The organism is Saccharibacillus sacchari (genome assembly GCF_037722395.1).
Lineage (GTDB): Bacteria > Bacillota > Bacilli > Paenibacillales > Paenibacillaceae > Saccharibacillus > Saccharibacillus sacchari_A.
This window is the reverse complement of record NZ_JBBKAR010000043.1, coordinates 1-57,671: the sequence shown is the minus strand read 5'-3', so window position 1 is coordinate 57,671 and position 57,671 is coordinate 1. Positions and strand designations below refer to the sequence as shown.

The 57,671-nt window shown below is 54.2% G+C and carries 49 protein-coding genes; 16 read left to right on the top strand and 33 right to left on the bottom strand.

Going from position 1 to position 57,671, the window contains the following annotated elements; all coding sequences use genetic code 11:
• Positions 1-159 precede the first annotated feature (159 nt).
• From WKI47_RS16170 to WKI47_RS16150, 6 genes are all read right to left on the bottom strand, one after another.
• Positions 160-1,110 (bottom strand): sugar kinase, encoded by a 951-nt coding sequence (locus tag WKI47_RS16170; RefSeq protein ID WP_340228312.1) that lies wholly within the window; start codon positions 1,108-1,110, stop codon positions 160-162.
• A 104-nt stretch (positions 1,111-1,214) separates the two neighbouring features.
• Positions 1,215-2,252 carry an SPFH domain-containing protein gene (locus tag WKI47_RS16165; RefSeq protein ID WP_340228196.1) on the bottom strand — a complete coding sequence of 346 codons (1,038 nt, stop codon included), beginning with the start codon at positions 2,250-2,252 and terminating at the stop codon, positions 1,215-1,217.
• Between the two features lie 152 nt (positions 2,253-2,404).
• Positions 2,405-2,503, bottom strand: coding sequence for a hypothetical protein (locus WKI47_RS26215; RefSeq protein WP_425355475.1), 99 nt, complete (start codon positions 2,501-2,503; stop codon positions 2,405-2,407).
• 5 nt (positions 2,504-2,508) lie between these two features.
• Positions 2,509-2,934 carry a hypothetical protein gene (locus WKI47_RS16160; RefSeq protein WP_340228195.1) on the bottom strand — a complete coding sequence of 142 codons (426 nt, stop codon included), beginning with the start codon at positions 2,932-2,934 and terminating at the stop codon, positions 2,509-2,511.
• Between the two features lie 94 nt (positions 2,935-3,028).
• Complete coding sequence (locus tag WKI47_RS16155) at positions 3,029-3,772, bottom strand: alpha/beta hydrolase (RefSeq protein WP_340228194.1); 744 nt, start codon at positions 3,770-3,772, stop codon at positions 3,029-3,031.
• A gap of 131 nt (positions 3,773-3,903) precedes the next feature.
• A complete protein-coding gene (locus WKI47_RS16150; RefSeq protein WP_340228193.1) occupies positions 3,904-5,286 on the bottom strand; it encodes a HEAT repeat domain-containing protein in 1,383 nt (460 codons plus the stop codon).
• 294 nt (positions 5,287-5,580) lie between these two features.
• On the opposite strand from WKI47_RS16150, the gene WKI47_RS16145 reads away from it, so the two are divergent.
• Positions 5,581-7,287 carry a DUF6138 family protein gene (locus tag WKI47_RS16145; RefSeq protein ID WP_340228192.1) on the top strand — a complete coding sequence of 569 codons (1,707 nt, stop codon included), beginning with the start codon at positions 5,581-5,583 and terminating at the stop codon, positions 7,285-7,287.
• Between the two features lie 300 nt (positions 7,288-7,587).
• On the opposite strand, the gene WKI47_RS16140 is transcribed toward WKI47_RS16145, so the two are convergent.
• Complete coding sequence (locus tag WKI47_RS16140) at positions 7,588-9,087, bottom strand: MDR family MFS transporter (protein ID WP_340228191.1); 1,500 nt, start codon at positions 9,085-9,087, stop codon at positions 7,588-7,590.
• Between the two features lie 210 nt (positions 9,088-9,297).
• Between WKI47_RS16140 and WKI47_RS16135 the strand changes: the two genes are divergently transcribed.
• Positions 9,298-9,825, top strand: a complete 528-nt coding sequence (locus tag WKI47_RS16135; protein WP_340228190.1) for a hypothetical protein — start codon at positions 9,298-9,300, stop codon at positions 9,823-9,825.
• A 459-nt stretch (positions 9,826-10,284) separates the two neighbouring features.
• Here WKI47_RS16135 and WKI47_RS16130 read toward each other — a convergent pair whose 3' ends face one another.
• Together WKI47_RS16130 and WKI47_RS16125 are read right to left on the bottom strand one after the other, a co-directional pair.
• Entirely contained in the window at positions 10,285-13,413 is a 3,129-nt protein-coding gene (locus WKI47_RS16130; protein ID WP_340228189.1) for an FN3 associated domain-containing protein, read from the bottom strand.
• A 269-nt stretch (positions 13,414-13,682) separates the two neighbouring features.
• Positions 13,683-14,471 carry an SDR family oxidoreductase gene (locus WKI47_RS16125; RefSeq protein ID WP_340228188.1) on the bottom strand — a complete coding sequence of 263 codons (789 nt, stop codon included), beginning with the start codon at positions 14,469-14,471 and terminating at the stop codon, positions 13,683-13,685.
• Positions 14,472-14,594: 123 nt separating this feature from the next.
• Here WKI47_RS16125 and WKI47_RS16120 point away from each other — a divergent pair, with 123 nt between their 5' ends.
• A complete protein-coding gene (locus WKI47_RS16120) occupies positions 14,595-15,146 on the top strand; it encodes a helix-turn-helix domain-containing protein (RefSeq protein WP_340228187.1) in 552 nt (183 codons plus the stop codon).
• Between the two features lie 85 nt (positions 15,147-15,231).
• Here WKI47_RS16120 and WKI47_RS16115 read toward each other — a convergent pair whose 3' ends face one another.
• The 3 genes from WKI47_RS16115 to WKI47_RS16105 all read right to left on the bottom strand — a co-directional run bounded on the left by WKI47_RS16115 (position 15,232) and on the right by WKI47_RS16105 (position 17,527).
• Positions 15,232-15,900 carry a copper amine oxidase N-terminal domain-containing protein gene (locus tag WKI47_RS16115; RefSeq protein WP_340228186.1) on the bottom strand — a complete coding sequence of 223 codons (669 nt, stop codon included), beginning with the start codon at positions 15,898-15,900 and terminating at the stop codon, positions 15,232-15,234.
• Between the two features lie 154 nt (positions 15,901-16,054).
• The gene (locus tag WKI47_RS16110; RefSeq protein ID WP_340228185.1) at positions 16,055-17,263 is read right to left on the bottom strand and encodes a DUF418 domain-containing protein; all 1,209 of its coding nucleotides are present in this window, start codon (positions 17,261-17,263) and stop codon (positions 16,055-16,057) included.
• Between the two features lie 135 nt (positions 17,264-17,398).
• Positions 17,399-17,527: a hypothetical protein gene (locus WKI47_RS16105; RefSeq protein WP_340228184.1), complete on the bottom strand. Its 129-nt coding sequence runs from the start codon at positions 17,525-17,527 to the stop codon at positions 17,399-17,401.
• Here WKI47_RS16105 and WKI47_RS16100 point away from each other — a divergent pair.
• Positions 17,526-17,693 (top strand): hypothetical protein, encoded by a 168-nt coding sequence (locus WKI47_RS16100; protein WP_340228183.1) that lies wholly within the window; start codon positions 17,526-17,528, stop codon positions 17,691-17,693. The genes WKI47_RS16105 and WKI47_RS16100 overlap by 2 nt on opposite strands.
• A 64-nt stretch (positions 17,694-17,757) precedes the next feature.
• On the opposite strand, the gene WKI47_RS16095 is transcribed toward WKI47_RS16100, so the two are convergent.
• The 4 genes from WKI47_RS16095 to WKI47_RS16080 all read right to left on the bottom strand — a co-directional run bounded on the left by WKI47_RS16095 (position 17,758) and on the right by WKI47_RS16080 (position 21,935).
• Positions 17,758-18,180, bottom strand: a complete 423-nt coding sequence (locus WKI47_RS16095) for a MaoC family dehydratase (RefSeq protein WP_340228182.1) — start codon at positions 18,178-18,180, stop codon at positions 17,758-17,760.
• 228 nt (positions 18,181-18,408) lie between these two features.
• Positions 18,409-19,839, bottom strand: a complete 1,431-nt coding sequence (locus WKI47_RS16090; protein ID WP_340228181.1) for an NAD-dependent succinate-semialdehyde dehydrogenase — start codon at positions 19,837-19,839, stop codon at positions 18,409-18,411.
• Between the two features lie 135 nt (positions 19,840-19,974).
• A complete protein-coding gene (locus WKI47_RS16085; protein ID WP_340228180.1) occupies positions 19,975-21,147 on the bottom strand; it encodes a saccharopine dehydrogenase NADP-binding domain-containing protein in 1,173 nt (390 codons plus the stop codon).
• A complete protein-coding gene (locus WKI47_RS16080; RefSeq protein WP_340228179.1) occupies positions 21,144-21,935 on the bottom strand; it encodes a class I SAM-dependent methyltransferase in 792 nt (263 codons plus the stop codon). The genes WKI47_RS16085 and WKI47_RS16080 overlap by 4 nt, the downstream gene beginning before the upstream one ends.
• 235 nt (positions 21,936-22,170) lie before the next feature.
• Between WKI47_RS16080 and WKI47_RS16075 the strand changes: the two genes are divergently transcribed.
• A complete protein-coding gene (locus WKI47_RS16075; protein WP_340228178.1) occupies positions 22,171-23,259 on the top strand; it encodes a helix-turn-helix transcriptional regulator in 1,089 nt (362 codons plus the stop codon).
• Between the two features lie 676 nt (positions 23,260-23,935).
• Here the strand turns inward: WKI47_RS16075 and WKI47_RS16070 are convergent.
• The 4 genes from WKI47_RS16070 to WKI47_RS16055 form a co-directional block, all read right to left on the bottom strand.
• A complete protein-coding gene (locus tag WKI47_RS16070; RefSeq protein ID WP_340228177.1) occupies positions 23,936-25,114 on the bottom strand; it encodes an acetoin utilization protein AcuC in 1,179 nt (392 codons plus the stop codon).
• Positions 25,115-25,184: 70 nt separating this feature from the next.
• Positions 25,185-25,817, bottom strand: a complete 633-nt coding sequence (locus tag WKI47_RS16065; RefSeq protein ID WP_340228176.1) for a GNAT family N-acetyltransferase — start codon at positions 25,815-25,817, stop codon at positions 25,185-25,187.
• A 277-nt stretch (positions 25,818-26,094) separates the two neighbouring features.
• Complete coding sequence (locus WKI47_RS16060) at positions 26,095-27,603, bottom strand: extracellular solute-binding protein (protein WP_340228175.1); 1,509 nt, start codon at positions 27,601-27,603, stop codon at positions 26,095-26,097.
• A 109-nt stretch (positions 27,604-27,712) separates the two neighbouring features.
• On the bottom strand, positions 27,713-29,992 hold the full coding sequence (locus WKI47_RS16055; RefSeq protein WP_340228174.1) for a helix-turn-helix domain-containing protein: 2,280 nt from the start codon (positions 29,990-29,992) through the stop codon (positions 27,713-27,715).
• Between the two features lie 412 nt (positions 29,993-30,404).
• Here WKI47_RS16055 and WKI47_RS16050 point away from each other — a divergent pair, with 412 nt between their 5' ends.
• Complete coding sequence (locus WKI47_RS16050) at positions 30,405-31,331, top strand: ABC transporter permease (protein ID WP_340228173.1); 927 nt, start codon at positions 30,405-30,407, stop codon at positions 31,329-31,331.
• 32 nt (positions 31,332-31,363) lie between these two features.
• Entirely contained in the window at positions 31,364-32,242 is an 879-nt protein-coding gene (locus WKI47_RS16045) for a carbohydrate ABC transporter permease (RefSeq protein ID WP_340228172.1), read from the top strand.
• A gap of 192 nt (positions 32,243-32,434) precedes the next feature.
• On the opposite strand, the gene WKI47_RS16040 is transcribed toward WKI47_RS16045, so the two are convergent.
• The gene (locus tag WKI47_RS16040) at positions 32,435-33,799 is read right to left on the bottom strand and encodes an alpha-L-fucosidase (protein ID WP_340228171.1); all 1,365 of its coding nucleotides are present in this window, start codon (positions 33,797-33,799) and stop codon (positions 32,435-32,437) included.
• A 250-nt stretch (positions 33,800-34,049) separates the two neighbouring features.
• Between WKI47_RS16040 and acsA the strand changes: the two genes are divergently transcribed.
• The 3 genes from acsA to WKI47_RS16025 all read left to right on the top strand — a co-directional run bounded on the left by acsA (position 34,050) and on the right by WKI47_RS16025 (position 37,745).
• Positions 34,050-35,822, top strand: coding sequence for an acetate--CoA ligase (gene acsA, locus WKI47_RS16035; protein ID WP_340228170.1), 1,773 nt, complete (start codon positions 34,050-34,052; stop codon positions 35,820-35,822).
• A 255-nt stretch (positions 35,823-36,077) separates the two neighbouring features.
• Positions 36,078-36,674, top strand: coding sequence for a hypothetical protein (locus WKI47_RS16030; RefSeq protein WP_340228169.1), 597 nt, complete (start codon positions 36,078-36,080; stop codon positions 36,672-36,674).
• 18 nt (positions 36,675-36,692) lie between these two features.
• Entirely contained in the window at positions 36,693-37,745 is a 1,053-nt protein-coding gene (locus WKI47_RS16025) for a hypothetical protein (RefSeq protein WP_340228168.1), read from the top strand.
• Positions 37,746-37,836: 91 nt separating this feature from the next.
• Here the strand turns inward: WKI47_RS16025 and WKI47_RS16020 are convergent, their stop codons facing one another.
• From WKI47_RS16020 to WKI47_RS16010, 3 genes are all read right to left on the bottom strand, one after another.
• On the bottom strand, positions 37,837-38,574 hold the full coding sequence (locus WKI47_RS16020; RefSeq protein WP_340228167.1) for a Bax inhibitor-1/YccA family protein: 738 nt from the start codon (positions 38,572-38,574) through the stop codon (positions 37,837-37,839).
• A 92-nt stretch (positions 38,575-38,666) separates the two neighbouring features.
• Entirely contained in the window at positions 38,667-39,422 is a 756-nt protein-coding gene (locus WKI47_RS16015; RefSeq protein WP_340228166.1) for a MerR family transcriptional regulator, read from the bottom strand.
• Positions 39,423-39,599: 177 nt separating this feature from the next.
• Positions 39,600-40,442 carry an endonuclease/exonuclease/phosphatase family protein gene (locus tag WKI47_RS16010; RefSeq protein ID WP_340228165.1) on the bottom strand — a complete coding sequence of 281 codons (843 nt, stop codon included), beginning with the start codon at positions 40,440-40,442 and terminating at the stop codon, positions 39,600-39,602.
• A 136-nt stretch (positions 40,443-40,578) separates the two neighbouring features.
• Between WKI47_RS16010 and WKI47_RS16005 the strand changes: the two genes are divergently transcribed.
• From WKI47_RS16005 to WKI47_RS15980, 6 genes are all read left to right on the top strand, one after another.
• The gene (locus WKI47_RS16005) at positions 40,579-40,815 is read left to right on the top strand and encodes a hypothetical protein (RefSeq protein ID WP_340228164.1); all 237 of its coding nucleotides are present in this window, start codon (positions 40,579-40,581) and stop codon (positions 40,813-40,815) included.
• A gap of 175 nt (positions 40,816-40,990) precedes the next feature.
• A complete protein-coding gene (locus WKI47_RS16000; protein WP_340228163.1) occupies positions 40,991-41,701 on the top strand; it encodes a response regulator transcription factor in 711 nt (236 codons plus the stop codon).
• Complete coding sequence (locus tag WKI47_RS15995; protein ID WP_340228162.1) at positions 41,692-43,269, top strand: HAMP domain-containing sensor histidine kinase; 1,578 nt, start codon at positions 41,692-41,694, stop codon at positions 43,267-43,269. Before WKI47_RS16000 ends, WKI47_RS15995 begins: the two co-directional genes overlap by 10 nt.
• Positions 43,270-43,494: 225 nt before the next feature.
• Positions 43,495-44,289, top strand: a complete 795-nt coding sequence (locus WKI47_RS15990; protein WP_340228161.1) for an ABC transporter ATP-binding protein — start codon at positions 43,495-43,497, stop codon at positions 44,287-44,289.
• Positions 44,258-46,666 carry an FtsX-like permease family protein gene (locus tag WKI47_RS15985; protein ID WP_340228160.1) on the top strand — a complete coding sequence of 803 codons (2,409 nt, stop codon included), beginning with the start codon at positions 44,258-44,260 and terminating at the stop codon, positions 46,664-46,666. Before WKI47_RS15990 ends, WKI47_RS15985 begins: the two co-directional genes overlap by 32 nt.
• A gap of 11 nt (positions 46,667-46,677) precedes the next feature.
• Positions 46,678-47,364, top strand: a complete 687-nt coding sequence (locus WKI47_RS15980) for a 4'-phosphopantetheinyl transferase family protein (protein ID WP_340228159.1) — start codon at positions 46,678-46,680, stop codon at positions 47,362-47,364.
• A gap of 221 nt (positions 47,365-47,585) precedes the next feature.
• On the opposite strand, the gene WKI47_RS15975 is transcribed toward WKI47_RS15980, so the two are convergent.
• From WKI47_RS15975 to WKI47_RS15935, 9 genes are all read right to left on the bottom strand, one after another.
• Positions 47,586-48,263: an ABC transporter ATP-binding protein gene (locus WKI47_RS15975; RefSeq protein WP_340228311.1), complete on the bottom strand. Its 678-nt coding sequence runs from the start codon at positions 48,261-48,263 to the stop codon at positions 47,586-47,588.
• Positions 48,264-48,334: 71 nt separating this feature from the next.
• Positions 48,335-49,453, bottom strand: a complete 1,119-nt coding sequence (locus WKI47_RS15970; RefSeq protein ID WP_340228158.1) for an ABC transporter permease — start codon at positions 49,451-49,453, stop codon at positions 48,335-48,337.
• A 114-nt stretch (positions 49,454-49,567) separates the two neighbouring features.
• Entirely contained in the window at positions 49,568-50,971 is a 1,404-nt protein-coding gene (locus WKI47_RS15965; protein ID WP_340228157.1) for a HAMP domain-containing sensor histidine kinase, read from the bottom strand.
• Positions 50,968-51,645 (bottom strand): response regulator transcription factor, encoded by a 678-nt coding sequence (locus WKI47_RS15960; protein WP_340228156.1) that lies wholly within the window; start codon positions 51,643-51,645, stop codon positions 50,968-50,970. The genes WKI47_RS15965 and WKI47_RS15960 overlap by 4 nt, the downstream gene beginning before the upstream one ends.
• A 21-nt stretch (positions 51,646-51,666) precedes the next feature.
• The gene (locus tag WKI47_RS15955; protein WP_340228155.1) at positions 51,667-52,446 is read right to left on the bottom strand and encodes a sugar phosphate isomerase/epimerase; all 780 of its coding nucleotides are present in this window, start codon (positions 52,444-52,446) and stop codon (positions 51,667-51,669) included.
• Between the two features lie 268 nt (positions 52,447-52,714).
• Positions 52,715-53,695, bottom strand: coding sequence for a glycoside hydrolase family 43 protein (locus WKI47_RS15950; protein WP_340228154.1), 981 nt, complete (start codon positions 53,693-53,695; stop codon positions 52,715-52,717).
• 531 nt (positions 53,696-54,226) lie between these two features.
• Positions 54,227-55,123: a carbohydrate ABC transporter permease gene (locus WKI47_RS15945; RefSeq protein ID WP_340228153.1), complete on the bottom strand. Its 897-nt coding sequence runs from the start codon at positions 55,121-55,123 to the stop codon at positions 54,227-54,229.
• Between the two features lie 17 nt (positions 55,124-55,140).
• Positions 55,141-56,019, bottom strand: coding sequence for a sugar ABC transporter permease (locus WKI47_RS15940; protein ID WP_340228152.1), 879 nt, complete (start codon positions 56,017-56,019; stop codon positions 55,141-55,143).
• 246 nt (positions 56,020-56,265) lie between these two features.
• Entirely contained in the window at positions 56,266-57,522 is a 1,257-nt protein-coding gene (locus WKI47_RS15935; RefSeq protein WP_340228151.1) for an extracellular solute-binding protein, read from the bottom strand.
• Positions 57,523-57,671: the final 149 nt, after the last annotated feature.

The following is a 57,671-nucleotide window of genomic DNA, read 5'->3' as shown; positions in this document are numbered from 1 at the left end:
ACGCCACTGCCACTTGCTTCTTCTATTTTTCGCCAGCTTGCTCCTTTTTACGAGGAATTTCTTACTTTCTATTTACCCGCTTTTCCCATATAGCAAAAAAGCTTTTCTCTGTTCGAGAAAAACTTTTCAGCCGCTCTTATCGAATTCAGCGTTCATTTTTCATACCGCCAACAATCCGCGCCGCTCCGCTACCGTAATCGAAGCCACGACGCCCGAACCGAACTCCAGGTAATCGTCTTCGACGCCGTCGCTGAAAATCACGCCGCTTTCCGGCATTTGCGACATGATCCGAAGCGGGCTGCGTTCGTCGATCCGGCCGAATACCAGATTCGCGGACGTCGAGCGGCTCGGATAAGGTTCGCGCACGCTGAAATACAGATAAGGCGAGTCCCAACCGAACGAAGCGTCCGGGTTCAGAGCCTGGGCAGGCTGTCCGGCAACTCCCGAAGCGATTCCTGCGGCTCCGGCCAGCACGCTTCGGAGCCAGCCGGTCGAACCCATTCCGGTCGATACGATGATTCCGCTCGACGACTGCTGCTCGGCCGCCTCGTTCACTCTCAGTTCGTAACGGGCCGATACATGGGTACGCCGCCCGATAAACAAATCGTTGACCGCATACAGCACCTGCCCGTCGTTCAACTCCGCCTGCGCAAGCCGGACTTCTTTGACCGGGCGCTTGTCGCGCAGGATATCGCGCGCTACCGACTGCAATTCCCCGACCGTGAATGGCAATAGCGCCCCGTCCCAACGCTGCGGGTCCGGGTTGACCCCGATCAACGGCCGATATGTCGCGTACTTGAGCGTATTGGCGACCAGGCCGTCCTGACCCAACACCACCACTACGTCTTTTTCGCCAAAAATAAAGTTCGGTACATGCTCGCGATCCACCTGCTGCACGCGTCCGATTACGCTCAACGACTCGGTCGCCTGATGCAGCGCCGCGTGGTAGACCCGGTCTTCGCGAATATAGTCGCCGAAGTCCGCCCCCAGCCGCTCGACATAAAACTGCGCCTGCTGAATCGTATTGTACCGGATCACCAGCTCTTCCAGCCGGGTACGGCGCTTCACCAATACGATTTTCGCCTCCGTCTCCGGAGCGCCCGCCGCCATGCTGCCGGACGACTGCCGCGAACGGGAATGTCCGCTTCTGTCGCCGGGCGCGTCGAAAGTCGAAGATCGCGCTCCCGCTACCCTGTCTCTTTTTCCGAAAAAGCTCATCGTTGCGCAGCCCCTTTCGCCGCTTGTCCGCCCATCAGTCCTTGCAGCAGATCCGGCGTAATATTCAACTGACCGATCTTCTCCGCGTTGCCGGCCATTTCCTGGAACGCGATCGCGATCAGTTTATCCGGCTTCATATCCATGTTCGCCATTGCTTGCAGCACGTTCGGATTGACGTTTTCCAGCGATTTCATCACGGCGGTCAGTTCGTAGGCTTTGGCGTCGGCAGCTACTTTTTGGTTCGACGTCTCCAGCCCGATCAACTCTTGTCTGCGTTCTTCCATGCCGATATCGAAACTGAGCTGCTCTTTTTCCATCTCGTGCCGTTTTTGCTTGACCGCTTGTTCCGCGTTGAGCTGCGTTTCGCGAATCTGCCGTTTTTTCGTTTCGACCGCGATCTCCGTGTTGAGTTCGTTTTCTTTGACTTGACGCTCTTGTTGGATCGAAGCGTTGCGGCGGCGGTACAGGGCTTCGTCGGCGTCCTGCAAAATTTCTTCCCGCGCTTGGGCCTCCAACGCGCGCATCGTATCTTTATTCGGCAAAATGGCAAGAATCGACAGTCCCATCAGTTCCACGCCGAGCGCGGCCATTTCTTCGTCGTTCGCCAGCTCCCGTCGCATACTTTGCGCTAGCGTCTCGCTCGCCTGAATCGCTTCGCGCAGCGACATGCGGGCCAGACCGCGCTTGATCCGAACTTTGACGATATTGACGACGCGCTGACTGAGCAAAGCCGGATCGTCCGACAAATAGCGGTTCTTTTTCAAATCGTACGTGTAGTTCAGCACTTCCGTCATGCGTTTGTACTCCGCGATCCGGTAGATCAGTTGTCCCTGTACCGTAATCTTCTGATAATCGCTGGTCATCTCGTCGAACATGAACGGAACGTCGATCGACGAGACCGGCACGACCACCACCGACGTCGTCGGCGCATAATAATGGAAAGCAAGCCCGACGCCTTCTTTGACGACTCTGCCGTTTTTGATCTTCATCACGTACTCGCTAGGCTGGAATTTGGCAAAACGGAATCCGAACATGATGTTTCCCCGCTTTCTTTTTGTTATTATCGTTTTGACTGTAACAAAAATATAGCATAGGTTTTTGATATTATCAATATGATATTAACAAAAAGTTACGAAGAATAAATAAAAAAAGAATCCGGACGGAAATCTGCCGGATTTTTGAAAAATCATTCATATATTTTCCCGACATTAAAGAGCGTTGCGATAAACTCCCAACCGATCGATTCGGGAGACGGCGTATCCGTATTCTCGTAATAACCGTACATATCCTTCACATCCGAAACTCGTATCTATTTTTCGCTTCGTCAAACTCGACTTCGAACTGCGGAAGCTCGAATCCGAAAGCTTCGGAAGCCCAGTGCATCATCGCCGCTTCCAAGCCTTCCGCCTGAAAATCGCAAGGCGCGATCGTCACGGAACTGACTACGATCAGCGTGCGGTTGCCGTATTCGGAATGCCGAAGGATCAACGACGACACCCGGCGCAGTCCGGCTTGCAAAAAAGCTTGTTCGTCCGGCAGCAGCGCGGATTGCGGATCGGCTTGCACCTGTCGGTCATTGATGTGAATGCCTTCGCCTAATTTCACGGCTTCACGGCTGTACGCATCGTCGGACAATGCCGTATAGCTTGCGACGATTCCGATATGAATTCCCCAAGTGGATCGGAAAACGCGGTAAATTGATTCGGTCGTTGTCACTTTTGACTTTCCTTTCTTGCCTGCGTTTGAACGCGAACCAGAGCGGCGCCGAAAAAATCCGGCTTCGCTCCGTTTTTCCTTCAGGCTGATTCATTCAAATCGGTTCGGGTTGTTTGCCGGAATCGGCATCCGAGGTCGGAATCGTCGGCGAAACGGTTTCGGTCTTCGTTTTCTTTCCGATGGCACTGTGCACATGCTCCAACACCGCGTCGAACAATTCGAGCTGATTCGGCGAATGGCAGACCAGATGACCGCTTTGCGGCAGTAGCAACACCTTTTTATCCGTCGAGCCCAGATGCTCGTTCAGATACGCGGAACTGCGGGGTTTCACCAGGTGATCCTTCGCCCCTTGCACGATCAAGGCCGGAGACGTCGCTTCTTCGTACCATTCCAGCGATTCGTCCACGATCCGGTAAAACTCACGCGTTGCGCGAGCGGGAACCGCGAAGAAATTGCGAATATACCGTCCCACCATGCTCGGTTGCATCAAGGTTCGGGCAATCGCTGGCGGATGAAGCGGAAATACCGGCGTGGACAATAAGGTAATCGAGGCAATCCGTTCTTTGTAAAAAGCCGCAAGACGCGTCGCGATCAACGCTCCCGTCGAAAATCCGATCAGATGCACGCGTTCGTTGTTGAGCAGCAGCGTTTTGAGTTCTTGTTCGGCGCTGGCGATCCATTCCCGATTGCCCGCGTCCTGCATTTCTTTGCGACTGCCCCCGTGACCGCTTAGCGTAAACGTACCGACTTCAAACCCTTTTTTCTGCAAAAAATCGGCAAGCGGCTCCATTTCATGCACGCCTCCCGTAAAACCGTGAATCAGCAGGCAGGCTTCCATCTGTACCCTCTCCCGTCCTTTTCGATTCGGTGCTTTCTATTAGTATAGCGCTTATCGAATAGACGGAGCAAAGCAGGCAACCTGTTCAACCGGATCATCCACGGCCTTTTCAGCTTTTTGTTGCAAATCCGTCACGTCTTGTTTAATTCGACTCGGTACTGCTTCAATAGACGTTCGGCTTCTTCCCGGATCTTGACATCGGAATCACAGGCTGCACGTTCAAAATAAGGATACGCCTGCTCTCCGTACTCACTTAGGCGACGGAGCGCGGCTTTACGCAGCTTGACCCCGGACGAGGGCTCCGCAATCAATCGACCGTATTTCGACAGCAATCCCGGCATCGGCAGACCTTCCAGCGCGCCCACCGCGGTCTCGCGCACCACTTCGTCCGCATCATCCAATGCCCGGCCGAATTGCATCGCATAAGCTTCCCGTCCCGGTAGACGCCCCGCATGAAAAATAGCTTCGCGGCGCATATCGGGATCGGGATGCGTGAAGAAAAGAATCAGCGTGGTCAGCGGATTTACCGGTCCTTGCTCCAGAATACGGACAGACTGACATAGCACCCGATGGTCTTGCTCGTCTGGCAGCGATCGTTCAAGCAACGACGTCAGTCGACCGCCACCGGGCTCGCCGTAAGCTTCGATCTGCCGCGCTGCATTCAGCCGTTCTTCCGCAAGCGGACTCGTCAATGCCTTTTCAAGAAACGGAAAAGCCTGTACATATTCTTTTTGCGCCAAAATCTCCAAAGCGGCCATCCGTACCGCCGGAGACGCGTCTACGCATTGCTCGAACAAAAACGACAGCGTCTCTTCCTTCAGCTTGGGAAGCTTGTGCATGCCCTGGATCGCGCTGACCTTGACCTTCTCTTCCAGGCTCGTCAAATACAGATCGATCAGCACCACGTCGTCTCCGGCCCGCTCCATCGCGAACCAGCCCGTATCGTAACCGCCAATAATCTCGTCCAGCCAACGCTCGTACCATTCCAGAAAGTTTGCTTCGTATGTAAAAAAGGGAATTTGATAGCTGCGATCCACATAAACGATTCGACCTCGATAAGGCCCGTTTAGCACCAGCATCATCTCAAAGGTCCAACCCATCGAACCGATACCGAGCAGACCGCCATATAATTCGTTTTGAAGTCGGCTCCGTTCTTCAGGCTCAATCGAGAGATCATCCAGAAATGCAATCCTCGATCCCCATTCTTCTTGAGTCATATTTGGAGATAACAGACATTTTTGCTTCAGCGGCCCTGCGATTCCATGGGGATCAAGCGCCGCTATGCCGTAATAAGGACCGGCTCCCCCGTTACCTACAACTTGCAAAAATTCGGAAAACTCATACGGTAGCGCGATGCCTGACTCGGCTTCGAACTTGGCAATCTTTTCAAGTTCAAGCGGTGCGTTCATTCGATAACCGTGCCGGTTCGCCCCGAATTCTTTGAGAGCATCGTCGCGCCGCATGGCCATCTTCAGCTTCCACACAATACGCTCCAACTGCGCTTGCTTTTTCACTTTATGTCCCTCCCCCAAGTAAAGCCGACCGTAATCGCACTCCCGCCGCGCGGCCGCCTTCCTCTCGCTTATACGGCCCAACCCGTATGTCAGCGATAATCCCGTTTGCCGGACGATCTCGTCCTTTATGTATATGGTATGCTATAATCTCATTTTGTAATGGCTGGAATCGTTGCACGTCTTTGCCACTGTGCTTGATTGTAACTCGTTGGCGGGTTTTGTGCAAAATCCCAAATGGCCTATTTTCCTTTCTTTGTAAAGGATTTAAGAAAATGCGCAAGGAGGAAATTGTCCATGTCGAATCTTTCCGATCGATTGTTGGAGGATGTTTGGAAACAACTCCGCTCGATCTATGCACGCGAACAACAGCGTCTGGGCGAGATCAAAGAATGGAGTCCCCTTCAAGCCGGTGTATTCAATTATTTGAAAATCAGCCGTCTGAAGCCGCAATGGGGCAAGACCCCGCATCGCTTAGCGATCGATGTGTACGAACCTTTTTCATGGAGTGACGACGCCTACAAATTCGAGCTTGATCCCTATATCGAATACATCACCGAGACGATGCTGCGTGATGAATTCTGGCCGGGCTTGTTGAAAAAAATCAATGAGCTACGCCTGTCTAATGAGATGGGCCCGCGCTTTTTCGACTATCGATTCGAGCTTGTTGCGGATTTCCAAAGTGAGTCGAATGCCTCATCTTTCAAGCTGAACGCCATATTGATCGATGAAATCAAGCTCGCTAAGTTAAAAGAAACGTTGGAACGATTTGTTCAAAGCAAAGTCTTATCCGATCCTCCGGCGCGCCCCAAGGCAAAAGATTACTTCTTTTTCTCGCGTCTGCTCGTAAATGCTGATTTGCTGCCGGAAGGCCGGGTTGCCCCCGATCCGCAGCAGCTTGAAGCGTTGTCTCTCGGCTTAAGCCGCAAGCTCAAGGAAAATCCCGAGCGACTGGCCGAATGGAAGCGTGAGTATAGCCATGCGCTAAAAGGATGGGCCGAGGAACAATTTTTGCCGCTGCATTTCGATGAAACCGATGATTACCCACTGCGTTTCCGCATCAAGTCATCCACCGAGCGGCCGACGCTGCACGCTGAAGCTTTGGACTTTTTCCTCTATGCGGCGCTTCAGGTTGGTCACGATGACCCACAGCTTCGGCTGTCCTATCTTCGTTATGCGTCCGATCTGGGTTCGGATACGGCCGAGCGTTATTTGAAGACCGGGAGCGGCAAGGTGGAAAGCTCGCGCAAAGGCAGTCTGTTCCAAGGCAAAGCGAATGACGTACTCCAGACCGTCGAATTGAAGTTGGCCGCGGAAAAGGAGCAAGCGTACCGGGAAGCTCTGAACTATGTATGCGATCTGATGCGCCAGGGGTTTCCGACAGCCTACACATTGAAGCTGAAAAGCATGGAAAAGCACGGGTTACCGCTTAAAAAGCTCGCTAAATCTCCGCTGCATCGATTTTTCGCTAATGCTCTGCAATATCCGGCACTATTTCCGATTATCGCTGAATATGCAGACCTCGTTATGGACGAGTTCGCTTGGTACGGGGATGTCGAAGCAGGCGAAAAGTCGGTCATGCCGGGGACATACGCTGTGCTGGGTCTCGGACTACATAGCGAGGATTACGATTCGCTGCTGGTACGATATATGCAGCTTGTCGATACCGAACATCAATCTGCGCACGATGATTATGCCGCTCTATTCGCTTCGACCAGGGGCCTGAATGAGCATACGTTGCCGACTTTGATTTCGACGTTGCTTGGAAGCGGTCAGAGTGCGCGTCCGATCAAGGAATCGCTAATCGATACGCCTGAACTGGCCCGTCTTTTGTCCGCGCAGTTGCTTCTGCTGGAAGATTACGAACAAGAGCTTGCGATCTATCGTTTGTTCGGCGGTCACGACAAATTGGTTCGTATGGCCAAGAAGGCTGAAGCAGACCTGGCAACGGCGCTTGAGGAACTGGCGACCGTCACGCAACCTAAAGTTCGCAAGCGCCGCTAAAGAATCCAGCGTACAAGAGTTTCAAATTCCGGACTATATTTCTCGCAGAAGACTAGGGCGTGTACGCAAACTCCGCCGGGAGCAGATTGGGCTGAATTTTCGTTCTCTGCAAGGAATTTTTTCGCAGTCGTGCCGGGGCACGTCAAGGGAAAATGACGCAGCGGAGGATGAAAAGGCAGGTCAAGATGCACGTCGCCTGAGTTTGCGTACACGCCCTAAACAAAAGGCTGTTCCCGTCGCCGAACGCAGCGGGAACAGCCTTTTTTCAGCCTAAGACCGAGAATCTCCCGCTCCCGCTGATCATTTCGATTCTTCCGCGCCGGCCTTCGCGTTGCCCATAAAAGCGATAGCGACCGCCGCCAAAGCAATCGGGATCAGCGCAAACAGGAACATGGAGGTAATCGAATCCGACATGGCATTGACTATTTTCTCTAAAATGTCCGGCGGGATCTGCGAGCGCACGTCGGATTGGAACACGCTGCGAAGGTCTCCGCCGGCGAAGCCTCCCGCATCCTGTCCGGCAAAAGCATCTTTCAAACGGCTTGCCAACACGCTGCTTTGGATCGCACCGAAAATAGTAATGCCGAGCGTCATTCCGAAGGAGCGCAGGAACGAGTTGGTTGAATTCGCCGTTCCCCGATACTGAGGCTCCAGATTGTGCATCGAAGCCGTCGGCAGCATGGAGAAAGAGAACCCGACGCCGAAGCCGGCCAGAACCATATAGATCGTCAGCAGCACGCGCGATGTATCCGGCGACATAAAGGCCAGCAGTGCCATACCCGCGAAGAACGAAATGACAGAGACCGTCATCAGACGGCGGAACGGAATCTTGGTCTGGAAAATACCGCCGAGTGCGCTGCCCGCTACCGAGCCGAGCATCATCGGGGTCAGGATCAATCCCGCATTGGTAGCCGATCCGCCGTACACGGCCTGTACAAACAGCGGAATATAGACGGTCAAAATAATGAACGTCGCGCCGTACAAGAACGCCAATACCTGCGACGAAGCGAATAACCGACGCTTAAATAGCCAGAACGGCAAGATCGGATCGGCCGCTTTGCGTTCGATTAACACGAAAGCAACAAAAAACACGGCAAACGCCGCAAACAATCCAAGAATCGCAACCGAATTCCAGGCGTACCCGTCCGAACCGCCAAGCTCCAATGCAAACATCAGCGCCACGATCGACATAACGAGCGTAACCGCGCCTGCCCAGTCAATCTGCTGCTTGCGGTGCACGGTCGATTCTTTATAGAATCCGATAATGAAGAACAACGCCAGTACGCCAAGCGGCACATTCACGTAGAAGACCCAGTGCCAGCTAATGGCTTCTGTAATATAAGCGCCGAGCAGCGGCCCCAATACGCTGGACAAGCCGAATACCGCGCCGAGCATGCCGGTCATTTTTCCGCGCTTTTCGGGCGGGAACGTATCGAAGATAATCGTGAACGCGATCGGCATCAGTGCTCCGCCGCCGATTCCTTGAATAGCGCGAAACAAGCTGAGCTGCGTCATCGTTTGAGCAAGTCCGCACAGCGCGGAACCCAGCAAGAAGACGATCAATCCGAAAACGAAAAACCGCTTACGTCCATACATATCCGACAATTTGCCGAAGATCGGCATTCCTGCCATCGTAGCCACCATATAGGCGGAGGTGACCCAGACGAATTGATCGAGTCCTCCGAGGTCGGCGACGATTGTGCCCATCGCGGTGGCGACGATCGTGTTGTCCATTGCCGCCATCAGGATGCTGAGCAACAAGCCCGCCACAACCCATTTCGTGTTTGCCTGATTCATCATTTTGCGCACCAACCTTTTTGTCTTAAAGTCTTCTACACACTAAGTGACCCACTGGTCATTGTCAAGAAATTTTTATGTCAGATTAGGCATAACGTCGGTCGCATTGCGACATACGCATAATTACACTTTTTTTATCGATTCAAAAATGTTCCTTTTCCTGTATAATTAAATAAGAAGTTATTCAGTTGCCTTTTTGGAAGGAGTTTTATTTTGAGTCGTTTTGATTGGGACAACGAGCATACGTCTTCGAACCGTCGCAGCGTTTCTCGGCATGAAGAAGATCGGCAGAATCCTTACCGAGCTGAGCGCGGATACGAAGACCCGGTATACCCGAATCGCGGATATGATGAGCGCGGATACGGCGAACAATATTACGGCGCGGGGCAGCGCGATCCGTTCGCGCCTTACGGAAGACCGGCGCAGCGGCCCTACAGATACGGCATGGCGCTGGCAGGCTTCATCCTGGGCGCGTTTAGCTTGGCGATGCCGATTCTCCTGTTGATTCTGATGATATCTACAGGAGACTCCGACGGCTACGCCGCGTTGGGCGGTTTGATGCTGCTATCAATTCCGGTCTGCTTTGTGGGTTCGATCGTCGGGTTGACGTTGTCGATCGTAGCCGTACGCAGTTCGCGGGGCGCAAAATTCGCGATCGCGGGCATTTGCTTCAACGCGTTGGGATTGCCTTTGTCGGGATTTTTGTCTTTGCTCGTTTTTGTGGTGTTGGTTTCGTCGTAAGGTTGTCTGAAAAAAGAAAAGAAGCCTTTTCGAAAGCTTCTTTGGAAAAGCTATTGAAATAAGTGCGCAAATACACTTATTTTATTCGATTTGCTCCCGAATCTTCAAATAAATGCGTATAGGCAATTATTCGAAGAAACCAGGCGTAAAAAAGCAAAATACCAAGAAATTAAGTGCATATCCGCATCTATTTTATCAAAATAGAACAATTCGAATAAATGAAGTGCATATTCGCATTTAATTTCAAAATTCCGAGCGAAGGGCGTCCCGCTCGAAGCTATTCGGGTATAGCTTTTTGGGATTGGCTGCTTGGAAATCAGGCAAAGCCTAACGTCAATCGAAGAAAAACAAAAAAAGGCTGCCGAGAAACTCCAACATGGCTGGAAGCGACTTTCCCGGCAACCTGAGAAGCCTTTTCGAAGGCTTCTTTTCTTTTTTCAAGATTGTTTTAGATAGGTATTAAGGAGCAGCCGGAACGATCTCGACCTCGTCGATGAACGCAGTGTTATCGCCGCCGGAGGAGGTGGCTACAAAGCGGACTTCGAGATTCCCGGCGGTCACGGAGAACGGTTCGGTCTGGAGCGGCTCGAACTGAGCGGACGCGGGCATGAACGAGCCGACCTTATTCGTGCCGACAAACACGTCGAACCTCTGGATGCCCGGATATCCCGGACGTTGCGAAGCCCGGAATGCGATACGATACGAACCGGCGGCGAAAGCGGCGCTTTGTCTGAAAACGCCGCTACCGGACGAATCGGTTTTCAAATAAGCGGTCTGCACGCCTTCCGGCGCTTCGGGCGCATAAAACGGTTTGCCGTTGCGCTGGATGCCCGAGTGGCTGTCGAACGTCCAACCTCCGGCGGTAAAGTTGAATTTCGCGCCGTTCACGACAGGTTCTTCGAAGCCGTTGTTGCTTAGCTTCGACTCTCCGCCCGGAGTACCGGGCATGCCCGGCGTTTGCGCATCGGTTGGCGATATCGCGACGGAATCGATAAAGGCGGTATTGTCGCCCTGCGTTTTGGTCGCGGAGAAGCGAATGACGTGCTTGCCTTCGGTCGCGTCGAAAGCGTCGGTCGTATAAGCCGCGTACGCGCTTTGCGTGATATTGTAGGAACCGATCTTCGTATCGTCGAACCAGATATCGAAGGTCTGATCGCCGTACCCGGTGCGCTTGGCCGCTTGGAAAGACAACTCATAGCGTCCTGCCGGGAAGTAAACGGACTGGCTAAATTCGCCTGCGACGCCGTTGGTCGTTTTGAGATAACCGCTTTGCTTGCCTTCCGGGGCCGCCGCAGGCTGGAACGGACTGGTGTTCGCCTGCACGCCCGATTCCGGTTTGAACGACCAGCCGTTATTCATCGGACCGCCGGATGCTCCGGTCGTAGCCGGACGTTCGAAGCCGGCATTGATGACCGTAACGACCGGGTAAGACTCCGGCACGGAGGAACTGACGTACCCGCGCTTCTCGAAGCCCGGAGCCGGATCTCCCCCGAATGTGGCATCGTCCAAAGTCGCGCCTCCGGTCAGCGTTTTATACACGAATCGTCCGTCCGCCCCGTAAGCCACGCTTTGCGTGCCGGAAAACGTAATTTGATCGTCTTCGTAGCCCGCAAACTTATAGCCGTCCGGTCCCGAAGCCAGACTTCTCGTTCGATACAGCGAAGACGAGATGGCCGAAGTTTGCAGTCCCGGCGCAATCGCGACCGCTTTGACCGTTTGCGTCGTGCCTTCCGGCAAAATGATCGGTCCGCTATACAACGACGAGGAGGCAGTAGGCGTGCTGCCGTTGGTCGTATAGCGGATTTGCGCGTTCGGCGTGTCGCTTTCGAGCTTCACCGCTTCGGACGACGGGTACAGTCCGTGCTTCAAGCTGAAGCTCGGCGCTTCCGCCCGTCCGGCTTCGCTTTTCGGCGTAACCTTGACCAGCGCGATGCCGTACGCTTCCGGATCGGCGGCGCTTTGCGCCTTGATCGCAACCCATTTCTCATCGGCGATCGCAGGAGCGGTGTACACGCCTTCCGCACTGACCGTCCCGTTGTTCTGACCCGCTACGCTCCAAGCGACGCCCCCGCTGCCGTCGATCACGGTTGCGCTCAGCGCAACGCTTTCTCCGCCTTTTACATACGGATCGACCGGGCTTACGGCGACTTGGGTATCGGGTTGCTCGGTCGTGTAGATCGCAAACGAATAGTCCGTTTCCGAATCGTTGTCCTGAAAACCGCTGCCCGCCTGGAAAGTTCCGGATACGGCGGGAACTGTTGCATTGCCTTCCAACACGATGTCGTCGGTATACGCATGTTTATAGAATGTTTTGTTGATCGCGGTATCGCCGAAATCGAAGGTCAGGTTTTTAGCTTCGCCGCCTTTGCTTTCGACCAACACCGCATAATCGCCGCCGTCCGTTTTGAACGCGGCAGCGCGGATATCGTCCGCATCGGTCTGCGCCGCGATCACTTCGCTATGCTCCGGGATATAGCGGCTGAGCAGCGAAGCGGCGTAAAACGTACGATTCGGTTTTAGCCCGAGCACGTTGGAGTCCCACATCGTGTACGCGCCGTTCACATCGCCGAGCGGATCGGCCGTCCAGGTTCCCGTCATCTGCCAGACCAACGCCGAGCTTGAGCCGGAGTTGGCCGCTTGAATCACGTTGTTCGCGAACCCAGCTTCCCAGCCGCTGATATCGTCATACCGCCAGCCAAACTCGGTCAGATGAACCGGCTTGCCTCCGGCCGCGTCGGTACGCTGCTGAATCGCGTTGCCCAAAGTGTCATAGCCTGCGCCGTACACATGGAAACTATACGCGTCAAAGTGCTCGCCCGCGTTTTGCTCCATATAAGCCGTCCAGGCGGGAGCGTCGACTTCTTCCGGTCCCCAGATCTCGATCCGGTCGCGCAGACCGTCCGTTTGAAGCTGTTTGCTGACTTTGGCGACCATCTGCGCGTAATACGCTTTCTGGTCGCCCGGCGCTTCGAAATCCCAGCTACCGTTCGGTTCGTTGTAAAACGTTAAGTATTTGACGTTATCGTAACCGCGTTCGTCCAACAGCTCGCCGAGCAGAGCCGATGCCGAACGTCCGTAAGCATCGAGATCCGCCGGAGCGCTAGTCGTCGGTTCCTGCCCCGGAATGCCAAACCAAGACTGGGCTTTGCTGCCGACTTTCCAACCGAAATTCAGTTCCACTTCGGTCCCGGCTTCCTTGAACGCGTCCAAATAAGCGTAAAAAGCTTTCATTTCGTTGCTTTCCCAGGTGTACTGCCCTTTTTGCGGCTCCATCCAATCGATCTGGAACCAGACCCGGGCCACTTTGGGCCGTGCCGTCAAAATTCGTTTGCGGTCGACTTGCCAATGCGCGTCGGAGTAGCCGAAGCTTTGCGTTTGGGACATAAGCGATTGAGGCATCAGATTGACGCCGACACCCAGGAAATTCTGCTGGATGATTTGATCCGGATCGATCTCAATCGTTCGGGCGGCTGCCGCCGATACCGGCTCGGGCTTCATTCCGACAGGAAGAGCGAGCGACAGGCCGAGCAGGATTCCCAAAACGCAACGTCCGAACGGGCGTGCACGAAGCGACTTTCTTTTCTGCATATTCTCTCTCCTTTTAATCGAATTCGCCGTTCATGATAACAGATTTCCTCCTTTCGTGTTTATGCTATCGTTATGTAAGCGTTAACAACTTGAAAGATCCTACGAATCGCTTGAAAAATTTGTCATCTCCAACTGCCAAACAGCCGTTTCGGAAATGGTTTCCGGAACGGCTGTTTGGGATTCGTTTGCCTTTCAAACGGCTTCGCAAAAAAATTGCGCCATCGTTGAGTGCGACAGAAGCTTGAACACGATCCGTCCGAACAACGGGCTTACAGAGCTTTTACCGCTCCTCCGTCTACCAATAAAGCTTGCCCCGTCGCGTACGTGTTGGCGAACGATCCGTAAAACGCGACCACGCGTCCGAACTCATCCGGTTGGCCGAGTCGTCCCAACGGAATCGGGCGTTCGCTGGCTTCACGGACTTCGTCGATCGAACGGCCGGTCTTTTTCGCGTTGGCTTCGTCCAGTTCCAAAATACGATCCGTAGCGATTCGGCCGGGGGCTACGGTGTTGATCAAAATACCGTCGGGCGCAAGTTCGGTTGCCAACGTTTTGGTCAATGCGTTGACGCCTGCGCGGAAAACGTTCGACAGAATAAGGCCGTCGATTGGCTGTTTGATTGAAGTCGAAGTCAGATTGACGATTCGACCGCCGCCTGCTTTGCGCATATACGGCAAAGCTTCGCGGATCATACGGATCGTACCCAGCAGGTTCAATTCATAGGCGGCTTGCCAGTCGCTGTCCGACATGTCGCCGAAACGTCCTCCTTTGGGACCTCCGGCATTGCAGACCAATACATCCAGACCGCCGAAACGTTCCGCGGCTTCGCGAATAGCGCGCTGCACGTCTTCTTCTTTTCCCGCATCCATCACGACAGTCGCAACTTCGACGCCCGTTGCTTCTCCGATCACGCGCTTTGCTTCCGACAATCGCTCCTCGCTCCGACTGGCGATCGTGACGTTAGCGCCTTCGCGCGCAAATTCCAGTGCCGAGGCACGCCCCAGGCCTTTACTTGCCGCAGCTACAAACACCGACTTGCCTTTGAGTCCCAAATCCATTTTCCCAGCCTCCTTGTTTGATCTGCTTCACTCTTCTATTATACCCTTTAACCTGGTCAAGCTACGAGCTGGCGAACGAGCGTAATTCTTGGTAGGATAAGGTCACGAAAGGAGCGATGATAGATGGATCTCGGTTCGAATATCCGTGCCATACGCAAACGCAAAGGCATTACCATCGCTTACATTTGCGCCGCTACCGGATTGTCGCAAGGGTTTATGAGCCAAGTAGAAAACGACAAGACCTCGCCCTCCATTGCTACGCTTGAACAAATTGCCGAAGCGTTGGATGTTCCTTTAGCCTATCTGTTGTTAAAAAAAGAAGAACGCATGCAAGTGGTCCGCAAAGAAGAACGCCGCCGGACGTCCGGGGGAACGGAGCAGGTCGATATCTCGCATATCGGACGTACGCCGCATCTGCGCATGACGCTGATCGAGCTGGCTCCGGGCGCTTCGTCAGGAGATACTCCCCATGCCCATGAAGGCGAAGAAATCCATATGATTGTCAGCGGATCGGTAACAGCGCAGCAAGGCGAAGACGTCTATGATTTGCGCGAGGGAGATACGTTCAGTTGGAACGCCTGCGTACCGCACCGGGTCTGGAACGATAGCGATAAGCCTGCCGTCGTGCTGATCGCGGTGTATACGGATTCCAAGCGGGAGGCTGAACCGATCTGATCCCAAGCAAAAAGCGCATCGGAGGCATAATCCTGTCCGGTGCGCTTTTTATGTCCATCTGATATTTACTCTCTATTCGAACGGATCAGCTTCCCGAGATGAGCAGCGTTCGGGTATTTTCATTCCAACTGACCGACAAACCCAACACGTCGCTTAACGTCTGAACAGAAAGCCACACGCGGGAATTTTCAAGCGTGGCCGCGATATCGAGAGAAACCGTTTGTCCCGCAGATACAGCCGTTTCTTTTCCGACCGTAATCGAGCTTGTGGTTCCGTTGCGTACGAGTGTCAAAGTCTTGGTTGAGTTGTCCCAATCTGTTTCTGCGTTCAGCCGTTCAAGCAGCCCGTATACCGGCACGGACACCCGATCGCTTTGAACAACAGGTTGTACATCCGAGAATACGACGTCGCTGCCTTCATATTGAACATGAACAGCGGTCGAAGTCTGAGTGCCCGTTGCTGAGGACTTGTCGCTCTCCGGAAGTTCCGTAACCGTCAGCCCCAACTGCTCTTCCAGGTTGACCAAACGATTGAGCGCGAAGGTCATCATGGAACCGGAAGCCATCATGCCCGTTCCGCCGAATTCGCCGGATGGCAGCTCCATGTCGGAACCGCCGGAATCCTCGGATGCCGAGTACGCAATGTTTTGCTGGAATTCCTCATACGTGTAAAAGGCTGTCGGGTCCGCTTCCACGTAAGGTCCGATTAACGTTGCCAATTCGCCTACGCGGTCCTGCAAGTAAACCTGAATCATCAGATTTGCGCGTTAAAAAAGCCGTTCCGACCGAATCTTTCGATTAGGCAGAACGACTTGGATCGATTATGGCCTTGCACATTCGAACCGATACTTTAACGGCGTCCGATCAGGCCAAGCACATACAATCCGTATTCCTGCTGATCCATGAGTACTATTCCCCTGTCGTCAAAGGTATCTTTTTCTTAAAAGGCGGAAGCTCCATGTTCGTACCGGCTCTCCACAACCATTCGAACGGACCGTACAGAAAACGGCGAAGCCAAAAATGGCTGACGACCATCTGCACGGCGAAAAAAGCGATCCCGATCGGAACGACGGCCGCCATAGGCAGACTGCCGATCAGGCCGAGCGAAGCAAACACGCCCTCGCCCGGCTCTTTGAAGAGCGTGACGAATACAAGCGACTGCATTAAATAATTCGTAAAGGCCATGCGCCCGACAGCCCGGAACGGTTCCAGCAATCGTGCGGTGCGGGAGCCTTCGCGCCCAGCCCATCCGATAATCAGCAGCACCGCGCCGATCGTCACCGCAAAACAAGCTACCGGATGCAGCGTCGTGATCCAGTTGTTGTTCCATTCGCTGCCGTACAGATATTTGCCTGTCCAGCCGAGCAGCAGAAGTGTCGCGCCGAGCGAAGATGCCAAAATCGGATGCTTGGGCAATCTCGTAAACAGCCCGCTGCGATACGCATACATACCGAACAGGAAGAAAGTCAAATGTTCAACCGCCAACACTAACTCGCCGAACCCGGTAGACAAGTAGCGGCTGGAGAAAAAAGCTTCCTGATCCGGAATCAGCGCTAAGCCGTTATAAAGCCAGGAAGCCGGCGATACTGTCTGGAGCGCGGAAGAAAGCCCTTCTCCCATTACCGTTTGAATCTCGTACGCCGTAACAAGGAACAACACAACTCCCGACAGCAGCAAAAGAGGCTTCGGCATCCACAGGAACAGCATCAGCATGAAACCGTCCAGCGCATACATAAATAAAATGTCGCCGTTCCATATCGCAAATACATGCAGCGAGCCGAACAGCAGCAGCATGAGCATTCGGCGCAGCAGCATCGGATACGGCCTGCGGCCTTTGCGAACGGCGGCGTCGAAGATGAGCATCATGCTGATCCCGAACATAAACGAGAACAACGGGCGGGCGCTGTTGCCGAATAACACATCAATCGCTTTCCACAAAAAGTTGCCTATCGCGTCGCCTTCATTGAGCGAAGCGCCGGTCAAATGCGATAAATTGCACATGAAAATAGCGAACAAAGCAATGCCGCGAAGCTGGTCCAGCACGTCGATCCGTCCGCCCGGCGTCCCTGCCGCGGCTTTCAAACGAAGATCGGGTGCCGTCGAAGGCGTCTTCATCATTATATCAGACCTTTCCCTGTCAAAGACCGCCGAGCAGTCCATGGGTGATATCGAATTACTTTTCCCATTGTAGATGCGGCAAGCCAGCGACTCCTCCTTCGAAAAATACAATTGGATGACAAGTTTGTTACACTCTCAGCGATACCCCAGCGACGAGATCAAAGCCGAAATCGTTTGCGGTTCTTCGACGGCCCCGTTTTCCAACCATTGATTAATGACGCCCAAAATGATGGCGAACGTCCACCTGAAGATGGAACGCGACATGATGCCGTTGGATCTTCAAGCGTTCAATCGGTTTCATCACGGCGGAAAAGTGCGCGAGCAGGATATTCAATCGTTGCGGGAATCGCTCGCGGACGGTTTGCGCGCCGGACGTCGAATGACCGCGTTAAAAAAGCTGCTCGAACGAACGGTTACCCGAACCGTTTAGACTTCGCGGGCGCCCGGACGCAGTCGGATTCTTTCGCCGTGAACGTTGCGGATTCGGCAAAAAATCACTTATCGATAAGCGCCGACAGTTCCCCGCTGAACACCTTTTCGTTTTTGGCGTTGTATGTCGACAAAAGCACCGTAACGATCCCGCTGCGGCGCTTTTCCTCCAACGCGATCACTTCCGCTTCCACGCGAAGTTCGTCGCCGGGATACACGGGCTTGATAAAGCGTATATCGTTCATCCCCGTTCCGGCGACGACTTCTTCCCCGTAAGCTCCCGTTTCGACCCACAGCTTGAAAGACACCGCCATGGTCTGGATACCGGAAGCGATAATGCCGCGGAATCTTCCGGCCGTCGCTTTCTGTTCGTCCAGGTGCATATACTGCGGATCGTACACGGCAGCGAATTCCGTGATACTTTCCAGGGTCAGCGTGAGCGAACCTGTTTTAAACACATGTCCGAGCGTAAATTCTTCAAATTTCATCCCCAACGACCTCCGCTTTCAAGTTAAAAAGTAGCGTTGCGGTCGGGTCGTCCGTACAACGAAAAAGCCGCTCCTCTAAAGGAAACGGCTTTTTTTCGGTGATTCCGCTCGCCGCCGCATATCCTCTATCCTACGCGCGAAAAGATCAAGTCCACAAGTCCGGGGCAAATCTGCGGCAAGCGCGCGAATCCGGCGAGACTTGTCCGGCGCAACCGCAAACGGCTTCGATCACAGTCCCAACGAAATATATTTCACTTCCAGATACTCTTCGATGCCGTAATGCCCGCCTTCGCGGCCCAGCCCGCTTTCTTTGAAACCGCCGAACGGAGCCTGCGCGGTCGACGGCAGCGGATCGTTCAAGCCGACGATTCCGAACTCAAGCCGCTCGGCGATCCGTACCGCTTCGCCGATCTGCTCGGTGAACACGTAAGCGGCCAGTCCGTACGGACTGTTGTTGGCCCGTTCGACCGCTTCGTCGATCGTGCGGAACGTCGTGACCGGAGCAAGCGGACCGAACGTTTCTTCGTTCATGCAGACCATATCGTCCGTCACGCCCGCAAGCAGCGTAGGCTGCACGAAATGACCGTCGCCCGAATCCGTCACGCGCCCGCCTCCGACCTCCACGCGCGCTCCTTTGGAGCGGGCATCTTCGATCTGCGCCAGCACTTTATCCACGGCTGCGGCGTTGATCAACGGACCGATATCCGTTTCCCCGTCCAGACCGTTGCCGACTTTAAGCTCCGCTACTTTGCCCGCAGCAAGCTCGACGAATCGATCCGCTACGCTCTCGTGCACGTAGATCCGATTCGTACAGACGCAGGTCTGGCCGCCATTGCGGAATTTGGAAGACATCATGCCATCCACCGCTTTATCGAGGTTGGCGTGTTCGGTCACGATGAACGGCGCATGGCCGCCCAGTTCCAGCGACAGCTTTTTCATATTGTCGGCGGCGCCTTTCATCAGTTCTTTGCCTACGCGGGTCGATCCGGTAAAAGACAGCTTGCGCACGCGCGGGTCCTGCTGCCAAACGCCTCCGATCTCGCCGGGAACGCCCGTGACGATATTGATGACGCCTGCCGGAATGCCGGCTTCTTGCGCCAGCTCGGCCAGACGCAATGCCGTAAACGGCGTTTCTTCCGAAGGCTTGATTACGACCGTGCAGCCTGCCGCCAACGCCGGGGCTGCTTTGCGCGTGATCATCGAAGCCGGAAAATTCCACGGGGTAATAAGCGCGGCTACGCCGACAGGCTGCTTGGTCACCCAGATTCGTTTGTTCGGCGACGACGCGGGGATCGTTTCTCCGTACACCCGTTTGGCTTCTTCGGCGTACCATTGGATAAAGCTATTGGCATAATCAATCTCGCCTGCGGCTTCTTTCAGCGGCTTGCCCTGCTCCAGCGTCATGATTTCGGCAAGTTCTTCCCGATGTTCCGCGATCAAAGCATGCCACTTGAGCAATAAGGCGCTGCGCTCGATTGCCGCCAATGCCGACCAGGCCGAAAAAGCTTCATAAGCCGCATCGACTGCCGCTTTGGCATCTTTTTCCGTCGCTTGGGCAATCCGGCCGATCTGCTCTCCGGTCGCAGGATTGCGCACTTCGATATGTTCGTTCGTGTCTGTCCACGAGCTTCCGATTAATAATTTCCCTTGCTTGTTCATCGATCATCCGTCCCTTCGCTCTTACTAAAAAGGCTTGCCAACAAAAATAGGGTCCGGCAGGCTTCTGCCGAACCCCTTCCCTATTAGTATACCCCAACGAAGGAAAGAACCTACTGCGTTGCCCGCTCTTCGCCGTTAAACGCCACGCCGGGTCGGCAATCTTACCGGTCCTTCAGCCAAAACTTCCGGCACTTCGAACAACAAATCGACTTCCAACTCCGATGCCGACTGTGTTCGGACAGCCGCCCAAACGGCGTCCGCGTCCAGCAATTGTTCCAAATGCAAAACGCCTCTCAGCTCTGGGCGGTTAACCAGCATTTCAGCGGTATGAGCCGCCACGCGGGCCGTCATATCCGACTGGCGAATCCCGCGAATCGTGCAGCCCGCTTCGGCCGGACGGCCGTTGCTGCGACCGTAAGCCACCACGCGAACCGCGAACTGCTCGCTTCCCGCATGCAAAGCTCCCGCCAGCTTAACCGATAGAGTGCGCAGCGGCGACCAACGCAGCAAACGAAAAATGCCCAGGCGACGCAACCCGGCAGCAACGCGCGCAATGCCGTTCACGTCAAAACCAAGCCGCGTCGACACATCCGATACGTCCAGCGTTCCGGGCAGCGTCCGCTGATCCGAAAACGGAAAACGATACACTCTTTTGCGGCCAAGCCCGCCTCCGAAATTTGCCGTGATCCCGTCTGTCATCGAACGAACTTTCCGCAGCCGATCCGTCTCCGCGACTTCGAAATCCGCTCCCATAGAATCGATGGTCCATTCGACCGCCGCTTTGCCATGATGCTCGCCAAGCCCCAGCATCAACGAAATCTCGATTTTGTCCGTCTCGTCCAACGCGGCTGCCGCTTTGGCGGCAAGAAGATTCGTCAGACCCGGCGCCAGCCCCACGCTCAGAACCGCAGCGGCCTGCGGCTCGGGCACGTCCACTCTTCCGGCTTTTAGCAAAAAATCGACTTTGGCCGTGATATCCATATAATGCGTGCCTTCTTGCAAACACTGCTCGATCAGGCCCGGTTCGTCCTGATCGAGACACATGACGATTAACGCGATCGAGGACAGGTCCCTTTTGGGCGCATCCGAGCCTACCGCCCATTGCATAGGCTTTACGCGGCCGCCGGTTTCGTCAGAGAAACGCTGCGCCGACTGCAAACTGCGCCCGGCCGCATAGACGCGCCCAGGGAATATTTTTGCCAGTTGCATCGAGATGGTCCTGCCGACGCTTCCGTATCCGCCGATCACCACGATATCCGTTTTTCCGGATGCTAAAGCTGCGCGATTGCGCTGTTGAACTTGATTCATGCTTCTCCCTCCTCCTGCTTGAATGCCAACCATCCGTCAATCAGAAATGCTCCAAAATACCGCTCCGTATGCCGAAACCCGCATTCCTCCAGCAGTTGTTCGACTACCGAAGACGGAATCGGATCGGATTGAGGACCCAGCGAAGTCACAAAACGCAGCCAGTCTTCTTCCGTAATGCCTTGGCTCAACATATGCGTCCGCCAAGCTTCCATCATGATCGGATACGTAGGCGAATCGAAATCCGCATTCAGCGAAGCAAACAGAAAAGGGGCTCCGGGCTTCAACCGATCTGCGATGGCTTTTAAATGCTTCTTTTTCGCTTCGATTCCTCGAACAAAATGCAGAACGAGCATACACACGGCCGCATCGTAGTCCGGAGTGTCCAGAGATGCAACGCGTTCTTTTTCATTTTCGGCATATCGTTCGTTCCGGTCTGTCAGCTCTCCAAGCACCAGCTTCGTACGTGCCGCTACGCTGCTTCCCTCGATTCGCAACCGCGCCCGCTCCAGCATCACGGAAGAAGGGTCGACTCCCGTAAAATTCCATCCCGGTTCGGCAAGACCGAACGTCTCCAACTCCTGACCGCCGCCTGCGCCTGCGATCAATAGATGCGCTTGGCGACCTTTGCCCTGATGCGCGGGGTCGAGAGCGGCTCCGAGCAGCTTGACGCCTATTTCATATAAATTCGCATAGCCGGGAATTTTGGCTGCAATGGTCTGCGGGTAACGCGAAGCATGGGGATGGTTCCAATTCATTTCCGTTATCTTTTTCTGTTCATTCGGTGTCATCTTGCGTCCTCCTTCAAGCCCGATCAAGACTCTCTATTCAGGGCCGGGCTGCATATCTGCGTTGCGTTTCTCCTTATGCCGCATTTCTTTTGCAAGCTTCCAAACGGCAAGCATTGAAAAAGCCCCAATGAATAACGGATAATAAAGTTAGCAGCTCCGATCTCTTTTTCTATTATTTCGAAAGTCGGATGCGATGCCCATCCCAGAAATCAGGGGAATTGCAAGGAGGAAGGGTATGGAACAGCAAATCAGCCGCTTATCAGGCAAGCTGCACCGGGTTGCGGACAAGTTCCCTTCCCCGCGCGCTTATCGCAGCGCCTGCCTGTCGCTTTTGGTCGGAGTTGTGCCTTTTGACGGCGCTTGCTTCACCGGAGTGGACGGGCACACCGGACTCAGTACCGGCTCTGTCACCGATGACGTCGTAGAGGCGATCCATCCTCGCCTGTTCGACTACGAATACCGCGGCGAAGATATGAATCGCTACGATGCTTTGGCCGAAGCGGAAATACCTGCCGCTTCATTGGTTCTCGCTTGCGGCGGGCAGCCCGAGATCAGCACCCGCTACCGCGAGATTTTGTCCCCCGCCGGATTCGGGGACGAACTGCGCGCCGTTCTCGCCGCGCGCGGGCGGCGCTGCGGGCAACTGTCGCTGCTCCGCAAACAAGATCGTCCTCCGTTCACTGCGGAGGACGTACGCCTTGTGGCGGCGCTGCTGCCGCAGATGGCCGCTTATCTGCGGCAAGCCTCGTTTTCCGAAGAAGATCCGGAAAACGAGGCGCAGCAGCCGCTACCGCTGCCGCACGAATCAGGCGTATTCGTGCTGGCGGACGATTTGCGGCTGCTGGCCGCGAATCCCTCGGCCGATAGCTGGCTCGCCGTGCTGCGCGCCGCCGAGCAGATCGAACCGGACGTCACGCCGCGTCCGGTCCGCGCGGTCTGCACCCGCGCCCTGTCGCCGTCGTCGCAGGACGGCGACAACGCCAACGGCACCGCACGGGTCTGCGTCCCCGTGCCCGGCGGCGTCTACATCGGCATCCGCGCCAGCCGGATGCGAAGCGCCGACGGCGAAACGCAGCTCGCCGTCACCGTCGAGCGCGCACGGCCCGCCGACATTTTGCCGGTCCTGGCCGAAAGCTTCGGCCTGACCGAGCGCGAGCGCGAGGTCGTGGACCGGATCGTGCAAGGCCTATCCGGCAAAGAAGCCGCGCTATCGCTGCATATGTCGGAGTATACGCTGCAAGACCACTTGAAATCCGTGTTCCGCAAAACGGGAACCAAAAGCCGGCGCGAGTTGGTCTGGCGGCTGTACTCCAGATTCAGCTAGGCCGTGTACGCAAACTCAGGCGACGTGCATCTTTTACTGCCTTTTCGCCCTCTACTGCGTCACTTTTCCTTGACGTGCCCCGGCACGCCTGCGAAAAAGTTCCTTGCCGAGAACGAAAATTCAGCAAAATCTGCTTCCGGCGGAGTTTGCGTACACGCCCTAGTACTCTGTACCAAGTGAAGGTAAGGTTACGCCTTGAGGTTTTCCTTGCCCATGCTCGGCGAATACGCATAACGAAAAGCTCTGCCGTCTCGCGAGTTCGCGAACATCGGCAGAGCTTTTTTCTGCATATCGTTTTGTTTGCTTACTTCTATCGGCTATTCGAACTTTTAGCCGAGCCTCGATTGTTGACTTTTCATCCACTTTTTCACGATTTAGCCGTCCGATTTTCGAAAATCTTGATGAAAAGTCAACAAATTTCGTTTTCCCCGCTGATTTCGGAGCTTTTTTCGAATAATTACTTACAAAACATCAACATTTTAGAAAAAAAGAAAAAATCGAGTATGGTTTTTTGACTTTTTGCACACATTTCCGCACGGTATCCTCGGATACCGCGACAAGCTTCGTATCTTTCCCCGAAAATCCTGTCTGCACCCTTTATTCGTATCTATATTTAAATCTTTATCTTGAAGTTCTATTCTATCTTGCTTGAATTTTTATCTTGCCGCTCGCTTATTTACCGCAAATACATCGAAGCCAGCTCCGCCGTACGGCGATTGGCCATTTCGATCTCCGTTCTTCTCGGCATCGGCGCCCATTCCGACGTATCGTCCAGCCACGTCTCCGGCAACTCTTCCGGACTTTCCGTTCCCCAACGCTCAAGCCATTCTTCCGGCAATCGCATATGCGGGTCGGCATCGATCTTATTGAGCAGAGGATGCCCGCTCATCTCCATCCACAACAGCGCCCAAGCCCTCGGCACGACGCGCCAAATATCGTACCCGCCGCCGCCCAGCGCCACCCAGCGTCCGTCGCAATGCGTATGCGCGGCCTCGTGCAGCATTTTCGGCATTTCCCGGTAAATCTTCATCGAACAATGCACGTGCGCGAGCGGATCGAGCGCATGCGCGTCGCATCCATGCTGACTGATGATGATATCCGGCTTGGCTTTATGCAGCACGTCGTCCAGCACGTTCCCGAAGCATTCCAGCCAGGAATCATCTTCCGTATACGGCTCCATCGGCAGATTGATCGTGCAACCAAACCCTTCACCTTCGCCCCGCTGCTCCACCAATCCCGTACCGGGAAACAAATATTTGCCCGTTTCGTGAATCGAATACGTATACACATTCGGATCGCTGTAAAAAGACATCTCTACCCCGTCGCCGTGATGTACGTCCGTATCCACGTACAGCACCTTCGCTCCGTATTTTTTTCGAATAAACGAAATGGCGATCGACGCGTCATTGTATACGCAAAATCCCGAACCCCGCTGCGGCATCGCGTGATGAAGACCTCCTGCCAAATTAATGGCGTGACGCGCTTTCCCCTCCATAACAAGTTTCGCCGCTTCTACCGTCGCCGCCGCAATGACCTCGGCGCTTTGGTGCATACCGGGGAAAAACGGCGTGTCTTCCGTATCCAATCCATACTTTTGCGCTTCGCCGATTGTTCGCCCATCCGGTCGCAAAGCGCTCAATGCTTTGACGCTTTCGATATATTCCTGCACATGTACGGCATGCAGCAGCGATTCGTCCAGATGTTTGACCGACACGATTGCAGACTTGTTCGGAAAAGCGTTCGCCGACCGCAGCAAATCGCGTGTCAACGTGATCCGGTGTTGGTCGAACGGATGGTCTTTGTCGAACACATAATTCAAAAAATGCGGATGAAACATATACACGGCATCCTGCATGCTGCGGCTCCTTTCTGTGTGCGAGATTCAACCCTGCGTCGCTTCTGCCGATTTTTTCCGCCGCGCTTATTCAATACATAAATCGCTGCCGGAAGCGCAACCGATCGAATGCCTCCACGGACGATTGCGGGACTTTTTTGCCTACCCGAACCATCAGGCAGTTAGCCGGATGGCTGCAAATCTCGGGATCGTCGGTGGCGAACCAGACCATATCGACGTTTTTCATCAGATCCTCCATCATTTTGCGGTAGTCCCAGACGCTGAGGCCCGTGCTGTCCAGATCCCAGTGCCAATAATACTCCGTGGTAAACACGATTGCGTTATCGAGCTGACCGCCGCGAAACGCGATGTCCAGCAGCTTTTTGCTGATGCCCCGGCTTCTGTAATCGTTTGCAACTTCGATCGCGCCCAACTCGACCAGATCGTCCATGTTCCCTTCCGACCATAGCTCGTACTCGTCGGGATAATGGAACGTGACATAGCCGACCACGGTCTCGTTTTCCAACGCCGCGATGATTCGCCCTTCCGGCAGCTCGGCGATTTCGACAAGCGCTTCGTGCTGCTCGCTTGGGCGGCGAAACGCGTCGAGCTGCGGATGCAGCGCCAGCTTGCGCAATTGATCGGACGGCATCGGCCCTTGAATGACCAGCTTTTTTTCGCCTTCGCCTATTGTTTCTTCGTGAAACATTTTGATATGCTCCATGCGGCCTCCTTTTCCCGGAACGGCACGTATTTGAAAAAGGCGGCCGCAAAACGATGAAACGACGCTTACGCCCGGACGGTCCGCTTCTCCTTCGTTTATCATAGCGGTTTTATGCGGTGAACACCATCTTTCGGAAGTGCAAAAGCGAATATAAACAGGCAGCGGCTTCGAACAGAAATCTGCCCGAAGCCGCTGCCGCGCTGCCAACCTAAGCGATACATCCGTTATTCGACGAAAGGCTGAAATTTCCCCCACGCAGCAGATCGCCATTCTTGCGCTACTGTGCCGCCCGCCAAGCATCGAACTGCTTTTTATACTCGTCCACGACCGTATCCAGTCCTGCCGCTTTCATGTTCTGAATCGCGCTTGCAAAGCCGCTCTCGTAAGGCACGACCCCGTACATCAACGGCAAAATGCTCGTTTGCAGCTCGGCCACGCTGTTAGCGTACGCGCTCGCCACCGGAGTCGGGTCGAAGCTGAAGCCGATCGTGACGCTGTTGATCGCATCGTCGGCCACCGTCGTCCGGCGCTCCAGGCGGCCCGGGTCGATCGTCGACGCGTAACGGTTCATTTCGACGTTGCCGAGCAACCAGGTGGACAGCTCGTATTTCGGTCCGCCCGCGTCGGTAAAGGCCAATGTTTCTTTTTTGTTTTTGCCTTCGTCTTTCCAATGCGTTCCTTCGATTCCGCTTTGCACCAGGTCGAAGTTTTCCTGACTGGAGAACACCCAATTCAGGAATTGCACGCCCGCTTCCGGGTTCGGAGACGTGGCCGATACGCCGTTGGAGTTGCGGATCGCGTACGAACGGAATTTTTGCTGCTCGTTCAGGAAATAGATATTCACTTCCGCGCCCGGGAAAGTTTCCCGAATTTTATCGTCGATCCCCACGTCGCCCGGACGATATAAATAACGGCCTGCCAATTCTTCTTTGTTGAGCACCTCGCTCGGCGTCGTCAACACGTCTTTGAGAATCAGGTCGCGGGAATAAGCTTCGTTCATGTATTCAACGTCTTTTTTGAACTCGTCGGTCTCCAGCCACGACTTTACGTTCCCTTGCTGATCGACGTAGATCAGGTTGTCGATGACCGCGAACGGGTACGTGTCGTACGTCGTATGCAGGAACGTCGCCGGTTCGCCGAGCAGCTTGATATAGACGTTTTTGTTGTCCTGCGGCCAGTTTTTTTGAAAAGTCTCGGCGATGTTCAGCAGGTCTTCCGGCGATGCCGGCGCGTCCAGATTGTTCTTTTCCAGCAGATCGGTACGCAGCGTCACCATACCGTCATTGAACGCCGTATCGAGCCAGAAGTTGGGGATATACGTGATTTCGCCATTGATCTTGGCCGAGTCCCAGATCCAGTCGGGCATCGACGCTTTCAACTCCGGTCCGTACTCGTCGAGCAGCTTGTCGATCGGCAGCAGCGCTCCGTTGCCGGCCAACACATTCGGACCTTTGATATCGTGCATGATTGTAATCAGCTCGAATTCTTCGCCGGTCGACATCATCAGATTGGTTTTCTGATCCCAGGCATCGCCCGGAATATACGTCGGCTGATAATCCAGATTCAGACCGTCCGCTTCGAGCTTTTCATTGATCGCTTTGACGACCGTATCGAGATCTTCCGGCGCGTTGCCGGGCAACAAATAACGGACCGGCAGCTTGCCGGACGATCCTCCGCTTCCTCCACCCGCGTTCGAACCTTCGCCGCCGCCCGAACAACCGGCCAGCATACCGAGCGCCAAGATCGACGCCAGTCCCATTTTCGCTTTCCGCTTCCATGTCTTCATTTCGGTTATCCCCTCTCGATCTGAATAGATGCGTCGTCCCAAGCGTAACCGGAGGGGTGTGCGCGAATATACTGCAATAATGAGGAAAACCCGGATTTGAACAGTGCGATCAGGCTTTGAGCCGTCCCAACTGCATTTGGCTGCGATACTGGGCCGGTGACTGTTGATTGTATTTTTTGAACAGGGTATAGAAATAGGTCGTATTGAAAATCCCCACCTGCTCGCTGATACTTTGAACCGGTTCGTCGGTTTGCAGCAGCAGCTCTTTGGCCCGCTCCAACCTTACCGCATTCAGATAATCGTTGAACGACGACTCGCAGTGCGCTTTGAACAGCTTGCCGACGTAGCTTCGGGACAGCTTCACCTCGCCGGCTACCAGCTCAAGCGACAGATCGGGCCGGGCGTAATGGGTTTCGACATAAGTTTGAATATAATCGACGATCTCCGCATGCCGTTCGTCTCCGTCGGTATCCGCGTCGCTGGACAATTTTCCGGCCAAGCCTTTGAGCGCTTCCTTGAATTCGTGCAGCGTCTCGAACGAAGACATCCGGCGGGTAAAGTTCAAAAACAGATTGTTGATTTCCTGATTTTCGGAGCGTGGGACGCGAAGCTGCTTATACAAGCTGCTGACGAATTGATTCATATAAAATAACGCTTCGTGATAATCCCCTGTCGATATTTCTTCGGCCCACAGCTCGATTTCCCGATTGATCCGCGTACGCTGCCGCAGCCGGATCGCGTCGATCACCGATTTTTCCTGCCTGGACGGATACGCCAACTCGTGCTCGCTTGTATCGCAAGACGTTGAACAATCGAAAAGATTTCCCTGGCCTTCGAAAAAACGACGCTGAACGCCGGACTGCGCTTGTTCGAACGACTGCTGCAATTCTTCGTGAGATTGCGCAACCGTCCCGATACAGACCGTCACGGATAAATTCAGCGCATGGTCCAATCCATGCTGAAGCTCGCGGAACAGCGAGTCGAGCGGGATCAGGTCTCTCGGCTCCGCGCCTCCTTCCGGGGTCGGTATGATCAGCGCGATCAGACCTTCTTCGATGACCGCCGCACGGACCCGGTAACCGCCGAACAGCTCGGTCGTCGTACGCAAAATCGCTTCGTGCGCGAAAGCCCGCGTCGGCGCGTCTACCTTCGTCCGAAACTCGTCCAATCCGTCAATCAACAGTGCGACCGTCATATACGCGGTTCCGGGGCAGCTTTGCGCAAACCGTTCGAACGTGCCCGAATCGCCGCTTTTCAACAACTCAAGCACTTCCGTTTCCTGCCTTCGGGCTGCGACGCTTTCGAGCGAAGACAGCTTTTCGGTCATCTCGGAATAAGAAGCGTTCAGCAATTCGAATTCGTTGATCCGGCGCGCAGACTGCTTATGCCGCTGCATGCCCGATATTTTTTCCAACACGCCGCGGATCGGATTATAGGCATAATGAGTCAACCGGGCCGACAACAGCAAACTCGCGACGAAAATGGCCAACGCAAGTCCCATCGACGACCAGCGCAGCGTACTCATATTGAACAGCAGATTGCGATACTCGCTGTGACTGACGAATACCCAATCCAGATCGGCCGACTTGACGTAAGTGATCACGTTTTTGCGACCGTCGATCTCGTCCATGAAATAGCCGCTCTCTCCGGGTTCTTGCAAAATGCGTTCGATGTAAGGCGTGGAAGACCGATTCTCCATAAATCTCGACGAATCGGAATGGGTCAGGATCACGCCTTTGGCATTCATGACGAATAGCGAATCCGCCGCATCGTTTTTGTAACCGCCGATCAGCTTCTGAATATAGTCCGTATCCATATTGATGACCATGGCGCCTTGAGCGGGCAGCAACGCGTAATAGCTGGGCAGCAGCACAAAGGTCAGCACGTTGCTTTCTTTGGAGCTGCCGGGATTCAGGATGCGCCGCGGAAACAGTTGGAAGTAGCTTTTGTTTTTGGAACTGATCTGCGTAAGCAAAAATTGCTCTTGCTCCAGCGTGGCCCCTTTGGTGTCGAGATACGTTTCGGTTAAGCCGTTGTAAATGCCGATCGATTCGATAAAAGGATAGGTGGTCTGCATATTGCGCAGCACCCGCGAAGCGTGATACTGCTTGATCCGGTCATTTTCACGATCAAATAAAGAAGCCACGATGGTCTTGTCGTTCAGCATCAATCCGCCGAAATTGTACACCTGGTCTTTGATCACGTTCGAGACCACGCTGCTTTGCTTGAGCATGGATTCGGAAATTTTACCGACTTCGCGGGCCGTGCTCCAGGAAAATAGCGCATAGAGCACCGCCGTTACCAGTGCAATGACGAGAGCGGTCAGCAGGACAAAACTGAAGAACATGTTGCGATATACCGTATACCTTAGCAGTCCGTTTTTTAACATCGCTATTCCCTCCAGTTCCGAATCCGTCTGTATGAATGTTCGTTTATATGTCGTGAATTGTGACTAGATAACGCTTACATGCGAAGCTTTGAAGTTATTCTCATTATAAAGAAGCCGAAAAAGATCGCAATAGCGAACACTTCGGCTTCAAATCGCGAATTATCTGTCATCAACCTCTCTCAAGAACTATAGAACCCTTGTTGCATAAGGCTTGCCGCTTTACCCCTTCCATGTATGCAAATCCTCCGAATGAACGCCAAATTAAAGTTTTTCGCCATATTCGAAGTCCGAAATCGCTATTCGATTCGCCGTCGCGCCATTTTCGAAGTTTACCGCTCTCGATTCTGCTGCTTAGACTGGAGTGGAGTAACGGCAGACTTTTCCCACGAAACGAAAGGGTGTGGCTTTTGCGATGAAAAACAAAAAAGGCTCCATGCTGCGCGAACTGAAACAAAACGGCTACGCTTATTTGCTGGTCATTCCCGCGGCCGTCTACACGCTGATTTTCGGTTATTTCACGCTTCCGTACATGCTGATCGCGTTTCAACGCTTCAACTTCAAAACCGGCATTTTCAATTCGCCGTGGATCGGTCTCGACAATTTCGAATTCTTTTTCTCTTCGCCCAGAGCCTGGGAAGTCACGTTCAATACGCTCAAGCTGAACGTGCTGTTTATCGTCGTCGGCACGGTCGCCGCGATGGCGCTTGCCATTTTGTTCAACGAGCTGCGCAGCAAATTGTTTTCGCGGCTGACGCAATCGACGATCCTGTTTCCGCATTTTCTGTCCTGGGTCATCGTCAGCTACATTCTGTACAGCCTGCTGTCGACCGATTACGGCATCGTTAACCAAGTGCTGGCGAAGCTGAACCTGAATCCGGTCAACTGGTACGCGTCGCCGCAATATTGGACGAGCATCCTGGTCATCACCGCCGTCTGGAAAGACATCGGCATGAATCTGGTCATCTATCTCGCCGCGATCACCGGAATCGACGATACGTACTACGAAGCCGGACGGATCGACGGCGCCACGCGCTGGCAGTTGATCCGCCATATCACCATTCCGCTGATGATGCCAACGATCATGATCTTGTCCCTGCTCGCGCTCGGCAAAATCATGTACGGCAGCTTCGATATGATCTACGCGATTATCAAAGACAACGGCTTGCTGTATCCGACGGTCGACGTTATCGACACGTACGTGTTCCGCTCGCTGCGCACCATCGGCAATCCGGCGCAAGCGATGGCGGTCGGGCTGTACCAATCCGTCGTCGGCTTCATTCTCGTTTGGGGCAGCAACCGGATCGTGCGCAAAATCAACCCGGACCATGCGCTCTTTTAGAATCTTGATTATCCAAAAGGAGGTCTCCGTCCATGAACATCAACCGATCCCGATTGTTCGATATCGCCAACGCGGCGTTGATCGGCTTCGTCTCGCTGCTGTGCCTGGTGCCGATGCTGCTTGTGCTGATGGTGTCGTTCACCTCGGAAGCCAGTATCCAGCAACACGGGTATCAACTGCTGCCGTCCGAATTTTCGCTTGACGCGTATAAGCTGCTGCTCGGCACTTCCCCGCTGTACCGTAGCTATCTGGTTTCGCTATTCGTAACGATTGTCGGAACGTTGATCGCGGTGCTGATCACCGGTATGGCTGGGTACACGCTCGCCGCCAAGCATATCCGGTACCGCAACGGTCTGGCGATGTTCTTTTTTATCACGATGGTCTTCAATACCGGTCTTGTGCCGTGGTATCTGATCAATCTGGAGTTGGGGCTGCGCAACAATATCTGGGCGCTGATCGTCCCTTCGCTCATTTTCAACCCGTTCAATCTGTTTCTCGTCCGCAACTATATGTCGCAGATTCCGGGTTCGCTGATCGAAGCGGCCAAAATCGACGGCGCGAACGATATGTTTATCGCGTTCCGGATATACTTCCCGCTTTGCATGCCGGTGCTTGCCACGATCACGCTGTTTTACGGCATCGGCTACTGGAACAACTGGTTCAACGCGATCATGCTGGTCGACAATCAGAATCTGTATCCGTTGCAATATTTGTTGTTCAAGCTCAATTCGGAAATCAATATGATCCAGCAGATGCAAAGCTCCGGCGTAATCGTCAGCGATGCCGTTCTGCCGCAGGAATCGGTGAAAATGGCGACCGCGATCCTGACGATCGGGCCGGTGATCTTTTTCTATCCGTTTCTTCAGCGGTACTTTATCAAAGGACTGCTGATCGGGTCGTTGAAAGAGTAGGCGGGTTTGGGTAAAAGAAAACGTCCGGCAAGTCGGATCTCGACTGTCGGACGTTTTTTGGGTTGTTTGTTGCTGCGGAAAGTTGCGTCGGTGTCTGCTGCGGATATTTGGAAATTGACTGGCTCAACGATGAGTTGCCGCAACCGGCGCCCGGCACTGGCCCGCAATTAACAGCTACGTTCAAGCCCGCGCTCACCGCTCCGCTCCGTCTGCATACACCGACGTCCCCCGTTTCCGCGCCCATTCCGCCACTCGCGCAGGATCGCCTTCCCACAGCCGTTGGCGTCCCCAATCGTTCGCTTCCGGGCGGCTTGCGCATTCCACGCGAATGACCGGGAACAGCCGGGTCGGCGCTTCGACGGGAAGCCCTCGCATGATCAACTCGTCCTCCGTCTGCTCGAATTCCAGCTTTTGCCCCGTGGTCAGCAGCGTGACTCCGGTAACCGGAGTGACCAAATCCTGAAGCCGCATCTCCGGTCGACCGTCCCAAAAGCGGATAATCAGATACAGATTATTGCCGCTGATCGTCTGCCTCCCCCGCGTGACGAATTCCGTCAACGAGCCGCCGTCCGATCCATATACGGCTTCGCCGTGCACCTCCAGCCAGCGCCCGATCTCCAAAGCCCGTTCCACGAACTGAGGCGGAAGCTGGCCGTCGGCGGTCGGGCCGCAGTTGAGCAGCAGATTGCCGCCGTGCTCGCCGCCTTTTTCCGCGCATTCGCACAGCAGATCCAGCAGCGTATCCGTAGGCCGCCAGCGCTCGCCGATCACATGACTCCATAGACGCCATGTGCTGACCTGACAAGACTCCCACAGACGCGTACGATCCACCTCGACCAGATGTTCCGGCGTGCCGAAATCCCCCAGCGTATCCGAGTCTCCTGCTCCCGCTCCTCCGTCGGCCCGGTATCCTTGACGTTCCATGGAGTAACCGAGACGGTTATTGATCAAAATATTGGGCTGAAGCCGCCGCATCTCTTCTACCAATTCCACGCTGCGCAGATCGTCCGCATTACGCGGCCATACGCCGTCGAAAAAGAAATGGTCGATCTGTCCGTAATTGGAGAGCAACTCGCGAACCTGGTTATGCAAATAGTCGCGCACCTGCTCCCAGCCTTGCGGGTCTTTGCCGGGACCGTCGAAATACGCGGGCAGCCGCCAGTCGATCCATGAATAATACAGCCCGATCCGCAGCCCGGCTTTGCGGAACGCGTCGACGTATTCGCGCACAAAGTCTCTGCGCGGGGCTTGTTTGGCGCTGGAATAGTCCGTATACGCGCTATCCCATAGACAATAGCCATCATGATGCCGCGTCGTCAGGCAAGCGTATTTGAAACCCGCTTTTTTGGCCGTGTCCGCCCATAACTCGGGATCGAAATGAGCCGGATTCCAGCTTGCGGCCGCTTGCGCGTATTCCCGCTGATCCAGATGCTCGCGAAACAACACCTGCTCGCCCCGCCCATACTGCGTATAAGGACCCCAATGAAGAAACAGCCCATAGCGGCTTTCCGTAAACCATTTCCAACGGTCCGGTACCGTAAATCCTTGCATTGTCATCTTCTTTTCCCTCCCGTAATCGATAACTGCTTGTTGCTTACGGGCATTGTAGCATCGAACACACACAGCACCGGTTTCACTTTTGGACAGTTCTTGTTTTTAAAGCCTTTCTTTTCAACCGTCTCGCGGTCAAAAGAAGAAAACGAGTAACAGATGTGCTATACTACAGAAAATTGTAAGCGCTATATCTGTAAAACGCATAACGATGCAGCTTAAGTAAGCAACTTCATTTACGCGACAGGAGGCTCTTATGGAAAAAAACACGGTAGAAATCATCGGTGTCGAGGTGCAGGAATCGAACTTGGGCGACTACGAAGAGGCTCGTCTCGCATTTGATTGGATGGATGAAGAAAAAAACTTCAGTTGGCACGAAACCGGACAGCTGAATTTGGCTTACGAAGCGATCGATCGGCACGCGGCATCGGGCCTGGGCGACAAAATCGCGCTGCTGTACAGCGATCCCGAGCGCGACGAGTCGTATACGTTCGAGCAGATGCGGCAGGAATCGAACCGGGCGGCGAATATGTTGCGCAGTCTCGGAATCGGCAAAGGCGACCGCGTATTCATCTTTATGCCGCGCACGCCGGAACTGTATTTCACGCTGCTCGGCATCGTCAAGATCGGCGCGATCGCGGGTCCGCTGTTCGAAGCGTTTATGGAAACGGCGGTGCGCGACCGGCTGCAAGACAGCGGCGCGGTCGCGATCGTCACGACGCCCAAGCTAGCCGAACGGGTTCCCGCGCATGAATTGCCGGAGCTGAAACACGTGATTTTGGTGGATGCTTCCCGGCCTGTCGAACAAGAAGCGGCCGGTACGGATTCGCCGGACAGCCTGCTGCCGGAAGATTCGCCGTTCGCCGATTTCCATGCTTTGATGCGCGAAGCTTCCACGGAAGCGGAGATCGAATGGGTCGACCGCGAAGACGGATTGATCCTGCATTACACGTCCGGTTCGACCGGCAAGCCGAAAGGCGTGTACCATGTTCACGGCGCGATGGTGCAGCAGGCGTATACCGGACGGATCGTGCTCGATCTGCGCCCGGAAGATGTCTACTGGTGCACGGCCGATCCCGGCTGGGTTACGGGCACGTCATACGGTATTTTCGCGCCCTGGCTGAACGGCGTCACGAATGTGATACGCGGCGGCCGCTTCAGTCCCCAGGACTGGTACGAGACGATTCAGCGCAACAAAGTTACCGTCTGGTACAGCGCGCCGACGGCGTTCCGTATGCTGATGGGCGCGGGCGACGAAGCGGTCAAAGAATACGATCTGTCTTCGCTGAGGCATGTGCTGAGCGTCGGCGAACCGCTGAACCCGGAAGTCATTCGCTGGGGACACCGAGTGTACGAGCGGCGTATCCACGACACGTGGTGGATGACCGAGACGGGCGCGCAATTGATTTGCAACTATCCGTCGTTGGAGCTTCGTCCCGGTTCGATGGGCAAACCGATTCCCGGCGTCGAAGCCGCGATCGTGGACGATCAGGGGAATATCCTGCCGCCGCTGCGGATGGGCAATCTGGCGATCCGTACGCCGTGGCCGTCCATGATGCGCAAAATCTGGAACAACCCGGCCAAATACGAAGAGTACGTACGTATTCCCGGTTGGTACATCTCAGGCGATTCTGCTTATATGGACGAAGACGGCTATTTCTGGTTCCAGGGCCGGATCGACGACGTCATCAACACGTCCGGCGAGCGGGTCGGTCCGTTCGAGGTGGAGAGCAAACTGGTCGAGCATCCCGCCGTCGCCGAAGCAGGCGTGATCGGCAAGCCCGATCCCGTGCGGGGCGAAGTGATCAAAGCGTTTATTTCGCTGCGCGAAGGCTATGAAGCGACGGACGAATTGAAAGCGGAGATTACCAAATTCGTCAAAGAAGGCTTGTCCGCCCATGCCGCTCCGCGCGAGATCGAATTCAAAGACAAGCTGCCCAAAACGCGAAGCGGCAAGATCATGCGGCGCGTGCTGAAAGCCTGGGAGTTGAAACTGCCGGCGGGCGATTTATCCACGATCGAAGATTGAGCGAAGAAAATTCGGCAAGATTCAAGATCATGCAAAGCAGTCTGAACCGATTGTTTGACGATGTGCAGCCGAACTTTGAAAGCCTGTTCCGTTTAGACGGATACAGGCTTTTTTTCTGCGTTTTGAAGTTCGAACGGCCAAGCCGCCCAGTTTCCAAAGTGTAAAATTTTTTCATTTCTAACTTTCGATGTTTCTATAAAAAACCCCATGTTTATTAAAGCATTAAAATACATAGTTTCCGGGAGGAATGTCCAATTGAATACTCGCAGGAAAAAGACGCTGATCGCCTTGGTTTCGGCTGTTTTGACCGTACCGCTGTATGTCGCGCCGCTGCCGTTTTCTTTTTCCGGTTACACCGTTTTTGCCGCCGTCAACGAGTCTCCGGCTCCATCCGACGATCCTTTGCGGGCGAAGCTGCTGTACGAAATTTCCGTATTCAAGGAAGCGGCCGAGATGATGACGCCTTCCGCGTTGCACGGCAATTTGCCCGATTTGTTCGAGCAAACCTACAAAAACCGGATCGTCGCCGAAACGACGGCGATTGCGCAAAACCCGGGCTCCACGCCCAAACAATTGCAAAAAGCGCTTGACTACGTCGATTTTTCTTTGCATGATTTTTTCGATAAAGGCGATCCTTATACCGGGTACATCCTGATCAAAATGTCCGGTTACTTCAATCTGCATTTTCCGAGAAGCGACGAACCGGGCGGATATTCCGACGAAAAAGTGCAAGCGCTGGTACAGAAACTGGATAATTTACGCGAACGGTTGGACGCCGGCGAAGACGAATTTACCGTGTACCGGACATTTATCGAAACGCTGCTCGACTTTTACGCCCATCCCAACGTTTGATAAAAGGAGGAATCCGCGTTGATTCTGTTCGATCGCAAACCGAACGTCAAGTTCGCGCTGGCTTTTCTGGCGATGCTGCTGTTTTTGGGTTCGCTGCCTGTTTCCGCCCAGGAAACGGGCACGTCCGTATCGGCGATCCGTCCGCCTTCGGGGATCGGGCTTCAGGATGCGAACCGCGTACGCCTGCTGCAAGAAGCGCGGGCTATGTATCAGCTCAACGAAGCCCAAGCTTCTTCTTACGAATACGGTCAATATTACGACAAATTCAAAAAAATCAGCCTGGACGCTTTTGCCGTCGCTTTCGACCCCGCTTCCTCTTCCGCCGACCTGGCCGCCGCTTTGCAGCCGTTCGATACGTATCCGCCTTATGATTTGTTCGCTGGCGATAACAACGTTTTTGTCGACGGCATCCTGTTCGAAAAAGAACTTCAACTGCATCTGTACACCGAGTTCGGCAGCGAACCGGGTCTATGGACGGAAGCCAACGGCGAACAATGGATAAACGAAATCGCGACCGTTCGCGACCGCCTGTATCCGCTGATTTCTTGGGATTATTGGAAACCGGAAGTGTGGCCGATCTTTTGGGAGTTCCTGAAGAAAGAGGCTTCTTTCGAAGATCTGCGCAACGGACGGTCGGATATTTTCGCGCAAACGTTCCAGTATCGCGCGGACGTGCTGAACCGGCTAGCCGACGGACGTCTTGCGCCGCAGCAAACCGCCTCGTTCGACACGGCCGTCCAGGAACTGACGCGCTTGCTCGCCGTTTCCGCACAGCCGCAGCCGATCGCCGACGCGTTTGCGCAGGTCAAAACGGCCTATGAAACGCTGCCGCAAGGCGGCAATCCCGCTTCCGCGCTCGCCGCCGATATCGAAGCCGCGCGTCTATTGCTGAATCTGCCCAAAGGCATCCGTTCCGGGCAGTACCCCGCTTCCGCTTTCGGCACGCTGCGCCGGGCGATCAACGAAGCCCAGCGCGCGTTGGAAAAAGGCTCCTCGGCCGCGCAGTTCGTGCAAGCGCAAACCAAATTGGCCGCGGCCGTAGCGGATTTTCGCAGCAAAAAGAAACCTTGACGTTCGTCGGAACTTTTTACGCGCGTGTTTCCTATCTATGAAAAAAGCTGCTCCGAAGCCGCCTAAGGCTTTCGGAACAGCTTTTTCTCCGTCAATCCCGCTTCGCGAACTTCGACAGCAGCTTCAATACTTCCAGGTACAACCAGATCAGCGTGACCATCAAGCCGAACGCTCCGTACCATTCCATGTTCTTCGGCGCGCCGTGCGCGGCTCCTTGCTCGATAAAGTCGAAATCCAGCAACAGGTTGAGCGCCGCGATGACGACCACGAACAAGCTGATGCCGATCCCGATCAAGCCCGACTCGTGGATAAACGGAACGTTAACGCCGAAAAAGCCCAACACGAAATCGAACAGATACACCAGCATGATCGAGAACGTCGCCATGATGATTCCGGTCCGGAAGCTCGGCGTGACTTTGACGATACGCGTGACGTAGAGCAGCAGCATCGCGAATAACGTACCGACCGTAATCAATACCGCGTTAAGCACGATGCCCGGATAGTCCATCTCGAATGCCGCAGACACCGCTCCGATCGCCAAGCCCTGAAAGATCGAGTAGAGCGGAGCCGTAATGAATGCTATTTTCGGCACGAAAGTCGTCACCAACGCGGTAATCAATCCGAGAATGCTACCCGTCAGCATGATCCCGTATACGTCGTAACCGTGATCGAAGCGATACCAGGTATACGCCGCGCCGCCGATCAGCAACAGCAGCATAATAAACGTTTTGTGTACCGTCCCGCTTAGCGTCATGTTGCCTGAGCCGATCAGGTCTTCTCTCGCGCGGTCGAAGATTCGTTTACCGAATACGGGGTTTCTCGATTCCATTTTCCATCATCCTTTTTCGTCTAATGTCCGTAATGCCTCTTATACGTCAAAAGTTGATTAAGGTAACGGAAATCCCGAAATTTTATCGACGGTCAAGCAAGCTTGCGATTTCGTGCATAGACGGCCATCGCTTCGCTCATAAAAGCAGCAAGTCCTTCCCCGTATTTGTCGATGTTTTGCTTAAAACGCTCATCCTGCACGTACATCTCTCCAAGCCCGGCGAACGCTTCATACGAGTACGTGCCGAAATTGCCCAAAAAAACGTACCAGTCTCCGATCGCTTCCTGGGCGGGCGGCGAAGCCGGATCTTCGTGCCGCATCCCTGCCAGCGCGCTCATCTTGGCGTCCCATTCCTGCCGAAGCTCGCCGTGAAGTTCAGATGTAGCGGTACGCTTTTCCAGTTTGCGTTTCGATTCGTCGATCGCCGCGTCCCCCCAACGGTCTCTCGCTTCCTGCTCGTACGGATCGTTCGCGAAATCAAGCCCTTCGAATCGTTGTTCGTTCGTCATGTCCATCTCTCCTTTGGCATGTTGGATACTTCGGTCGATATTGGCGATCATGCGGCGGGTATGCGCCATTTTGTCTTCCAGCATACGCCGCTGAAGCTCAAGGGCTTCCAGTCGGTCAAAAGCGGGACTGTCCAGCATTCGGCCGATTTCTTTTAACGCAAATCCGAGTTCCCGAAAAAACAAAATATGCCGCAACCGCTCCAGATCGCGATCCGCGTACATGCGGTATCCCGCTTCCGTCACCGCGCCCGGCTTCAGCAGCCCGATCTCGTCGTAATGATGCAAAGCGCGGATACTGATGCCGGCAATTTTCGATACTTCTTTGACTTTAAGCGGCAAGCGCGTTCACCTTCTTTCGCACGCGAATGATGTTGTACGTCTGTTCGACAACTTTAGCCTAAGCCCTCACGTTGCGTGAGAGTCAAGCGATTTTTTTGAAAAAGAGACTCGATCCGTAAAAAAATCCCGTTCGCGCGAAAAGATGCGCAAACGGGACAAAAAGATCCGCTTTCGGTGTTACCGTTCCGGCCGCTCCAGTTCCGCGATCAACGGATAATGGTCGGACGGATATTTTCCGCCGAAATCGCGGCGATCCAACTTCGACCAGCGGACGTTCAACGGAGCTTCCGCGAAAATGTAGTCGATCGGCTCGCCTTCCGATCCGCCGGCGAAATCATGGAACGTGCGCCCGATCTCGCCGCGCAGCGCGGAATAAGCGTCTCGCAATACCGGCACTTCGCCGACTTCGGGCCGTTCTCCGCGCAGATAACGCAAAGGTTCGTCCGACGGCCCTCCGTTCATATCGCCCATCAGCACCGCCGTATCTCCGGGATAAACGTTCGCGTGTTCGAGCATGACGGAAGCGACCAGCTTGGCTCCTTCGATCCGCGCCGCTTCGCCGATATGATCGAAATGCGTGTTGTAGACGCGCACGACTTGCCCGTTCGATCCACGGCGAAAACGTCCCCACGTACAAATACGCGGATAATCGCTGTCCCAGCCGAGCGATCCTACGGTCTCCGGCGTTTCCGATAACCAGAACTGCCCGTGCTCCAACGCTTCGTATTCGGCGTGGCGGTAAAAAATCGCGCAATGCTCGTCTTCGTCCGCGCCGCGTCTTCCTTCGCCGATCCACCGGTAATCCGGCAATTCTTTTTGCAAATCGTCCAGCATCAGCTTGTACGCTTCCTGAACGCCGACGATCGACGGACGGTGGGAGCGGATCGTTTCCGCCGCCCACGGCGCCCGTTGGTCCCATTCGTTGCCTGCGTCGTAAGCCGTATACGTGCGCAGATTGAAAGTCATGACGGTCAGCGCGTTATCGGCTGACGTTTTCTGTTCGTTTGTTGGTGCATTCATCGTTTATTCCTCCCGCCGTGTATCGTTTGAACGTTGGCTCGACCGTCTCGTATTCGATAGGATCGAAACGTTTTCATTCTTTAACGATACGCTTTTTTGGAGTTTTTGGCGAGTTTCTTTTTGAGGAGCGTCGACGTTGGCGATCACCGGACGCAACGGCGCGCAGATAATGTTCGAACTCTTCCGCCGCTTTTTCTATCATCGGGATATGGAACGGCGCATTCTCCTCGATCCGTTTGGCCGAACGCCAGACGCTCCACGTCGGTCCGCGCTACGGCTATGCCGGGCTGATCGGGCGCGTTCAGGCAGCTTGCCCATCGCTCAAAATGCCGAAAAACGCCACGCCCGCCGAGACGATCATAAAAATAATTGAATTGATTTAAATTTGTGCATATCCCTCACAATAAAAACTTTACTCCATCATGCTAAAGAGGCGAATGTAATCACCCAACAAATTTATATAATAGTAATTAAAAACCTATCATTTCCCATTCGCGTTCTGTTATGGTTGAAGCAGAAGAATCGGAAACTCGGATAGGAGCGTCTCGATGAATGCAATCAAAAAAATCGTCGTGATCGAAGACGAATACGATATTTCGCGCATCGTCAAAAATTATATGGAAAAACATGCCTACGAAGTCGCGGCCGCGGCGAACGGAGCGGACGGGCTGCGCATGATCGAGCTACTGGAACCGGATTACGTCATTTTGGATCTGACGTTGCCGGACGCGGACGGGCTGGAACTTTGCCGCCGTATCCGCGAAAGCCGTGAAACGCCGATCCTGATTTTGAGCGCGCGCGGAAGCGATACCGACAAAGTGCTCGGACTGGGCTTCGGGGCGGACGACTACATGACCAAGCCGTTCTCGCTCAGCGAGTTGTTGGCCCGGATCAATGCCCATTTTCGCCGTTACGACAAAATGGCCGCCGCGTCCTCTTTTTCCCGAACGCCGAATAGTTCGATTCTTCGGATCGGCGATCTGTCGATCGAAAAAGAAACGCATCGCGTTTGCGTGAACGGACGCGATATCGCGCTGTCGGCCAAAGAGTTCGATCTGCTGCTCGTGCTGGCCGAACATCAAAACCGCGTCTTTTCCAAAACCGAACTGCTCGATATCGTCTGGGGGTACGACCATTACGTGGACGACAATACGGTCAGCGTCTACGTGCGTCGGGTCCGCGAAAAGATCGAAGACCGCCCTTCCGATCCGCGTTATCTCAAAACGGTCTGGGGCGTGGGCTACAAGCTATGTACATAAGAAATTGGATACGGGGCAAAACGGCAGCGGCGCTGATTCTTCTGCTGCTGATTTTGTGCAGTGGAATCTGGTTGGCGAACACGGGAGAAAAACGTTCCGCCGCTTCCGATCGCTACCCGGTGAACAAGGCTCGGCTGCTGACCGGAAACATCATGTTCGAACTGGAGCAGAGCGGTCTCGGCGCGCTGGACGGGAATGAACGATTGCGCGAGCAACTGCTTCGGCAATGCCGCGAAATCGGCGCGGAATTGACGCTCGTCGATCTGCGCGGAACGGTCGCGTTCGACTCTATGGCTGCGACTTCGTCACCGTCGGCCCCGTCGGATTCCGTTTCTGTCGATTCCGCCGACACGGAAAACCGACGCGTCGATTTGCGCACCGCGCTGCATTACGACCTGTACGCTTCGTCCGAACCGGAGCGTTTCGAGATCGCTTTTCCGATCGTCGAAGCCGGCGGCGCGCAGACCGGAAACGCGCTGTTTACGCTGGACGCTTCGGCGGTGCTGGCGGCGCCGGACCGAAGCGGCGGCACGCTTGCGTTCGCCGTATTCGCGCTGCTTCTGCTGCTGTCGGGCTGGACGACGGTACTTGTCTATCGGCGTCTGCAAGCACGCGCCGTCGAACCGCTGACCGCGCTCAAGCAAGCGGCGGAAACCATACTCAAAGGCGAATACGACTGGAAATCGGAATACGCGCGCCCCGACGAAATGGGCGAGCTTTACGCGGCTTTCGAACAGATGAGGCTCGAAATTTCGCATCTGCACGGGGAACGCGAGCGCCGGGAACGGATGCAAAAAGAACTCGTCACCGATATTTCCCACGATTTGAAAACGCCTTTGACCGCGATCAAAGCGTATATCGAAGCGATCGAAGCAGGGCTATGCGCCGATCTGGACGAAGTGATGGAATATATCGGCGTCATGCGCGTGCATACCGATAAAATGGTCCGGCTGACCGACGATCTACTGGTCCATGCTTTGAACGAGTTGGGACAGATCTCGATCACGCCGCTCGAAGTCTATAGCGCCGATGCGTTCCGTTCGATCCTTCGCACGGTCGAACGGGATATCACTTCGTCCGGAATCGCTTATCGGGGACCGGATTCGTCGTCGTTCGCCTTTTCGCCTGCGGACGGGTCGGCGCAAGTACCGGAAAATGGCTTTGCCGACATATCCGGAATTCCGAACGTGCTGATTCGCGCCGACGTCAACCGATTGGAACAAGTCATGTCCAATCTGGTGACGAATGCGCTAAAGCATACGCGCTCCGGCGATACGATCTGTATCGGATTGGAGCTGGAACCCGGCTTTCTCGGAGTCAGCGTGGCCGACACGGGCACAGGAATCGATCCGGCGGACAGGCCGTTCATTTTCGAGCGCGCTTATAAAGGAAGCGCGGCCCGAAGCAACGGCGCAGACCTGTCCGTGCCTTCCGCGCGCAAAAACGACGGAAGCGGACTGGGGTTGTCGATTTGCAAAACGATCATCGAAGCGCACGGCGGCACGCTATCTTTTCAAAGCCGCAAAGGAAACGGTACCGTGTTTCGTTTTACGGTTCCGCTTTGTTGAAGCCGCCGCACAAGTGCGGGCGGCTTGTTCGGTGATTCCCCTTAATCGAATTGGCTTTCGATTGCGGGGAATCACCTTTTTAGACCCGTTCGGTGATTCCCCTTAATCGAATTGGCTTTCGATTGCGGAGAATCACCTTGTAAGATTTTATTAAGATTTCCGTCAGAATTGTGAAAGAACGGTTCGCTATACTGGGCACATAGACCATATTCGGGAGGCAGAGCTATGGAAAAACCGATTATTCTTCGAGCGTCCAACCTGTGCAAAACGTATTCGACGGGTAGCGAACAATTTCACGCCATCAAAAATTTGGATCTGGATATTTACGAAAAAGACTTCACGGTCATCATGGGCAATTCGGGTTCGGGCAAATCGACGCTGCTGTACCTGCTCAGCGGATTGGACGGGATCACGACAGGGGAAGTCTTTTTCCGCGATCAACGGATCGACGATTACAACGAGAAACAATTGTCCGGATTCCGCACGCGCAAGATCGGCTATGTGTACCAGAGCATCAATCTGGTGCCCGATCTGACGTTCGCGGAAAACATCTCGCTGCCCGGCTATATCGCCGGGGGCAAAAAAGCGGAAGTGCGGCGCAAAACGGAAGCTTTGCTTCAGGCGATGGATATCGAAGGGCAAAAAAACCGGCTGCCTTCGCAAACGTCCGGCGGACAGCAGCAGCGTGCCGCGATTGCGCGCGCGCTGATTAACGATCCCGAAGTGATCTTCGCGGACGAACCGACGGGGAGCCTGAATATCGAGCACGGTCAAGCGGTGCTGGACATTCTGACCGGACTCAACCGAAAAGGACAATCGGTCGTGATGGTCACGCACGATCTCAAGGCCGCCTGCCGCGCGGACCGCCTGATCTATATCAGCGACGGCAAAGTCGCGGGCATCCTGGAGTTCGACAAGTACGACGAACAGACGCTTGCCGGGCGCGAAGAGTCGATCTTTGCGTTTATTTCGGGAAAGGAGCAACGCCATGTACGCCGTATGGAAGCTCTGTCTCGCTAATCTGCGCAAGCGCAAAATCCAGAATTTCCTGATCGCGCTGTTGATCCTGCTGTCGACGCTGCTTTTGTCGACTTCGGTCATCCTGATCTCCAACACCGACAATCTGTTCACCGGCATGCACGAAAAAACGAACGGTTCGCACGATATTTTGCGTATGGACAGCGGGCTTCAGGACCCGGAGCAAATCCGCGAATTCTGGAGCGACGAGCAAGGCGTCCAGGTATCCAAGCTGTTGGAGTACCGGACGCTGTCGGGCGTTTCCTACAACGGCAGCGATATTCCGAATCTGCTGCTGTTCATGATGGATACTCCGGCCCCGCCGCTCGGCGTGGACGAACTGCTCACCGCGCAAGGAATACGGAGCGACACGCCGGAAAAAGGAACCGTATGGATTCCGACTTCGCTCGCGTATTCGCATCAGATCGCGGTCGGCGACACGCTTTCGTTCAAAACGGATAGCGGAACCGTGGACTTGAACGTATCGGCGGTCGTAGTCGATATTCCGTATGGCGGACCGTTCTCGACCGAATCGCGCATCTGGATGAACGATCTGGATTATCAGGCGCTGCCTGTTGCCGAAGGAGCCGTTCCCTCGTATATGATGGGGATTCGATACGATAACTACGCCGATCGCCAAAGCGACTGGAACGCGTTCGAACAAGCGTTGGGGTCGCCGTATCTGGAAACGGTCATGAGTTTCGACGAAATTTCTTCGTTTTACCTGATTTTGAACAAGGTGATCGGCTTCGTAATGATTTTCCTGGCCGTCGTGATGATGGGCATCGCATTTTTCACGATCGGATTCACGATCGCGGACGCGATTCTTACGCAATACCGGACGATCGGCGTTCTCAAATCGCTGGGACTGACTTCGCGGCGAACGATCGGCGTGTATCTGATCCAGTATGCGTTTTTGTCCGTGACCGCGATCGTTCCGGGATTGATCCTGAGCCGCTTTTTGTCCCGCATGATCGTGGACAGTACCCTTGCTTACCTTAAAACGGATACCGATCCCCTTCCGCTCAGCGGGATAAACGCGGCGGCGTGGACAGGCGTCCTCATTCTGGTGCTCGTGCTGCTTTGCGTGTGGGCTTACGGCAGACGGGCGCGCCGCATCGCGCCGGTGCAAGCGATCCGTTACGGCATGTCGGAAAGCGACAGTCGGCGCGAATCGCGCGGGATCGGCACGGCCGGACGAAGCCTGATCGGGTTCGGTAGCCTGCCCGCCGTGCTGGTCGTCGGAACGCGCAATATATTGAAAAACGCGAAAACGTCGACGTTGATGATGATTTTGACGATGGTCACTTCGGCGGTGCTGGTGCTCGGTTACGTGGTGCTCAACAGCGTCATCAATATCCAGCAGACCTCGCCGCAGTGGGGATACGACGATTCCAATATCACGGTGCGCGTTTTCAACCCTTCGACTTTTTCCAAAAGCGAATTCGAAGATCGGTTGTCCGCGGACAGCCGGATCAAAAACGTTTCGTGGCACAACGGCGTGACCGGGGTCATCGAAGCGGCCGATACGCCGGTTGCCGGCGAGTTCGCGTACCCGCTGAGCATCGTCATCAGTATCGTGGAAGGCAGTTACAACGATATCGGCTTCGCGGTGCTTGAAGGACAGAATCCCGTGAACAAAAACGAGATCGCGATCGGCGTCAACGTGGCGCAATCGTTGAACAAAAACCTCGGCGATACCGTCGAATTATACGTGGAAGGCCAACAGCATACGCTGACCGTGACGGGCATTTACCAATCGGTTGCCAACTCGTCCAATTCGGTGCGCATTCTCGCCGCGACCGTGCAGGAAAACAATCCGGCGTTCAGCGCGACCGACGTTGCCTATATCAATCTGAACAACCCGGCGCAATCGGATGCGGTGGTCGCGGAATTGAACGGCTCGTACGCCGATTACCTCAGCGCGGCCACGCAAAAAACGCTGCTCGATTCCGTGTTTCTCGAAGCCGCTTCGACCCTGATCTTGCCGATGTGCTTTATGGGTCTGCTGTTTATCGCGGTGACGCTGATTATTATCTACAGCATCTGCTTAATCAATATCCGCAAAGAAATCAAAACGTACGGCATCTACAAATCCGTCGGCATGTCTTCCGGCCGTATACGCCAATCGGTCGCGCTCGGCATCTCGGTTCTGGCTACGGTCGGCGCGCTGCTCGGGATTCTGCTCGGCGTCTACGCGCTGCCGATGATCCTGGAAAATATTCTGTCGGACTACGGAATGGTCGATCTGCCTCTCGTGATTAACCGGGGCGGCGTGGTCCTGATCGCGTGTCTGAGCATTCCGGCCGCGGCCGCCGGGTCATGGTTGTCGTCGCGCATCATCCGCAAAACGTCGCCGCGGATTCTCGTCGTCGAGTAACGCGGCGGACCATGACGAAGATTTATATGCTGCAAGTTCCCGAACGCCTGGAGTCGGGGCGGCTGAGGAGGCTTGAGCGATACGTGTCCCGCGAAAAAAAGGAACGCTTGGCCCGCTTCCGTCAGGACGCGGACGTCTCGCGAACCTTGTTTGCCGACCTGTTGATTCGACGGTTGATTATGTCCGGACATGGTCTGCGCAACGACGAGATCCGGTTCGACGCCGGGCCTTTCGGCAAGCCGTCCGTGATCGGCTTGCCCGGTTTCGAGTTCAATCTGTCCCATGCCGGCAACCGGGTAGTCTGCGCTGTCGGCAATCAGCAGATCGGCGTCGATATCGAACGGATCGCGCCGATCGAATTCGGAATCGCGCAGCAGTTTTTTGCCCGCGAAGAATACGAACAACTGCTGCGAGCCGAACCCGGCGACAGGCTGACGTTGTTTTACGAACTTTGGACGATCAAAGAAAGCTATATCAAAATGACCGGACGCGGCTTGCAAATCCCGCTCGATTCTTTTCGCGTATGTCGCGAAAACGACGGAATCGCGTTGTACGAGCAGCAACGAAAATTGCTTTGTAGGGCGCGGAATTACGAAGTCGGCGACGAGTATAAGCTGACGTTATGTACGACAAGCGATTTTTTGCCGGACGCTCCGCTTTTTTGTTCGGCGGAAGAGTTGGAAACGGCTTTCGATTGAAGCGGCGGCTCGACCGCGATACAAGCTTATGCGGTTTTTGAGGCTATATGCCGAATGACGCCAAAAAGACGAACACGCCTGTGTCACAGGCGGTTCGTCTTTTCAGGTTGTCGAGAAAGTCGCAGGGGTGCGAAAAACAAGAAAACGTTCTGGACCCCCTTCTTTCCCATTTCTCCGCTTTCTTGTCGGTTTCTTTTCGCGCACAGGTTTTACCTTTCGCTTTAATTTTCGCTTTCGCGAAGCGTACCGCCTTCCAATCTCAGCACTCGATCGCAATAAGGCAAAATGCGCTCGTCGTGGGTCACGATCACGCCGGCTTTATTTTCCGCTTTGACCCGCTCGGCGAGCAGCTTGGTCACGTCGCGCCCTCGATCGGCGTCGAGGCTTGCGGTCGGCTCGTCGGCCAATATGACCGATGGATCATTCATGAGCGCGCGCGCTACCGCCACACGCTGCCGTTCCCCGCCGGAAAGCTTATCCGGGTAATGTTTGCGGCGAGCGGTCAAGCCAAGCCGGTCCAGTAGTTCTGCTGCGCGGCGAGCCGCTTGTTCCTTGTCGGCGCGGCCAAGCTTGGCGACGAAGCGCAGCTGCTCTTCCACTTTCAGGTAAGGCAGAAGATTCGCTCCCTGGAAAATGAACCCGATCTCATGCAGCCGCAAATCGGCCAATTGTCGCTCGTTCATGCCCGAGAGACTGCGCCCGCCGATATGCACTTCGCCCCGGCTTGGTGTAAGCAGCGCTCCGGCAATCGACAAAAAGGTACTTTTACCCGAGCCGGACGGTCCGACTACCGCTACCAGCTCGCCTGACTTCACCGAACAGGACAACCCTTCCAGCACCGTAAGTTCCGATTCTCCGTCCCCGTAAGTATGCGATACTCCCTCCAGATGCAGCTTGATCTCGGCTTGCAGTCTTGGTTGTACAAGGTTCGTCGCATTCTCTTGCTTCGGCTTCGCATCCAGTTTCATGTTCATGCTCCGGCCCTCCCGATCGCGTCCAGCGCGTCCGTCTTGGCGACTTTAATGACAGAAACAAGCCCGCCAAGCAACGCCACCGCTAAAAATAGCGAACAACTTAACAAAATCGTGCTTCCGTCCAATGCAAACGGCATCGCCGCCGGCAGCATGGCTTTCATGATCAGCACCAGCCCGACACCCACCGCCAAGCTCCCTACCGACAATACAAGCACCTGAGCGACCACGCTCCCTGCCAAGTAACGCGTTTTCGCGCCGATCGCTTTTAGAATCCCGAATTGACTGGTCTTCTGAATCGTGATGACGTAGAAAAAGACGGCTAAAACAAACGCCGAGATTACGTAGAGGAAAGCGATCATCATCAGCAGCGAGGACTGTTCCGCTTTATGCCCCGGAATAGCCGAGATGGCCTGGGCTTTGGTAATGACGTCGGCATCCGTTACCGAAGACCGCAATTGATCGGCTTGGGAATCCGACACGCGCAGCGCGATCGCATTGTACGCCGTATCGGCCTCGCCGCCACGGGCAGCCATAATATCCGAACGGTAAGCCGCCCAATCCGCGTCGTTCATCCAGACGGCAGGCATATGGCTGTAGGACTGGTTTTCCGTAAAGCCGCTGACCGTCCACTCAAGGCCCGTCGCACTGTCCACGATCGTATCGCCAATGGCGACGCCTGACTCGGCCAGATCACGGTCCGCCAACACGGTGCCCGTTGCTGTCTGATTTAATCCCTGACCTTCAACCGTTCGGGGGACCAACCAGCCATCCGCTTGTACGCCGAACAACGCAATATCGATCTTGCTGTCGGAGTCTTTTCGCGTCACCGTCGTCATCTGCACGCCTAACGGTTCCGCGCCTTCTTTCCCCGCAATATTCTGCGCCTCTTCAACCTGCTCGCCATACAACGCCGAACGGGCAAATCGATCGTCAGAGTCCTTTTGCACGATAAAGTGATCCGCCGACATGTTGCGAACCGCCGAAGACGTCGCATTGCCAAGTCCGTTCGCAAGTCCGGTCACGAATAGCACCAGAAAAGATACCAGCAGCATGATCGTGACGATCAGTACGTACCGCGTCCTGGAAAATCGTATTTCCCGCAAAGCCAAAAACATGGGTTCTCCTCCTTTTTTCCCGCCCGGACACCGTCTTAAGAGCCTCGGGCGACAGTTCTCTTCCATCTGTCACCCAGTCTAGGGCCGGAAAATGAACGGAATATGAACACCAAATTACAATTTCGGCAACCGTACGATAAAGGTCGAGCCTTTCCCGATTTCGCTTTCGGCCTGGATCGTCCCTCCGTGCAGGTTCACGATTTGTTTCGCGATAGCCAGTCCCAGCCCCGTGCTTCCTCCATCGGCTCTCGACGGATCTCCACGATAAAACCGGTCGAATAACCAAGGCAGCTTCTCCGGCACGATGCCGTCTCCCGTATCTGCGAACCGAAGTACATTTTCCCCGCCTTCTACCTCTGCCGTAACCGAAATGGATCGCCCTTCCGGAATATGCTTAACCGCGTTCGACAGCAAGTTGATCCATACCTGATCGAGCAGCGTCGCATCCCCCATCACCGCGAGAGTATCCGGCACGGATAGGCGCAAAGCCAGTCCTTTTTCGCTCATCTGCCATTCCAGCACGTCGACGGCTCTGCGGATTTCGTTTTTAAGCTTGAGCGGACTTCGCACCAAGCCGTCTTCCATCCGATCGAGTGAAGAAAGAAGCAACAGCTGCCGCCCCAACGCGGACAATCTTCGACTTTCCTCTCCGATAATCGTTGCGAAACGAAGCCGTTCGGCCTCGGGCAATTCCGCAGACGATAACTCCGAAGCAAATCCTTGAATCGACGTAAGCGGGGATTGAATTTCGTGCGAGACATTGGCGACGAACTCCCGGCGGGATTCCTCCAGGCGCGACAAGCTTCCGCTCATCGTCATAAAATGGCCGGCCAACTGCCCGATCTCGTCGCGGCGATTGGTCGGCAGTTCGATATTGTAATGCCCGTCCGCGATCCGCTGGGTAGCCGCTGTCATTCTCGTGATCGGCTTCACCAGGTAGCGCGTCGCAATCAGCAGCACCGCGATACTGAACACTACGGTAAGCAGACCTACCATCGCGAAAAAGCTGCGCAGCTCGCCGAATTGCAAAATGACGTCCGGACGCAAAAAAAGAGCTGCCGGACGACCGTTCAATTCCAGCGGCACGCCAACCGTATTGCTGAGCCGATTGTCGAAGAATCCGGTGATAAAAGGTTTGTTCGGGAAATTCGCAACGCCGTGGTACTCCCCTCCGGCCAATACCTCACGCACGGCTCCTGGTTCGAGATCCTGCTCGCGGAAAGCCCGTCCGTAAAATGATCCTTCTCCGCTTCCGTCCGTCACATACAATTCGTAGCCTAACCCTGCCGCACTTGCCAAATACTCGTCGGCCGCATCGGGACGGAGTTCGGCCATTCTTTTCACCTCGTAGGCGATCTGCGTAAGCTTTTCATCATTAAAAGGCTTGAGCTGCACATGGTAATATACATTCGAAACGAGAAAACCGAGCAATGCGCCGATCGCAACCGCCAGCAATGTGGTGAGACAGACGCGCACATACAGACTTTTAATCGGACGGTTCACCAGCGTAAGCCTCACCTGCGGTGCACCTCCAGCTTGTAGCCGATCCCGCGAACCGTCCGGATCGAAAAATCGTCTCCGTATTCGGCGAAACGATTGCGCAGGCGCTTGATATGGACGTCCACCGTGCGCTCGTCTCCTTCGTAATCCGCTCCCCAGAGCAGCCGGATCAATTCGCCGCGTTCGAACAATCTCCCCGGATATTGCGCCAACTGCGCCAGCAGCTCGAACTCTTTTAAAGGCAGCAGCAGTGTAGCGTCTCCGTCGGTTACCTCGTGATTTTTGCGATCGATGGTCAGCCGGTTCAGACGAATCTTCTCACTCGAAGCCAGCGAATACCGACGGAATAACGCGTTCATGCGAAATAACAATTCCCGTGGCTCGAAAGGCTTCGTGATATAGTCGTCGGTTCCGTGTGCGTATCCGGCTTCTTTATCTTCCAATTGTTCACGCGCCGTCAGCAGAATGACCGGAATATCGTACAAACTTCGAATCTCGGTACATAGATCAAGTCCGCTGCGTCCCGGCATCATGACATCGAGTACCGCCAGATCAACCGGAGTTGCTGCCAGATGTTTGGCCGCTTCATCGCCGTCTCTGGCTTCGATCACCCGATAGCCTTCCTGAGTCAGCACCGTTCTGAGCAGCGCCCGAATATGGATATCGTCGTCGGCAATCAATACTTTTTTCATCTTCCCGATCCTCCCTGGCTGTTATCGAACCGCTGCGTAAAAGGCTGCACTCTCCACCATAGGCGTACAATCCACATGGTCTCCGGTCAGATTGATCTCGAAAATAAAGTCTTTGCCTTCCACGAACGGCTTTACGCGCTCCCAATCGATCAGCCCTTCTCCCAACGGCAGAGAGTCATGCCGTTGTCCCATGCTATCGACCAGATGGTAATACCGCGCATACGGCGCTGTTCGCTCCAACACTTCGCACAACTTGTCGTTGTCGCCGCGGAACCCGATAAACGTATGGCTGACATCGACGTTGATCGGCAAATTCAGCGGAATGATCAAGTCGTCGATCAAGTACGGATTGCTGTAGCAAAACAGTCCTTCCGTCGAATCCTCCCAGAGCAGCAACCCGCTATCGTAGCCCGGAATAGACTGAATCGCTTCTTTAAGCTTGATCGTCGATTCCCGGTCGATCGGCACATCGCCCATCCCGATATAATGAGCGTGAATGACGCATTTGGCGCCTTCTTCTTCGCAAATTCGCAGCAGCTCCGCCGTCGATTCGCGGTAAAACCGAACCATTTCCGGCTGCTCGCTCCTTATATCCAGATATGCGCCTTTATACTTCGACGGATGGTGCATATAGGCCTTGATCCCTTTTCTTCGCATTTCCCGAATACGCTCGCGGATCAGCGGCGTACGTTCCATATCCTTTTCCATTAAAAAAAGCTCGACGATCTCGGGTTCATGACTCAGACGATTCGCAAAGCTTTTGTCGTCGATGCCGCCTTTCAGTCGTACACCTTTTTGCATGCCGATTCCTCCCGTACTCCACTATTCATTTGACGGTTCTGTCGGTCGAAGCTTGACGTAACGACCGCAACCGATTCTTTCTTCATCTTAACGAAAAGCAGCCCGGCGTACAAAGTTCATTTCATCGACATGCGAAATTTCCTGCCTATAACGAAAAAAGCTTTTGCTCTTCCCCGAAACCGAAGTTTCGAAAAAAGCAAAAGCTTGCGTTGGCTCGCACAGAGGAAGCAGATCCCGCAAAAGGCGATTAGTTTCAAAAGCGTCTCAATTACGACAGCGCCAGTTCGTCCGCCGATGTATCCGGTCTGGGTACGCCGAAGTTCGGGGTTCCGTCTTCGTTCCATTCAATCACTTGGACGCGCGCGTGACGGTTTGGATCATACAGCGGATCGCCGACGATCTCTTTGTAGCTTCTGCCGTGGAACACGAGAAGATCCAGCGAGCCGTCCTCGGATACGGTGAAACTGTTATGCCCCGGTCCGTACTGTCCGTTTTCTTCGCACGTTTGGAACACCGGAACCGGCGTTTTGACCCACGATTTCGGATCAAGCAAATCGCTGTTCTCATCCGCGGTCAAAAGTCCCATGCAATAGTTGTAATCCGTCGCGCTGCCCGAGAAGGTCATAAATATCCGTCCGTTACGCTTCAGGATCGCTGCGCCTTCATTCACCAGGAAGCCGATTTTTTCCCACTCGTATTCCGGCGTCGAAATGCAAACCTGTTCCCCGCGCAGCGTCCACGCATTTTCCATCTCGGAAATATACATATTCGAATTCCCTACGATCTCCGGATCTTTTTGCGCCCAGACGTAATAACGAATACCGCGATGTTCAAACGAAGTCGCATCCAGCGCAAACGATTCCCATTTCGTTTTGATTTGCCCTTTTTCGATCCATTCGCCTTCCAGCGGGTTAGCGGAATCGTTTTCGAGAACGAACATACGATGATCAAACAAGCCTTCCTTCGTCTCCGACGTATGCGCCGCCGCAAAGTACACATACCATTTGCCGTCAATAAAATGAATCTCCGGCGCCCAGATGTTTGCGCTCATCGGGCCGCTGTCATGCTTATACCAAATATTTTTCGCTTCGGCATCCCGTAGTCCGACAATCGTAGACGCGCGTCTAAGCTCGATCCGATCATACTCGGGAACCGAAGCGATAAAATAATAGAAGCCGTCTGTGTGTTTGACGATAAATGGATCGGCTCTTTGTTCGATTAGAGGGTTGGGCACATTGTAAGGTGTCATAAAATATGGGCTCCTATCGGGAACTTTACGAGGCCGATGCTTTGGATCGGCAAGGGATGGCACGCTTGGGGCGCTCCGGGGTGTGGGGTTCTTACGATCGCTGTCGAATTCCGATTTCTTTATAATTAACAACGTTAAGGTTGAAATCGGAATTCAAAGGCGACCGCTTCGCTTCTTCAGAATCCCCACACCCCTCCGCTAGCGCGTGCCCGGCCGATCCAATCAGCCTCGTCAAATTCTTTTATTTTTGTTGGTATAAAAATAATTGAAAGTGAATCAAAAACGGAAATGCAAGGCTCTATAACTAACCCCTAAAAAAATATGAACGAAGGTTTAAAGGGTGACGCCTGTTTTATTCCAGGCGCAGCTTGGGGCGGAGGGGGAAATTCAGTGAAGGAATGAAATGTTCGCCTTTGTATTTGGGAAGCTTCCTATGTAAATTCCAATCCAGCTTCCCAAATGCAACACGCGACCGGAACGAATTTCCCCCGCAGCCCCTCCCGCAAGCCCCCAGAATAAACGAGCGCATCCTCACCCTTTAATCCCCGAGTTCAAATTAATCGACTGAACGAAATATTTTTGGGCAAACAAGAACAGAGCCAGCGTCGGAATGATCGCCAGAATCGCCGAGCCCATCAGTTGTCCGATCATGCGGTAGTTGCCGTAGATGTCTTGCAGCAGCAACAGGCCTGCCGTAACCGGCATCTTGTCGACGTCGGTGTACACGATAACCGGCCAAAGGAAGTCGTTCCATGATCCGGTGAACGAGAACAACGCGCAGACGATCAGGACCGGCTTGATCAGCGGCAGCATGATCGAGAAGTAAATCCGGAAGTGGCTGGCGCCGTCGACTTTCGCGGATTCGTCAAGATCTTTCGGAATCGCAAGCATGAACTGACGCACCAGGAAGATGTTGCCCATGCCGGCAAGGCCCGGGATAATCATCGCCCACGGCGTATTGACCCAGCCGAGCGCGTCGATAATTTTGTAGGACGGAATCAGGTTCACGACACCCGGGAAAAACGAAATCCCCAACAATGTGAAGAACAGGAAGTTGCGTCCTTTGAAGTTCATCCGTGCGTAACCATAGCCTGTAATCGAGATGACGACGACAACCAGCAGCGTGTGCGATGTCGCAATCAAGACGGAGTTCATCAACCAGCGCAGAATCGGCGCGGTCGACGTATTTTCCAAAATTGCCGTATAATTATCCATGATCCAGTTGACCGGAAGCAGCCGGAACCCGGTGCTTACGACTTCGGTCTGGGAACGGAACGATGTCGTGATTCCGAAGATGACGGGAACGATCCATATCACGCAAAGCAATCCGAGGAATACATAGGCTACAACTTGAGAGACGCTAATTTTCGTGCGCTTACGGCCTACAGCCACAGCGCTTTTATCCAAATCCATGACTGGGTTTGACATGCTGCACTCCTCCTTAATCAGTTCGAGTTACGATTCATGACGTAGTATTGCAGTGCAGAAATCACGAGAATGACGAGGCCGAGCAAGACTGCCATAGCCGAAGCCATCCCTGCAATCGATTCGCCGCTGCCAAAAGCCAGCTGGCGGATATACATCATCAGCACCGATGTGCTCTGTTGAGGACCGCCGTCGGTCATCATCAGCGGTTGGCCGAAGACGTTGAATGCACCCGCTGTCGTCATCACGAACGTATAGATTAACGGGAAGTTGATCGAAGGTAGCGTGATGCTGAAGAATTTGCGGATCGGACCTGCGCCATCCAGTTCGGCCGATTCATACAGTTCTTCGGCAACGCCGCTGATCGAAGCGCGATAGATAATCATGTTACCGCCGATGCCGCCCCAGATGGTCAGGATAATAATGATCAGCCAAGCGTACGGCTGGTGCGTGGCCCAGGCAATCGTTGAACCGAAAAGATTCCCCGTGATGCCCAACTGTTTGTTGAAAATAAGCGAGAAGATCAGGGCAGATGCCGAAATGGAGATCAGACCCGGTACATACAGCACGGATTGAATAAACGTTTTGCCTTTGAGTTTCTTGTGCGACAAAGCCACCGCAATCATCAAAGGAAGCACAATGAGCGGAGGTACGGTGAAGATGACGAACAGAAGCGTATTTTTGAGACCGTTAAAAAACTGCGTATGGAACGTCGACGACGTATCGAACAGGATCGTGTTGTAGTTCGCGAATCCTACCCAGTTCGGTGAACCGGCCAAGTTCCACTGCGTGAACGAAGCATAAATGCCGTAGATCGTCGGAATGACGACAAACACGAGAAACAAAATCAGATGGGGTCCCACAAAGAAAGCGGGAGCCAAACTCAGCTTCTTTTTCATAGGCTTTCAGTTCTCCTCTCAAGACTGCCCTGAATCCCGGATAACGTTCAGGCTGCAAGCCGAACCGCTGCCGGGCTTGGAAAAAACGATATGCCCGCTGAGGGCATATCGCCATGCTGTCGAAAAAGTCAGGTGTGCGGCACAAGCCAGCAGGCTACGTTAGACTTTCTCGACACATTGACGACATATCCACTCTGGGCATATCATGTCTTCCTTTAATGTAGGGGTAGACGCTGCTTGATTTAATTATTCGCCGGTCTTGGCTGCCGCTCCGGTCGATTCCGTAATCTTGTCTTCGACTTCTTTTTGCATCGTTTGCAATGTCTCGTCGATGTCTACGTTACCGCGAACCATATCGCCGACATACTTGTCAACGGCTTCCGCGATGTAAGGGTAGTACTCGTACGTGTAGATGTAGAGCGATTGGATTTCTTTTTCATTCGAAGTGAAGAACGACTGCATGTATTGCGAGAAGTCGGCGCTTTCCACAACTTGCTTACTTGCAGGAATTTGACCGGCTTTCGCCCATTCTACCGAGTTCTCGCGAATAAATTCGAGGAATGCGCCGATGCCTTGCTCTTTTTCGTCCAGACGCTGTTCGTTGTTGAACATCGCGAACAAGTGGGAAGACGAACGGTTAGTGAACTTGTCCGGGCTGACCGAGTATACGTTCGTCACGCCGAAGTTCAGACCTTCAACCGTAGCATGTGCTGTCGAGCTCCATGTACCGTCTGTCGAGAACAGCACGTTACCGGATTGGAACATCAGATAGCCGTCTTCGCCGAACGGAGTCATCAGACCCGCGTCATTGATTTTTTTGACGTCTTCGATCGCGGTCTTCATCACTTCCGTGTTCACGGCAGGCTTGCCGTCTTCCTGGATATCGCCGTTGAGGTTCTGAATTTGTCCGAGCATCGCCCAGCCCAGCAGCGCATCGTTGACGACATAGTCGCCTTCGTCCATCTTGCCTTGCAGGCTCAGGATCTCGTCGACCGTTACGTTGTTATCGTCAAGGAAGCTTTCCGCGCCGTATTTGGCCAGCAAATCCTTGTTGTAATACATGACGTTCGCATGAATATCGAGCGGAATCGTGTATTGCGTTCCGTCGATGTTGCCCGCGCCCCAGGCTTGCGGCAGGAAGTTGTCTTCTTTCAATTCTGGTTGCGCTTGCATAACTGTAGTCATGGCTTCGAGCTGGTTTTGTTTCACGTAGCCCGGTACGCGGTCGGCGTGGATGATAGCCAGATCGGGAATTCCTTTACCGGAGCTGAGAACCGTAGATAGCTTTGTATACATATCCGCGGTTACGACATGCTTCACTTTGACTGCTGGATTGGTATCGTTGTAAGCCTTAACCAAGTTGTCCATATACGCGCCGTCTTCGCCTGTCAGAGGTGTCCAGAATGTAATCGTGTTCGGATCGTTGGCGTTACTGCTACACCCTGCCAACAAAGAAGCCGTCAGTGCAAAACCTGTAATTAATGCCCCCAATTTTCTTTTCAATCGATTCTCCTCCTGTCTATGTAAACCCTTAACTCGCGTTTAGTATATCCCTAATCTGAAAACGGTGTCAATAACTTTTTAATAAACTTAAAACATAAATATATGATTAGATTAACTTTTTTGTTACTATAATTTTTGAATGTAACCGC

Bases quoted from the DNA above. Each gene is read 5' to 3' on its own strand.
- WKI47_RS16170 (WP_340228312.1), bottom strand. From the start codon at position 1,110: ATGGCGGCGGGCGCTCCGGAGACGGAGGCGAAAATCGTATTGGTGAAG.
- WKI47_RS16165 (WP_340228196.1), bottom strand. From the start codon at position 2,252: ATGTTCGGATTCCGTTTTGCCAAATTCCAGCCTAGCGAGTACGTGATG.
- WKI47_RS26215 (WP_425355475.1), bottom strand. From the start codon at position 2,503: ATGTACGGTTATTACGAGAATACGGATACGCCGTCTCCCGAATCGATC.
- WKI47_RS16155 (WP_340228194.1), bottom strand. From the start codon at position 3,772: ATGGAAGCCTGCCTGCTGATTCACGGTTTTACGGGAGGCGTGCATGAA.
- WKI47_RS16145 (WP_340228192.1), top strand. From the start codon at position 5,581: ATGTCGAATCTTTCCGATCGATTGTTGGAGGATGTTTGGAAACAACTC.
- WKI47_RS16140 (WP_340228191.1), bottom strand. From the start codon at position 9,087: ATGATGAATCAGGCAAACACGAAATGGGTTGTGGCGGGCTTGTTGCTC.
- WKI47_RS16130 (WP_340228189.1), bottom strand. From the start codon at position 13,413: ATGCAGAAAAGAAAGTCGCTTCGTGCACGCCCGTTCGGACGTTGCGTT.
- WKI47_RS16125 (WP_340228188.1), bottom strand. From the start codon at position 14,471: ATGGATTTGGGACTCAAAGGCAAGTCGGTGTTTGTAGCTGCGGCAAGT.
- WKI47_RS16120 (WP_340228187.1), top strand. From the start codon at position 14,595: ATGGATCTCGGTTCGAATATCCGTGCCATACGCAAACGCAAAGGCATT.
- WKI47_RS16115 (WP_340228186.1), bottom strand. From the start codon at position 15,900: ATGATTCAGGTTTACTTGCAGGACCGCGTAGGCGAATTGGCAACGTTA.
- WKI47_RS16110 (WP_340228185.1), bottom strand. From the start codon at position 17,263: ATGATGAAGACGCCTTCGACGGCACCCGATCTTCGTTTGAAAGCCGCG.
- WKI47_RS16100 (WP_340228183.1), top strand. From the start codon at position 17,526: ATGATGCCGTTGGATCTTCAAGCGTTCAATCGGTTTCATCACGGCGGA.
- WKI47_RS16105 (WP_340228184.1), bottom strand. From the start codon at position 17,527: ATGTCGCGTTCCATCTTCAGGTGGACGTTCGCCATCATTTTGGGCGTC.
- WKI47_RS16095 (WP_340228182.1), bottom strand. From the start codon at position 18,180: ATGAAATTTGAAGAATTTACGCTCGGACATGTGTTTAAAACAGGTTCG.
- WKI47_RS16090 (WP_340228181.1), bottom strand. From the start codon at position 19,839: ATGAACAAGCAAGGGAAATTATTAATCGGAAGCTCGTGGACAGACACG.
- WKI47_RS16085 (WP_340228180.1), bottom strand. From the start codon at position 21,147: ATGAATCAAGTTCAACAGCGCAATCGCGCAGCTTTAGCATCCGGAAAA.
- WKI47_RS16080 (WP_340228179.1), bottom strand. From the start codon at position 21,935: ATGACACCGAATGAACAGAAAAAGATAACGGAAATGAATTGGAACCAT.
- WKI47_RS16075 (WP_340228178.1), top strand. From the start codon at position 22,171: ATGGAACAGCAAATCAGCCGCTTATCAGGCAAGCTGCACCGGGTTGCG.
- WKI47_RS16070 (WP_340228177.1), bottom strand. From the start codon at position 25,114: ATGCAGGATGCCGTGTATATGTTTCATCCGCATTTTTTGAATTATGTG.
- WKI47_RS16065 (WP_340228176.1), bottom strand. From the start codon at position 25,817: ATGGAGCATATCAAAATGTTTCACGAAGAAACAATAGGCGAAGGCGAA.
- WKI47_RS16060 (WP_340228175.1), bottom strand. From the start codon at position 27,603: ATGAAGACATGGAAGCGGAAAGCGAAAATGGGACTGGCGTCGATCTTG.
- WKI47_RS16055 (WP_340228174.1), bottom strand. From the start codon at position 29,992: ATGTTAAAAAACGGACTGCTAAGGTATACGGTATATCGCAACATGTTC.
- WKI47_RS16050 (WP_340228173.1), top strand. From the start codon at position 30,405: ATGAAAAACAAAAAAGGCTCCATGCTGCGCGAACTGAAACAAAACGGC.
- WKI47_RS16045 (WP_340228172.1), top strand. From the start codon at position 31,364: ATGAACATCAACCGATCCCGATTGTTCGATATCGCCAACGCGGCGTTG.
- WKI47_RS16040 (WP_340228171.1), bottom strand. From the start codon at position 33,799: ATGACAATGCAAGGATTTACGGTACCGGACCGTTGGAAATGGTTTACG.
- acsA (WP_340228170.1), top strand. From the start codon at position 34,050: ATGGAAAAAAACACGGTAGAAATCATCGGTGTCGAGGTGCAGGAATCG.
- WKI47_RS16020 (WP_340228167.1), bottom strand. From the start codon at position 38,574: ATGGAATCGAGAAACCCCGTATTCGGTAAACGAATCTTCGACCGCGCG.
- WKI47_RS16010 (WP_340228165.1), bottom strand. From the start codon at position 40,442: ATGAATGCACCAACAAACGAACAGAAAACGTCAGCCGATAACGCGCTG.
- WKI47_RS16000 (WP_340228163.1), top strand. From the start codon at position 40,991: ATGAATGCAATCAAAAAAATCGTCGTGATCGAAGACGAATACGATATT.
- WKI47_RS15995 (WP_340228162.1), top strand. From the start codon at position 41,692: ATGTACATAAGAAATTGGATACGGGGCAAAACGGCAGCGGCGCTGATT.
- WKI47_RS15990 (WP_340228161.1), top strand. From the start codon at position 43,495: ATGGAAAAACCGATTATTCTTCGAGCGTCCAACCTGTGCAAAACGTAT.
- WKI47_RS15985 (WP_340228160.1), top strand. From the start codon at position 44,258: ATGTACGCCGTATGGAAGCTCTGTCTCGCTAATCTGCGCAAGCGCAAA.
- WKI47_RS15980 (WP_340228159.1), top strand. From the start codon at position 46,678: ATGACGAAGATTTATATGCTGCAAGTTCCCGAACGCCTGGAGTCGGGG.
- WKI47_RS15970 (WP_340228158.1), bottom strand. From the start codon at position 49,453: ATGTTTTTGGCTTTGCGGGAAATACGATTTTCCAGGACGCGGTACGTA.
- WKI47_RS15960 (WP_340228156.1), bottom strand. From the start codon at position 51,645: ATGAAAAAAGTATTGATTGCCGACGACGATATCCATATTCGGGCGCTG.
- WKI47_RS15955 (WP_340228155.1), bottom strand. From the start codon at position 52,446: ATGCAAAAAGGTGTACGACTGAAAGGCGGCATCGACGACAAAAGCTTT.
- WKI47_RS15950 (WP_340228154.1), bottom strand. From the start codon at position 53,695: ATGACACCTTACAATGTGCCCAACCCTCTAATCGAACAAAGAGCCGAT.
- WKI47_RS15945 (WP_340228153.1), bottom strand. From the start codon at position 55,123: ATGTCAAACCCAGTCATGGATTTGGATAAAAGCGCTGTGGCTGTAGGC.
- WKI47_RS15940 (WP_340228152.1), bottom strand. From the start codon at position 56,019: ATGAAAAAGAAGCTGAGTTTGGCTCCCGCTTTCTTTGTGGGACCCCAT.